The sequence below is a fragment of the Pseudomonas fluorescens genome, from assembly GCF_000968015.1.
Classification (GTDB): Bacteria; Pseudomonadota; Gammaproteobacteria; order Pseudomonadales; family Pseudomonadaceae; genus Aquipseudomonas; species Aquipseudomonas fluorescens_W.
In genome coordinates this window covers 1-56,017 of sequence record NZ_LACH01000058.1, presented here as the reverse complement: position 1 = coordinate 56,017, position 56,017 = coordinate 1, and the positions used below count along the sequence as shown (strand labels likewise).

At 60.2% G+C, this 56,017-nt stretch carries 50 protein-coding genes and 5 pseudogenes; 23 read left to right on the top strand and 32 right to left on the bottom strand.

What is annotated here, in order from left to right; genetic code table 11:
- Positions 1 to 30: 30 nt before the first annotated feature.
- Positions 31 to 594, bottom strand: coding sequence for a DUF4174 domain-containing protein (locus VD17_RS24615; RefSeq protein ID WP_046056092.1), 564 nt, complete (start codon positions 592 to 594; stop codon positions 31 to 33).
- Positions 595 to 773: 179 nt separating this feature from the next.
- Between VD17_RS24615 and VD17_RS24610 the strand changes: the two genes are divergently transcribed.
- The gene (locus tag VD17_RS24610) at positions 774 to 1,142 is read left to right on the top strand and encodes a VOC family protein (RefSeq protein ID WP_046056091.1); all 369 of its coding nucleotides are present in this window, start codon (positions 774 to 776) and stop codon (positions 1,140 to 1,142) included.
- A gap of 20 nt (positions 1,143 to 1,162) precedes the next feature.
- Here VD17_RS24610 and VD17_RS33185 read toward each other — a convergent pair.
- The 5 genes and pseudogenes from VD17_RS33185 to VD17_RS24590 form a co-directional block, all read right to left on the bottom strand.
- A pseudogene (locus tag VD17_RS33185) lies at positions 1,163 to 1,816 on the bottom strand (sensor histidine kinase); the annotation flags it as partial.
- 75 nt (positions 1,817 to 1,891) lie between these two features.
- Positions 1,892 to 3,373 (bottom strand): annotated as a pseudogene (locus VD17_RS24605) (GAF domain-containing protein); the annotation flags it as partial.
- Positions 3,370 to 3,969 carry a biliverdin-producing heme oxygenase gene (locus VD17_RS24600; protein ID WP_046056090.1) on the bottom strand — a complete coding sequence of 200 codons (600 nt, stop codon included), beginning with the start codon at positions 3,967 to 3,969 and terminating at the stop codon, positions 3,370 to 3,372. The pseudogene VD17_RS24605 and the gene VD17_RS24600, both read right to left, overlap by 4 nt.
- Positions 3,970 to 4,151: 182 nt before the next feature.
- Positions 4,152 to 4,937 (bottom strand): sulfite exporter TauE/SafE family protein, encoded by a 786-nt coding sequence (locus VD17_RS24595; protein ID WP_046047606.1) that lies wholly within the window; start codon positions 4,935 to 4,937, stop codon positions 4,152 to 4,154.
- Between the two features lie 225 nt (positions 4,938 to 5,162).
- Entirely contained in the window at positions 5,163 to 5,912 is a 750-nt protein-coding gene (locus tag VD17_RS24590; RefSeq protein WP_046056089.1) for a hypothetical protein, read from the bottom strand.
- Between the two features lie 325 nt (positions 5,913 to 6,237).
- Here VD17_RS24590 and VD17_RS24585 point away from each other — a divergent pair, with 325 nt between their 5' ends.
- The gene (locus VD17_RS24585) at positions 6,238 to 7,059 is read left to right on the top strand and encodes an aldo/keto reductase (RefSeq protein WP_046056088.1); all 822 of its coding nucleotides are present in this window, start codon (positions 6,238 to 6,240) and stop codon (positions 7,057 to 7,059) included.
- A gap of 29 nt (positions 7,060 to 7,088) precedes the next feature.
- The gene (locus VD17_RS24580) at positions 7,089 to 7,559 is read left to right on the top strand and encodes a DUF1810 domain-containing protein (protein ID WP_046056087.1); all 471 of its coding nucleotides are present in this window, start codon (positions 7,089 to 7,091) and stop codon (positions 7,557 to 7,559) included.
- Here VD17_RS24580 and VD17_RS24575 read toward each other — a convergent pair.
- Positions 7,524 to 9,884 (bottom strand): DNA polymerase II, encoded by a 2,361-nt coding sequence (locus tag VD17_RS24575; RefSeq protein WP_185753210.1) that lies wholly within the window; start codon positions 9,882 to 9,884, stop codon positions 7,524 to 7,526. The two genes, VD17_RS24580 and VD17_RS24575, sit on opposite strands and share 36 nt — an antisense overlap.
- Before the next feature lie 352 nt (positions 9,885 to 10,236).
- On the opposite strand from VD17_RS24575, the gene VD17_RS24570 reads away from it, so the two are divergent.
- Positions 10,237 to 10,677: a CBS domain-containing protein gene (locus tag VD17_RS24570; RefSeq protein WP_046056085.1), complete on the top strand. Its 441-nt coding sequence runs from the start codon at positions 10,237 to 10,239 to the stop codon at positions 10,675 to 10,677.
- A 1-nt stretch (position 10,678) separates the two neighbouring features.
- Here VD17_RS24570 and VD17_RS24565 read toward each other — a convergent pair whose 3' ends face one another.
- Positions 10,679 to 11,302, bottom strand: a complete 624-nt coding sequence (locus VD17_RS24565) for a glutathione S-transferase (protein WP_046056084.1) — start codon at positions 11,300 to 11,302, stop codon at positions 10,679 to 10,681.
- Between the two features lie 161 nt (positions 11,303 to 11,463).
- Between VD17_RS24565 and VD17_RS24560 the strand changes: the two genes are divergently transcribed.
- Together VD17_RS24560 and VD17_RS24555 are read left to right on the top strand one after the other, a co-directional pair.
- Positions 11,464 to 12,258, top strand: coding sequence for a DUF4349 domain-containing protein (locus VD17_RS24560; protein WP_046056083.1), 795 nt, complete (start codon positions 11,464 to 11,466; stop codon positions 12,256 to 12,258).
- Between the two features lie 153 nt (positions 12,259 to 12,411).
- The gene (locus tag VD17_RS24555; protein WP_046056082.1) at positions 12,412 to 12,891 is read left to right on the top strand and encodes a hypothetical protein; all 480 of its coding nucleotides are present in this window, start codon (positions 12,412 to 12,414) and stop codon (positions 12,889 to 12,891) included.
- 80 nt (positions 12,892 to 12,971) lie between these two features.
- Here VD17_RS24555 and VD17_RS24550 read toward each other — a convergent pair whose 3' ends face one another.
- Positions 12,972 to 14,066 (bottom strand): DUF1615 domain-containing protein, encoded by a 1,095-nt coding sequence (locus VD17_RS24550; protein ID WP_046056081.1) that lies wholly within the window; start codon positions 14,064 to 14,066, stop codon positions 12,972 to 12,974.
- Positions 14,067 to 14,249: 183 nt separating this feature from the next.
- Between VD17_RS24550 and VD17_RS24545 the strand changes: the two genes are divergently transcribed.
- Positions 14,250 to 15,785, top strand: a complete 1,536-nt coding sequence (locus VD17_RS24545; protein ID WP_046056080.1) for an FAD-dependent oxidoreductase — start codon at positions 14,250 to 14,252, stop codon at positions 15,783 to 15,785.
- A 137-nt stretch (positions 15,786 to 15,922) separates the two neighbouring features.
- Here the strand turns inward: VD17_RS24545 and hemB are convergent, their stop codons facing one another.
- The 3 genes from hemB to VD17_RS24530 all read right to left on the bottom strand — a co-directional run bounded on the left by hemB (position 15,923) and on the right by VD17_RS24530 (position 18,707).
- Positions 15,923 to 16,897, bottom strand: a complete 975-nt coding sequence (gene hemB / locus VD17_RS24540; RefSeq protein ID WP_046056079.1) for a porphobilinogen synthase — start codon at positions 16,895 to 16,897, stop codon at positions 15,923 to 15,925.
- Between the two features lie 235 nt (positions 16,898 to 17,132).
- Positions 17,133 to 17,975, bottom strand: coding sequence for a PhzF family phenazine biosynthesis protein (locus VD17_RS24535; RefSeq protein ID WP_046056078.1), 843 nt, complete (start codon positions 17,973 to 17,975; stop codon positions 17,133 to 17,135).
- Between the two features lie 18 nt (positions 17,976 to 17,993).
- The gene (locus VD17_RS24530) at positions 17,994 to 18,707 is read right to left on the bottom strand and encodes a glutathione binding-like protein (RefSeq protein WP_046056077.1); all 714 of its coding nucleotides are present in this window, start codon (positions 18,705 to 18,707) and stop codon (positions 17,994 to 17,996) included.
- A gap of 358 nt (positions 18,708 to 19,065) precedes the next feature.
- On the opposite strand from VD17_RS24530, the gene VD17_RS24525 reads away from it, so the two are divergent.
- Complete coding sequence (locus tag VD17_RS24525; protein WP_046056076.1) at positions 19,066 to 19,740, top strand: GTP-binding protein; 675 nt, start codon at positions 19,066 to 19,068, stop codon at positions 19,738 to 19,740.
- Positions 19,741 to 19,887: 147 nt separating this feature from the next.
- On the opposite strand, the gene mnmH is transcribed toward VD17_RS24525, so the two are convergent.
- From mnmH to VD17_RS24505, 5 genes are all read right to left on the bottom strand, one after another.
- Positions 19,888 to 20,991, bottom strand: a complete 1,104-nt coding sequence (gene mnmH, locus VD17_RS24520) for a tRNA 2-selenouridine(34) synthase MnmH (protein WP_046056075.1) — start codon at positions 20,989 to 20,991, stop codon at positions 19,888 to 19,890.
- Entirely contained in the window at positions 20,991 to 22,025 is a 1,035-nt protein-coding gene (gene selD, locus VD17_RS24515; RefSeq protein WP_033057379.1) for a selenide, water dikinase SelD, read from the bottom strand. The genes mnmH and selD overlap by 1 nt, the downstream gene beginning before the upstream one ends.
- A gap of 265 nt (positions 22,026 to 22,290) precedes the next feature.
- Positions 22,291 to 23,247: a quinone oxidoreductase family protein gene (locus VD17_RS24510; RefSeq protein ID WP_046056074.1), complete on the bottom strand. Its 957-nt coding sequence runs from the start codon at positions 23,245 to 23,247 to the stop codon at positions 22,291 to 22,293.
- Positions 23,248 to 23,275: 28 nt separating this feature from the next.
- Positions 23,276 to 23,449, bottom strand: coding sequence for a DUF1427 family protein (locus VD17_RS31835; protein WP_080932063.1), 174 nt, complete (start codon positions 23,447 to 23,449; stop codon positions 23,276 to 23,278).
- A gap of 140 nt (positions 23,450 to 23,589) precedes the next feature.
- Positions 23,590 to 24,387, bottom strand: coding sequence for an AraC family transcriptional regulator (locus tag VD17_RS24505; protein ID WP_046056073.1), 798 nt, complete (start codon positions 24,385 to 24,387; stop codon positions 23,590 to 23,592).
- 146 nt (positions 24,388 to 24,533) lie between these two features.
- On the opposite strand from VD17_RS24505, the gene VD17_RS24500 reads away from it, so the two are divergent.
- Positions 24,534 to 24,761 carry a DUF6555 family protein gene (locus tag VD17_RS24500; RefSeq protein ID WP_008152143.1) on the top strand — a complete coding sequence of 76 codons (228 nt, stop codon included), beginning with the start codon at positions 24,534 to 24,536 and terminating at the stop codon, positions 24,759 to 24,761.
- A gap of 47 nt (positions 24,762 to 24,808) precedes the next feature.
- Here the strand turns inward: VD17_RS24500 and VD17_RS24495 are convergent, their stop codons facing one another.
- The 3 genes from VD17_RS24495 to VD17_RS24485 form a co-directional block, all read right to left on the bottom strand.
- Entirely contained in the window at positions 24,809 to 24,973 is a 165-nt protein-coding gene (locus VD17_RS24495; protein ID WP_046056072.1) for a metallothionein, read from the bottom strand.
- Between the two features lie 162 nt (positions 24,974 to 25,135).
- The gene (locus VD17_RS24490; RefSeq protein ID WP_046056071.1) at positions 25,136 to 25,591 is read right to left on the bottom strand and encodes a DMT family transporter; all 456 of its coding nucleotides are present in this window, start codon (positions 25,589 to 25,591) and stop codon (positions 25,136 to 25,138) included.
- Complete coding sequence (locus tag VD17_RS24485) at positions 25,591 to 26,085, bottom strand: DMT family transporter (RefSeq protein WP_046056070.1); 495 nt, start codon at positions 26,083 to 26,085, stop codon at positions 25,591 to 25,593. The genes VD17_RS24490 and VD17_RS24485 overlap by 1 nt, the downstream gene beginning before the upstream one ends.
- Before the next feature lie 174 nt (positions 26,086 to 26,259).
- Between VD17_RS24485 and VD17_RS24480 the strand changes: the two genes are divergently transcribed.
- Positions 26,260 to 27,195, top strand: a complete 936-nt coding sequence (locus VD17_RS24480) for a LysR family transcriptional regulator (protein ID WP_046056069.1) — start codon at positions 26,260 to 26,262, stop codon at positions 27,193 to 27,195.
- Positions 27,196 to 27,323: 128 nt separating this feature from the next.
- Here the strand turns inward: VD17_RS24480 and VD17_RS33180 are convergent.
- The 3 genes and pseudogenes from VD17_RS33180 to VD17_RS24470 all read right to left on the bottom strand — a co-directional run.
- Positions 27,324 to 27,911, bottom strand: a pseudogene (locus VD17_RS33180) (methyl-accepting chemotaxis protein); the annotation flags it as partial.
- Positions 27,912 to 28,229: 318 nt separating this feature from the next.
- A pseudogene (locus VD17_RS33175) lies at positions 28,230 to 29,000 on the bottom strand (cache domain-containing protein); the annotation flags it as partial.
- A 173-nt stretch (positions 29,001 to 29,173) separates the two neighbouring features.
- Entirely contained in the window at positions 29,174 to 30,490 is a 1,317-nt protein-coding gene (locus tag VD17_RS24470; protein ID WP_185753211.1) for a Na+/H+ antiporter family protein, read from the bottom strand.
- A 325-nt stretch (positions 30,491 to 30,815) separates the two neighbouring features.
- Between VD17_RS24470 and VD17_RS33170 the strand changes: the two are divergent.
- Both VD17_RS33170 and VD17_RS33165 read left to right on the top strand, forming a co-directional pair.
- Positions 30,816 to 32,105 (top strand): annotated as a pseudogene (locus tag VD17_RS33170) (HAMP domain-containing protein); the annotation flags it as partial.
- A gap of 102 nt (positions 32,106 to 32,207) precedes the next feature.
- A complete protein-coding gene (locus tag VD17_RS33165; protein ID WP_403145802.1) occupies positions 32,208 to 32,963 on the top strand; it encodes a methyl-accepting chemotaxis protein in 756 nt (251 codons plus the stop codon).
- A 201-nt stretch (positions 32,964 to 33,164) separates the two neighbouring features.
- On the opposite strand, the gene VD17_RS24460 is transcribed toward VD17_RS33165, so the two are convergent.
- Genes VD17_RS24460 through VD17_RS24445 form a run of 4 tightly spaced genes read right to left on the bottom strand, consistent with a single transcriptional unit; the run spans position 33,165 to position 35,766 of the window.
- Positions 33,165 to 34,478 (bottom strand): sensor histidine kinase, encoded by a 1,314-nt coding sequence (locus VD17_RS24460; RefSeq protein WP_046056065.1) that lies wholly within the window; start codon positions 34,476 to 34,478, stop codon positions 33,165 to 33,167.
- Positions 34,475 to 35,143, bottom strand: a complete 669-nt coding sequence (locus VD17_RS24455; protein WP_046056064.1) for a response regulator transcription factor — start codon at positions 35,141 to 35,143, stop codon at positions 34,475 to 34,477. Before VD17_RS24455 ends, VD17_RS24460 begins: the two co-directional genes overlap by 4 nt.
- 3 nt (positions 35,144 to 35,146) lie before the next feature.
- Entirely contained in the window at positions 35,147 to 35,458 is a 312-nt protein-coding gene (locus tag VD17_RS24450) for a PepSY domain-containing protein (RefSeq protein WP_046056063.1), read from the bottom strand.
- Positions 35,458 to 35,766, bottom strand: a complete 309-nt coding sequence (locus VD17_RS24445) for a PepSY domain-containing protein (protein WP_046056062.1) — start codon at positions 35,764 to 35,766, stop codon at positions 35,458 to 35,460. The genes VD17_RS24450 and VD17_RS24445 overlap by 1 nt, the downstream gene beginning before the upstream one ends.
- A gap of 298 nt (positions 35,767 to 36,064) precedes the next feature.
- Here VD17_RS24445 and VD17_RS24440 point away from each other — a divergent pair, with 298 nt between their 5' ends.
- From VD17_RS24440 to codA, 5 genes are all read left to right on the top strand, one after another.
- Entirely contained in the window at positions 36,065 to 37,144 is a 1,080-nt protein-coding gene (locus tag VD17_RS24440) for a patatin-like phospholipase family protein (protein ID WP_046056061.1), read from the top strand.
- 94 nt (positions 37,145 to 37,238) lie between these two features.
- Positions 37,239 to 37,595, top strand: coding sequence for a 6-carboxytetrahydropterin synthase QueD (gene queD, locus VD17_RS24435; RefSeq protein ID WP_046056060.1), 357 nt, complete (start codon positions 37,239 to 37,241; stop codon positions 37,593 to 37,595).
- A gap of 131 nt (positions 37,596 to 37,726) precedes the next feature.
- Positions 37,727 to 38,557: an alpha/beta fold hydrolase gene (locus tag VD17_RS24430; protein WP_046056059.1), complete on the top strand. Its 831-nt coding sequence runs from the start codon at positions 37,727 to 37,729 to the stop codon at positions 38,555 to 38,557.
- 189 nt (positions 38,558 to 38,746) lie between these two features.
- Positions 38,747 to 40,018, top strand: a complete 1,272-nt coding sequence (codB, locus tag VD17_RS24425) for a cytosine permease (protein WP_046056058.1) — start codon at positions 38,747 to 38,749, stop codon at positions 40,016 to 40,018.
- 13 nt (positions 40,019 to 40,031) lie between these two features.
- On the top strand, positions 40,032 to 41,279 hold the full coding sequence (gene codA / locus VD17_RS24420; protein WP_046056057.1) for a cytosine deaminase: 1,248 nt from the start codon (positions 40,032 to 40,034) through the stop codon (positions 41,277 to 41,279).
- A 131-nt stretch (positions 41,280 to 41,410) separates the two neighbouring features.
- Here the strand turns inward: codA and VD17_RS24415 are convergent, their stop codons facing one another.
- Positions 41,411 to 42,403 carry a DeoR family transcriptional regulator gene (locus VD17_RS24415; protein ID WP_046056056.1) on the bottom strand — a complete coding sequence of 331 codons (993 nt, stop codon included), beginning with the start codon at positions 42,401 to 42,403 and terminating at the stop codon, positions 41,411 to 41,413.
- Positions 42,404 to 42,676: 273 nt separating this feature from the next.
- On the opposite strand from VD17_RS24415, the gene VD17_RS24410 reads away from it, so the two are divergent.
- Positions 42,677 to 43,828, top strand: a complete 1,152-nt coding sequence (locus VD17_RS24410) for an MFS transporter (protein WP_046056055.1) — start codon at positions 42,677 to 42,679, stop codon at positions 43,826 to 43,828.
- 95 nt (positions 43,829 to 43,923) lie between these two features.
- Here the strand turns inward: VD17_RS24410 and VD17_RS24405 are convergent, their stop codons facing one another.
- The 3 genes from VD17_RS24405 to VD17_RS24395 form a co-directional block, all read right to left on the bottom strand.
- Positions 43,924 to 46,347, bottom strand: coding sequence for a TonB-dependent siderophore receptor (locus VD17_RS24405; protein WP_046056054.1), 2,424 nt, complete (start codon positions 46,345 to 46,347; stop codon positions 43,924 to 43,926).
- A 97-nt stretch (positions 46,348 to 46,444) separates the two neighbouring features.
- Positions 46,445 to 47,428 carry a FecR family protein gene (locus tag VD17_RS24400; RefSeq protein ID WP_046056053.1) on the bottom strand — a complete coding sequence of 328 codons (984 nt, stop codon included), beginning with the start codon at positions 47,426 to 47,428 and terminating at the stop codon, positions 46,445 to 46,447.
- 154 nt (positions 47,429 to 47,582) lie between these two features.
- Positions 47,583 to 48,083, bottom strand: a complete 501-nt coding sequence (locus VD17_RS24395) for a sigma-70 family RNA polymerase sigma factor (RefSeq protein ID WP_046056052.1) — start codon at positions 48,081 to 48,083, stop codon at positions 47,583 to 47,585.
- Positions 48,084 to 48,446: 363 nt separating this feature from the next.
- On the opposite strand from VD17_RS24395, the gene VD17_RS24390 reads away from it, so the two are divergent.
- The 3 genes from VD17_RS24390 to VD17_RS24380 all read left to right on the top strand — a co-directional run bounded on the left by VD17_RS24390 (position 48,447) and on the right by VD17_RS24380 (position 52,520).
- Positions 48,447 to 49,616: an aromatic ring-hydroxylating oxygenase subunit alpha gene (locus VD17_RS24390; RefSeq protein WP_046056051.1), complete on the top strand. Its 1,170-nt coding sequence runs from the start codon at positions 48,447 to 48,449 to the stop codon at positions 49,614 to 49,616.
- A gap of 146 nt (positions 49,617 to 49,762) precedes the next feature.
- Positions 49,763 to 51,424: a choline dehydrogenase gene (locus VD17_RS24385; protein ID WP_046056050.1), complete on the top strand. Its 1,662-nt coding sequence runs from the start codon at positions 49,763 to 49,765 to the stop codon at positions 51,422 to 51,424.
- A 22-nt stretch (positions 51,425 to 51,446) separates the two neighbouring features.
- Positions 51,447 to 52,520, top strand: a complete 1,074-nt coding sequence (locus VD17_RS24380) for a GlxA family transcriptional regulator (protein ID WP_046056049.1) — start codon at positions 51,447 to 51,449, stop codon at positions 52,518 to 52,520.
- Between the two features lie 2 nt (positions 52,521 to 52,522).
- Here VD17_RS24380 and VD17_RS24375 read toward each other — a convergent pair whose 3' ends face one another.
- Positions 52,523 to 53,251, bottom strand: coding sequence for a class II aldolase and adducin N-terminal domain-containing protein (locus tag VD17_RS24375; RefSeq protein WP_046056048.1), 729 nt, complete (start codon positions 53,249 to 53,251; stop codon positions 52,523 to 52,525).
- Positions 53,252 to 53,455: 204 nt separating this feature from the next.
- Between VD17_RS24375 and VD17_RS24370 the strand changes: the two genes are divergently transcribed.
- Both VD17_RS24370 and VD17_RS24365 read left to right on the top strand, forming a co-directional pair.
- Positions 53,456 to 54,928 carry an aldehyde dehydrogenase family protein gene (locus VD17_RS24370; RefSeq protein ID WP_046056047.1) on the top strand — a complete coding sequence of 491 codons (1,473 nt, stop codon included), beginning with the start codon at positions 53,456 to 53,458 and terminating at the stop codon, positions 54,926 to 54,928.
- 18 nt (positions 54,929 to 54,946) lie between these two features.
- Entirely contained in the window at positions 54,947 to 55,882 is a 936-nt protein-coding gene (locus VD17_RS24365; RefSeq protein ID WP_046056046.1) for a choline ABC transporter substrate-binding protein, read from the top strand.
- Positions 55,883 to 56,017: the final 135 nt, after the last annotated feature.

Below are 56,017 nucleotides of genomic sequence, written 5' to 3'. Positions count from 1 at the left end.
GGCTGCGCCAGCTGCTACAAAAGTCTGCGTTTAATCATCTGGCATTTCAGGGGGTTTGGCAGGCTTCGCCGGTTTGCCCGGTTTTGCACCTTTGGCACCCTTGGCGGCAGGTTCCGCTACAACGGGCATCGCGACCGTCGGCGCTGCGGCTTCTTTCTCAGTCGCTGGCAAGGCGTCGATGGCATCGAAGATTTTCTTCAAATTGACCGATTTTGATTCATCCCCCGAACTCTCGAACTTCTTCTCGCCGTCCTTGCCCACCAGGATGACTTTGGGTAACGCCCCCGCGCCGAGTTTCAGCGAGCGGATCAGTGCCATGGTGTCCTGTTGGCCGAGATCCTTGCCGTCGAGTTGACCGAACATGTTCAGCACGGTGTACACCCTGATATTGCGTTGGGCGACACCCTCCTTGTTGGCTGGATCGTCCAGCGACTTTTTCAGGCCCACCCAGACTGGGTCAACCGTGCTGGGAGCAATCACAATCAGTGGCCGGGCCCTGCCCTTGTCAATATCCAGAGGTGAGCCATCATCGGCGGCAAACAAGGGGCCGGCGAAAGCCAGCAGGGTAGTCAGGATCAATGACCTGATGAGCATGCGCATCTCCTTTTGATATCCACGCTCTAATGATTGCGCATCGCGGCGTTCGTTCCGGGTGACGCACGCAATTATGTCTCGCCTTGCCCCAAGCTTAGGTCAGGGCGGTCATTGCGCAACAGGCTGAGCTAATCTCATAGCTCAATAACGACGCCCTGATCCGCCGTGAGGACCTGTGCATGAGCGCTCAGTTGAACCACACCATCGTCTGGTGTCGCGACAAGCAGACATCAGCCAACTATCTGGCAGACATCCTCGGTCTGCCCAGCCCCGAACCCTTCGGCCCGATGCTGATCGTCAAGTTCGACAACGGTGTGTCGCTGGACTTTTACGACAATGACCCGCCGATTGCCTCCCAGCACTACGCGTTTTTGATCGGTGACGACGATTTCGATGCGGCCTTCGCCCGCCTGCAAGCCCGAAAGCAACCCTGGTGGGCCGACCCTGGCAAACAACGACCGAACGAGATCAACGATTACGGCGGTGGCCGGCGAGTTTACTTCGATGACCCGGACGGGCATCTGCTGGAAATTCTGACCCGGGCCTAAGCCTCGCCCGCCATCAACGCCGGAATGGAAAAGGTGAAGACGCTGCCAACCCCCGGTTCGCTCTCGGCCCAAAGCTCTCCGCCATGGGCCTGCACGATGCTGCGGCAGATGTACAAACCCAGGCCACTGCCGTTGGGATTTCCATCACGAACCGACCAGTAGCGCTCGAAGATGTGCGGCAAATGCACGGCGTGGATACCGCCGCCATTGTCGCGTACCGAGATCAGCACTTTGCCGTTTTCCTGGCGGGCGCTGAGGTCGATACGTCCGCCCGAGGGGGTAAATTTAATCGCGTTGCCCAACAGGTTCGACAGCACCTGGAACAACCGCTGGGGATCAGCGTCGATGCTCAACCTTTCAGAACTGCTGCAGTTGAGCTCGATGTTTTTGTGGGACGTGAGGGTCACCAGCAACGAACAGGCTTCCTGAAGCAAATCGACCACATCCAGCGGCCTGCACGCGAGTGGGTACTTGCCTGCATCGAGTTTCGACTTGTCCAGCAAATCGACAATCAGGGTGTTCATCCTTGCGGTGGCTTCTTCCATGGTGCCCAGGGCCGCGCTCATCCGCACGGTATGCTTGCCTTCGTCCTTGGCGACCAGACGCTGCATCATTCCGCATTGCATGATGATGATGGTCATGGGATTTCGCAGGTCATGGGACACCACTGCCACCAACTCATCACGCTCGCGGACCGCTTGATGCTCGCGGAGCACCTGACGGGCGAGGTCGTTTTCGATGGCACTGCGGCGCAGTTCCCTGACCGCATAAGCATCCGCCGTACTCCATTCACGCGCCCTGCCCTCCACTTGCTGTTCCCACAGCGCAAAGGAGGTACGCGGTTGCAGACGGTTGTCGGTCCCGGCACTGAAATGCTCATCAGGATTGCCGCTCCACTTCATGCTGGAGCGCAGTTGCGGGCGGAACCACAAGACGCCGTTGTCCACAGGCTTGGGCAGTACGAAAGCCAGCAGGCCGCTGGCCACGTCGCTGTAGAGCGCACTGGCACCGTGCAAGCCTTGCAGATGGTCGGTCAGCAGCGGCTCGCCGCTTGCCAGGCATTGCTCGCGCACCCACAGGTAAAGGGCGCGTACCTGCTCTACCGTCGGGCACTCACCGAACAGCTGCAAGCGATCTTCGATCAATACGGCGACGCCACTGGCCTCGGTCAGGTCCTGCAATTGCTCCGGGTGGTTGAGCAGCCCCTCCAGCACATCGCTGTCAGCCAGGCGCATCGCGGCGGTCAGTTCAGTGATCAGCCGGGATTTCTGTTCACGCTGACGCTGTTCGTCCCGGGTTTGCAGGGCCGTGATCTGCACGCTGAGCAATTGAGCGATCGCGGCGCACATCGTGCGCACCGAGTGACTGACCAGCAACGGTTCAGGGTGGGCACACGTGATCAGCCCCCAAAGTTGATCGTTCTCCAGCAGCGACAGGCTCATGGAGGCTCGCACACCCATGTTTTCCAGGTACTGGCAGTGCACTGGCGACACGCTGCGCAGGACCGAAAACCCCAGATCCAAAGGCTGCCCGGTGTCAGGGCGCAACACCGGAAGAATCGGCACCGGCACATAACGCGCATCCGGGATCACCCGGATCCAGTTCAGGCGATACAGTTCACGCGCCTGCGCAGGAATGTCCGAGGCGGGGAAACATTGCCCGAGGTAACCGGGCAGAACACCGCCCAGCGCCTCGCTGATGACTTGCCCATGCCCCCCCGGCTGGAAACGATAAATCATCACTCGGTCGAAGCCGGTCAGGCGGCGGATTTCATCGACACTGACGGTGTACAAGTCCTCCAGCGTGCTGGCTGCCTGCATCCGTCGCAGGGCCCGAAGCAGGATGGCGGTGTTGTCCGGTGTGGCGTCGCGCAACGGCTCCAGCTCAAGAATAATCACACCGTCACGCCGGTTGAGCGATCCGTTGAACCGCTGCGCCCCAATCTCCAGCAACAACGGATTGGCATCCTCCAGGTCATTCAACAACAGCGTCTGACGAACCTGCTCTGTCGCCGTAGCACCCGACAGCAGTGCCAAAGGTTGCTGCAATAAAGCCGCCGCCGTCTGACCGAGCAACGCAGCACAATTGCGGCTGATCTGCTGGATGATCAACTCAGGGTCACTCAGGGTCAGCAGAACGCCATGGGGCTGGATCGACCCCGGAATCCGGATCGCTTCGCTGGCGCATTCGGCGAGCGCGGCGTCGAGTTGCTCATCGGTGAGGCGGCTCATACCAATACCTCGCAGCGCTCGAGCCAGTTTTCGAATGATTCGAAGGTTGCCTGGGCCGCAACCACCGACTCCGCTCGTTCAACGGGATCACACACCTCATACAGGCACGCCAGGAAACCGCGCCACATCAGCAAGGTCGACGGGCCGTACACCGAAAAAAACCGGCCACCCGTGTGTTCATCGACGCCGAGGCGCGAGTACAGGCCATTGCGCAGCGATTGCCCGCCCAGCGTCGCGCCTTCCAAGACGTACAACACGCCCAGCACATCGGCAATCGAGCGGGGCTGAAGGGAAAACGGGCAAAGGGGGATGGCATCGATGGCCGCAGCGTCCAGACCCAGGGCATACAGATCGGCTTCAAGCGACGGGGTTTTGCTACGCATCAGCCAGTCCAGACCGGGAATGTTCGTCGCCACCGGGAACAGCAGGTTTTCCAGCGGCCGATAAAAACCGTAGTAGGCCTCGATCAGGCGGGTGTAGAGCAATAAATCGACGGTGAAAAACGGAATGCGCTTTTCCAGCACCCGATGCTGCCGGGTCGTGGCGGTGCGCAGCTCACTGAGGATCAGCGGCAGGCTTTTGGACGGGGCGGTCACGACAGTGTGTCGAAGCAATACCCGGCTTCGTGGCTTTGATACTCGGCGATTGGCGTGGACACGTGCCACCTCCTGTCGATCACGGGAAAATGCCGACAGGTCATTCAAGGTGAATGAAGGCTGGCTTTCCACCGTAGCACCTATGCGGTGCAGGAGGTGGTTTGTTTCTGGAACGGGCGGAATCAGAACGCCAGTTTGTAGCCGATCAGCACCAGCATCGTGGCCAGGCAAGGCCGCAGCACTTCATCGGAGATACGGCCAGTCAGGTGGCTGCCCAGGTAAATCCCCGGCAGCGAACCAATAAGCAGATAACCCAGCACGTGCCAATCCATGTTGCCCATGCTCGCATGGCCAAGGCCGGCAACCAGGGTCAGCGGTACGGCGTGCGCGATTTCCGTGCCCACCAGGCGGCGGGTCGGCAACAGCGGGTAGAGAATGAACAACGCGACGGTGCCTAGGGCGCCAGCGCCGATGGAAGTCAGGGCAACCATGGTGCCGAGTACCAGACCAGTGATCACGGTCAGTGCATTCAAGCGGTTGCCGCTGGGGTTGTAATGACCGCCCGCGCGTTTGTGGGCGAAATCGAGCAGGCGCTTCTTGAAGAAAATCGCCAGCGCCGTGGCAAACAGCACAAAACCCAAGGCCTGTTTGATGACCGCGTTCATCGCCTCGGGCGACGTTTGCAAGGTGCTCAGGAACCACAGCGTCAGCGCCACCGCCGGCACACTGCCGAGAGTCAGCCAACCGGTAATGGCCCAGTCGATGTTCTTGTTCTTTCGATGAACCAGCACGCCACTGGACTTGGTAATCGCCGCGTACAGCAAATCCGTCCCCACTGCGGTGGCCGGATTGACGCCGAACCACAACAGAATGGGGGTCATCAAAGAACCGCCACCCACTCCGGTCATCCCGACAATAAAGCCGACCACCAGACCTGCCACGACTAAACCGAAATTACCGAATTCCATTAACACGCCCACAAAAAACGCATGAAAAATCTGGTCCGCAGCATAGCGATTTTTCTTATAACCAGTTATATCGATGCGAACTATCGTTATGCCTGAAGTATGCAGGATTTCCTGTGCACACGTTTCCTTGTGGGAGCGAGCCTGCTCGCGAAGGCGGTTTGTCAGTCACTGCAAAGGTGCCGGTCATGCCTCTTCGCGAGCAGGCTCGCTCCCACAAGGTTGTGTTCACTGTACTGGCAGGAAGTTGAGGAACAGCAAACTCTGCGCGTAATTCAAACCGATCCGACGGTAGCGTTCGTCCAGCATCTGCGTCAGGAGGTCGAGCCGCGCGACGATCTTGCCGAACTCCACCGCAAAACTCAGGTTGCTGCCCTCCTCCGAAATTTCGTTGGAGAACAGCAGCGGCTCGCCGTTCTTGCTTTGCCGCTGGCTGAGTATCCAGGTGGCTTTCTCGATGTTGCGGGCGGCGTTGCTGACGAACGTCGGGTTGATCGCATCCGTCATGTAGAACTCGAGCCGATTGCCGTGGGCGGTGACGAGCATACTGCCGATGGCATAGATGAAGGCACCGACGCGGTCGCCGAGAAACTCCGGGCTCATGGCATAACTCAGTGCTGCCAGGTCTTTTTTGCCCCCCAGGGTCGGCAGCGGTTGTTGCAGTTCGATGGCCATGCGCACTTGTTTGCCAGCGGTGCGGGCGTCAAGGAAGCCGGATTTTTTCAACTCGTCCGGGTTGCGCAGGTAGAGCTTGCTCATCAGCAGGTAGAGGCTGTCGAGGTTGTCACGCATCGTCAGGGTCGCCATGCGGTCGACGCTGGTCTGGAGGAATTCCTGGGGTTTGCCTTCGCGGAACTGGCTGACGATGTCGCTGCCCTGCTGCTGACTGCACCCGGAGGTTGCGAGCATCGACAAGCAGGCCAACAGCAGGCAATGGCGGCGGATTGACGGGGTGGTGCGGGGTAAAACTCGAGCCATGGGTTCTTGAACTTGGGCATGGGCCGGCGGTGGGGATTCGCCGCAGGCTGGCCAAGGATAGAGCCGTGAATACTTAAAAAGTGCAGTGCCGACGGTCCGTAAGCGTTGGCAAGCACATCAAAGCCGATCACCCACCGGTGAAATTTGCCGAATTTTCCGTCCACGGGCATGGACCCGGGCAGGACCTATGCCCAAAACACTGTGATGAAGCTTTCTGCCAACTAAACATCCGACATCACACGATCATGTAGCAGCTGTCGACGGAACCACCGGGCTATTCTGCTGCCCATTGAAGTATCGATCGAAATTCAGAAAGGAGGTTTGAATGCGGACCCTCGAACTGGCCGGCGTCAACGTACCGGTCATCGGCCAAGGCACTTGGCGCATGGGCGAAGATCGTTCCCGGCACACCCAGGAAGTGGCGGCTTTGCGCCAGGGCATCGAACTCGGCATGACCCTCATCGACACCGCAGAAATGTACGGCGAGGGCGGCGCTGAGGACGTGGTCGGTGAAGCCATCGCCGGCAGGCGTGACGAAGTATTTCTCGTCAGCAAGGTTTACCCGCACAACGCCAGCCGCAAAGGCATCCCCCTGGCGTGCGAACGCAGTCTGCGGCGGCTGGATACCGATTACATCGATCTCTACCTGCTGCACTGGCGCGGCCAGTATCCCCTCGAAGAAACGGTCGAAGCCTTCGAACGCCTGCGCGAAGAAGGCAAGATCGGTCGCTGGGGCGTCTCCAATTTTGATGTCGACGACCTGAAGGAACTGGCCTCACCGGCCTGTGCCACCAATCAGGTGCTCTACAACCTGGAAGAGCGCGGCATCGAGTTTGATCTGTTGCCCTGGAGCCGCCAGCATCAAATGCCGGTCATGGCCTACTGTCCGATCGGTCAGGGTGGGCCTATGCTGAACCATACAACCCTCAAACAAATAGCCGCCCGTCACCGTGTGACGCCGGCCCAGGTAGCACTGGCATGGATGCTGCGTAAGGAAGGCGTGATCGCCATCCCCAAAGCGGTCCGACCCGAGCACGTACAACTCAACGCGCAAGCGGCGCAATTGCAATTGGAGACTGGGGATCTGGAGGCGCTGGACCAGGCGTTTCGCGCACCACAACGCAAACAGCGGTTGGCCATGGTCTGAGCCATCGCTGTCTGTCAGAGGGCTTCGGCATGAGAAGCACTGATCAGGACGATTCCTTTAATCTGCAACGCTTTATCCAGGCGCAGGACCCGGTGTTCAAACGGGTCCAGGCCGAGCTGAACGCCGGTCACAAGCGCAGTCACTGGATGTGGTTCATCTTTCCGCAATTCTCGGGATTGGGCGGCAGCGAGATGTCCCGCCACTTTGCCATTCGTTCCAAAGAGGAAGCCGAGGCGTACCTCAATCATCCGCTGCTGGGTTCACGGTTGCGCACCTGCACGCAATTGGTGCTGAACATCGAAAACAGCTCGATTGCGGCCATCTTCGGTCACCCCGACAATCTCAAGTTTCATTCTTCCATGACGCTGTTCGCCCAGGTTGCCGGCGCCAACAGCGACTTTCATCGAGCACTTGACCAGTATTTCCACGGCATCCTGGATGACTGGACATTGTTGCTGCTGGACTCAAAACAGGCCCAACTGCCCACCCACCAAGGTTGAAAAGTCGTCGTCCACGAAGGGCAGAATGGCGTCCGCCACCGGTTGCAGTTGGCGGGAGACGTAGTGGTCGTAGTCGATGGGCGCGCTACGGATTTCCAGCGGCTCGGGCCCGGCGACGGTGATCACATAACTGATCCAGCCACCGTTCTGGTATTGCCGCGGACGGCCCTGTTGGTCGTTGTACTCATCGGCAATCCGCGCGGCCCGCACATGCGGCGGCACATTGCGCTGATAGTCATCGAGGGTGCGGCGCAGGCGCTTGCGGTAGATCAGGCGATCGTCGAACTCCCCCGCCAACGTCTTGCGCACGTAGTCGCGCACGTAATCCTGATAGGGTTTGCGATTGAAAATGCGCAGGTACAGCTCCTGCTGGAACTGCCGGGCCAGCGGCGACCAGTCGGTGCGCACGGTTTCCAGGCCTTTGTAGACCATTTCGTCGGTGCCATCGGCGCGGGTGACAAGCCCTGCATAGCGCTTCTTGCTGCCCTCCTCGGCACCGCGAATGGTCGGCATCAGAAAGCGCTTGTAGTGGGTTTCGAACTGCAACTCCAACGCACTTTCCAGACCGTATTGCTGCTGCACATGCTCGCGCCACCACTGGTTGACGTGATCCACCAGCGCGCGGCCGATCTGTGCGGCTTCTTGTTGACCATGGGCACGGCGCAGCCAGACGAAGGTCGAGTCAGTGTCGCCGTAAATCACCGTGTGGCCCTGGGCTTCGATCAGCTGTCGCGTACGCAACATGATCTCGTGACCGCGCAGCGTGATGGACGACGCCAGGCGTGTGTCGAAGAAGCGGCAACCGCTGGAACCGAGCACGCCGTAAAAGGCGTTCATGATGATCTTCAGGGCCTGGGACAACGGCGCGTTGTGTTCGCGCTTGGCGGTTTCGCGACCTTCGGCGACCCGCGCGACGATGGCGGGCAGGCAATGCCGGGTTCTGGAAAAACGCGCGCCGCGAAAGCCTGGCACCGACTCGCTGTCATCGGGGTGTTTAAGCCCCTCGATCAAGCCCACCGGGTCGATGAGAAAGGTACGGATGATCGATGGATAGAGGCTTTTGTAGTCGAGCACCAGCACCGACTCGTACAGGCCCGGTTGCGAGTCCATGACAAAACCGCCGGGGCTGGCCTGCGCAGGCTTGTTCCCAAGGTTTGGTGCAACGAAACCCTGGCGGTGCATCAGCGGCATGTAAAGGTGCGTGAACGCCGCCACCGAGCCGCCACTGCGGTCCGCCGGCAATCCGGTGACGCTGGCCCGTTCCAGCAGGAAGGTCAGCAGCTCGGTCTTGGCGAAAATCCGCGTCACCAGCTCGCAGTCCTTGAGGTTGTACTTGGCCAGGGCCGGTTTATCCTCGGCGAACATGCGGTTGATTTCGTCCATGCGCTGGTACGGATTGTCGATCGACTTGCCCTCGCCAAGCAGGGTTTGCGCGACGTTTTCCAGGCTGAACGAGGGGAAACTCCAGGTCGCCGAGCGCAGGGATTCGATGCCGTCGATGATCAGCCGGCCAGCAGCCGAGGCGAAGTAATGGTTGCGGCTACCGTGTTCGCGCCATTGCATTTCCTCGCCGCCACGCCCCAGTTTCAGCGGCACCGCCAGACGCCGGGCGTGTTCGTGGAGCACGCGCAGATCGAATTGCACGACGTTCCAGCCGATGATCGCGTCAGGGTCATGGCGAGCGAACCATTCGTTGAGTCTTTTCAGCAGCAGGGTCCGGGAATCGCAGTATTCGAGCTGAAAATCCACTTCGCTGTCGTCGCCATTGGGCGGGCCGAGCATGTAGACCTGGCGCTCGCCGCAGCCTTCCAGCGCAATGGAATACAACTCGCCCTGAGCGGTGGTTTCGATGTCCAGAGAGACCAGCCTGAGGCTCGGGCGATAGTCGGGATCAGGTTTCATTTGCGCATCGAACAGCAGGCCTTCGGCGTTCGGCGTGCCACTGAACCGGACCGGCGCGGTGATGAAACGCTCCATCATGTAGCGCTCCGGCGGGCGCACATCGGCTTCGAACATGTCGACACCGGCCTTTCGCAGCGCGGTTTCCAGACGTATCAACTGGCCGTGCTGCTGGCAATACAGACCGAGTACCGGGCGGTGCTCGAAATCCAGCAATGCCAATGGCCGCAGCTCGACGTTCTTTTCGCCGCGCAGCAGCGCTTCGGCCTGCTCGCGCTGGGCGGCGGGGATGAACGCCACCGACGGTTGATGAGGCAGGCGGATCCGCTGGGGACCGGTGTCGGTCGCCAGCCAGAACTCGACTTCCGTACCGGCCGGGGTATCGCGCCAATGCCGGGTCAGGACGAAGCCCCGCTGTAAATCCACCACTGCAACCTCACATTTGATTCAGGTCGCAATTCTACGCGCCATTGAAGGCGATAGCCCGTCTGGCTCCAACGTCTCGGACAGACCTGGAACCTGTGGGAGCGAGCTTGCTCGCGATGAGGCCATAGCATTCGACATCTCTATTGCCTGTTACACCGCTATCGCGAGCAAGCTCGCTCCCACAGGGTTTGATGGAGTCCATGGATGAGTGAATAGCTATGGAATACTCCAGGTTTTCGGAAGAAAAACCGCTGAATGGCGTTTTTTGCGTGTTATCTGCCGCTTTCTCCCTTGCCCTCCGCGCCCGCGTCTACGATTCTTCAAGGACAACGACAACACCTGAGAAACTGCCATGAAAACCGTCGCCCAACTGCTGAAGTTAAAGGCTGAACAGAATCATGAGGTCCACACCATTGCACCGCATCAAATGGTGCTGGAAGCGCTGATGGTCATGGCCGCGAAAAACGTCGGTGCCTTGCCGGTCGTAAAGAATGGCGAGGTCGTCGGCATCATCAGCGAGCGTGACTATGCGCGCAAACTCGTGCTCAAGGGCCGTTCCTCCGTCGGTACGCCGGTCGAAGACATCATGGTGTCGCCGGTGATCACCGTGGACACCCATCAAACCGTCGAAACCTGCATGGGCATCATGTCCGACAAACGCCTGCGCCATTTGCCGGTGGTGGAAAACGGCCAGTTAATCGGTTTGCTGTCGATCGGCGACCTGGTCAAGGAAGCCATCGCCGAACAGGCTGAGTTGATTCGCCAGTTGGAGCAGTACATCCGCGGCGAATAGATCAATCCGGCCAATGCCGCGCGAAGACCGGTGCCAATGTCGGGTGCCGATCGATGCGCGTAAGCCACGCGAAAAACCCAGGCCTTGCACTGCGTAAATGTTCCCGACTGCCCGCCCATCTGGAAACCACAGCCGCCAGCACATCCAGCGCCCCCGGCGTCTCGTCGCCCAGGTACAAATCGCCCGAAAACTGATCGGCAAACACTTCCCAATTCCTGTGCAGTCGCGCGCGGGCGCCGATCATGAGGTTTTGCCTGGACGACTCATCCGCCTCGGCCAACCAACGCTCGGGGTAGTCGATGATGCCAATGGTCGAATAACAATTGGTGACGATGTACACAAGGCCTCGAATGGCCTGATCCCGCGCGGCGGTGTTTTTCGGCAACAGGTTTGATTTGGGGAACGTGAGCCCCAGGTGAATCAGAATCGCCGCGCTCTCGGTGAGAACGCTGCCATCGGGCAATTGCAGTGTCGGGATCTGCTTGAGCGGATTGAGTTTTTCCAGCGCGTGGGTCGCCTCGGGAGAGGTTTCAACGTCGATGAAGCGGTAAGGGATTTCGCAAAGCTCCAGTGCCGCTTCTATCGCGGCAGCGCCGGAGTTCTGGTGTCCATATAGCTGGTACATATCGCGCGCTCCTGGCGAAACGAACTGAGTCAGTAGACGAGTGGGCACCAGGCACATTCCCTGCGATTGGGCCGGGCGATACAGGTAAGATACGCCTCCCGGGCCGCACTCATGACTACCCGTCGCGGTTCAAGCCCTACTGCACACTTCAAGGAAAGAACATGCGCCAACAGGATGGCGGTCTCGCCCCGCTTCTTCGTCTCTATGGGTTACTTCTGGCAGGCCTGGCCTTGAGTGGCTGCTCGCCGAGCGAACACTCGTCATCGGCCAGTTTAGCCGGTGAACAAGGGCGCGGTGGCGCCATGCTCGCCTATGAGCACGAACTGCAACTGTTGCTGCCCCAGGCGCAAATCGGGCCGCGCTTGCAGGCCACACGTGAGGCCTGCGAAACCGCACGCTTCGGGGCCTGTAACGTTCTGCGTATCGAGCAAGGCGCCGGCCGCGCCGAGATCACGTTGCGCATTGCCCCCGCTGGTGTCGAACCGCTGGTCACGATGGCGGCCGAGGGTGGGGAACTGGGTCAACGGATCACCAGTGCCGAAGACCTGGCCGATGCCGTGGACGACACGCGTCGGCGTCAAGAACGGCTCAAGGCTCAGCAGCAACGTCTGGATGAGTTGGCGACCCGCGAAGACATCAGCGTCACAGATCTGATTACCCTAAGCAAAGAGCAGGCAGGGATCGAAAACGACCTGCAAGCCCTGGCCCAGATCGCCGCCGGACACCAGCGCCGTCTGGACACCAATCGGGTCACGCTGTCGTTCCTGCCGACCGGCGCCAGCAGTCGCTCGTCGCACCTGAGCCAAGCGTTCAGCAATTTGCTGGACAACCTGGCCGATGGCGCGGCCGATGCGCTGGAAAAAGTCAGCTATGCCCTGCCCTTCCTGATTCTGGCCTTCCCGCTGTTCATGCTGTGGGTCTGGTTGTGGCGCAAGTTTGTTCGCCGGCGCACGTGAGTCGTTGAACTGAAACATCATGCTCGCGTGGGGGGCGTCGTCCTTCCTATCATTGCCGTCGATGTTCACCATCACGGTAATGAAGTTCTCATAAAAAATCCGCGGCGTAAGATCGGCTCCATACCCAACAACTACACCCCGGAGCACACCATCATGAAACGCCAAACTATCCTCAGCATCGTTTTCTCGGTTTTTGCAGTTAACGCTTTCGCCGCTACCTCTGTTCACCCGGTTGTCGCCGAAGGCGGCTCGGATCGCCTGATTGAAAGTCGTGTGGCTGAAGGTGGTTCGGATCGTTTGATCGAAAACCGCGTGGCTGAAGGTGGTTCGGATCGTTTGATCGAAAACCGCGTTGCCGAAGGTGGTTCCGATCGCCTGATCGAAAACCGCGTCGCTGAAGGTGGTTCGGATCGTTTGATCGAAAACCGCGTTGCCGAAGGTGGTTCGGATCGTCTGATCGAAAACCGCGTCGCTGAAGGTGGTTCGGATCGTCTGATCGAAAGCCGCGTTGCCGAAGGTGGTTCCGATCGCCTGATCGAAAACCGCGTTGCCGAAGGTGGTTCGGATCGTCTGATCGAAAGCCGCGTTGCCGAAGGTGGTTCGGATCGTCTGATCGAAAGCCGCGCTGTATAAATGAATGGTTTTACCGCGGTACTCAATGAAAAACCCGGCCTTATCAGCCGGGTTTTTTTACGCCTGTTTTTTGCGGTCGGTCACTTGCCGGCCCGTGCCATGCAACGCTGATAACGCTCATCGACCCGCTTGGCAAACCACGCCGTGGTGAGTTTGCGGGTGATTTTCGGGCTTTGCAGCTCAATCCCCGGCAACACCGCACGCGGTAATGGCCGACCTTCCGCCTTTTCGGCCAAGTCGAAAACCCGTGCATAGAGCTGGGTGTCCTCGAATTCAAAGTTTTTGCCCTCCTCCAATTGGTCCCGAATGGTCGGATTGCGCATGCCCAGCTGCTTGCCGAGAGAACGCACCGCCAATTCCGTGGTGCCTGGCATGATCGAGTCGTAGCGAACCAGGTCACCATCCAGCTCCAGCGGTATGCCCGACGCGCGACTCACCGCGTTCTGAAACGCGGCATTGCGACTGGCGTACCAACCGGCATTGAAATCGGCAAAGCGATACAACGGTTGTTTGTAGCTCACCGGATAACCGAGCAAGTGGGCGATACCAAAGTACAGGCCGCCGCGACGACTGAACACTTCATGACGGATCGAACCGTTCACCGGGTACGGATACGCCTTCGCCTGTTGCTCGGCGAAATCGATGCTGACCTGCATCGGCCCACCGGTGTGCACCGGGTTGAAGCCACCGAACAGCGTCTTGCCCATGGGCACCATACCGATGAAATCATCGAAGATCGCGCTAAGTTCTTTTTCGCTGCGCGCCGCATTGAGGCGGTCGCTGTAGCTTTTGCCGTTGGATGAACTCACCTGCAGCGCACCGCTCACCAACAGGCCTGGAATGTGGGCTTTGTCGGCTCGGCGATCGATCTCCTCGCGGGCGATTTTGCCCAGGCCCGGTACCGGTGGGTCCACCTGAAAGGTCGACTCCTGCTCGGTGACCGCCAGTACCGAGCACAGGTTTTGGGTGGATGGATAAATGTTCTGGGCAGCAAATGCTGCGTAAATATCGGTAGCCCAGCCTTGGCGATCGGCGGTTTTGGCCGGCAGCAGGCGCACTATCTCGGCCTTGACCTCGGCAGGCTTGCGCGCAGGGAGCTCTTGCGTGCGCTGAGTGCCGCAACCGGCCAGCACCAGCAGCGCGGCGACGCTCATCATCAATCGATTGGCTTGCATGTTGCTCCATCAAATCCGTTGAGCCGGGTTAACCATACGATCAATGGCATGGCGCAGGCTATGACTCTCGCCGCCCCCTGCTGTTCCCCATAGCAGTGCGGGGCCTTTTTCCGTTTGGCAGACAACCTGCCCGCCCGTCCCGGCTGAACCATACTTGAGCCACACACCGAGGAGGACAGTCTCATGAACCGTAGCGACGTTCTGATCATCGGCGCCGGCCCGACCGGGCTGGTGTTGGCGCTGTGGCTGAGCAAACTTGGCGTGCAAGTGCGCATCATCGACAAGACGTCGACACCCGGAACCACGTCGCGGGCGCTGGCCGTCCAGGCGCGGACGCTGGAGCTGTATCGCCAGCTCGACCTCAGCAATGCGGTGGTGCAAAACGGTCATCGTGTGGCCGCAGCGAACTTCTGGGTCAAGGGCGAACCCGTGGCGCGCTTGCCGCTGAGCCGCATCGGCGAGGGCCTGACGCCCTATGCGTTCCTCGAAATTTTTCCTCAGGACGAACACGAACGACTGCTGATAGACCGCCTCGAAGCCTTTGGTATCAAGGTGGAGCGCAACACTGAACTTGAGAGCTTCATCGAAAACGGTGACGGCATCACCGCCTATTTGCGCTTGCCTGATGGTCAGGAGGAAACCTGCCAGGCTTGCTATCTGGCAGGTTGTGACGGTGCACGGTCAATCGTGCGCAAGACTCTGGACACCGGATTTCCCGGCGGCACTTACCAGCAAATTTTCTACGTCGCCGACGTGCAGGCCAGCGGGCCGACGTTCAACGGCGAACTGCATGTGGATCTCGATGAAGCGGATTTTCTCGCGGTATTTCCCTTGGCCGGTGAAGGCCGCGCCCGTCTGATCGGCACCGTACGCGACGAGCGCGCCGAGCAAGCCGACACCCTGCAATTTGAAGACGTCAGCAGCCGGGCCATCGAGCATATGAAAGTAAAGATCGAGCAACTGAACTGGTTCTCGACCTACCGCGTGCATCATCGGGTGGCGGATCATTTTCACACCGGGCGCGCGTTTCTATTAGGTGACGCCGCACACGTCCACAGCCCCGCCGGTGGCCAGGGCATGAACACCGGCATTGGCGATGCCATCAACCTCGCCTGGAAACTCGCGGCGGTGTTGAGCGGCGGCGCGGAGGCCAAACTCCTCGACACTTACGAAACCGAGCGCATCGCGTTTGCCCGCAGACTGGTCGCCACCACCGATCGGGTGTTCACTTTTGTCACAGCCGAAGGGCGCATGGCCGATTTGCTGCGCACGCGTCTGGCGCCGTTCGTGATTCCGAAAATGGCATCGTTTGAGGCGTCCCGCGAATTCCTGTTTCGCACGGTGTCGCAGATCACCCTGAATTATCGTGGGATGCCGTTGAGCATGGGCGTTGCCGGTCATGTTCACGGTGGCGACCGCCTGCCTTGGGCTCACGACGGTGAGGGGGACAATTTCGAATCGCTGAAATGTCCGACCTGGCAGGTGCATGTGTACGGCGACACCAGCGACGAAATGATCGCCTGGTGCCACGAACACCATTTGCCGCTGCATGTGTTTGACTGGCGGCCGGCGTTTGAAGCGGCTGGTCTGGGACGCAACGGATTTTACCTGTTGCGGCCGGATACGTATGTGGCGATTGCCGACAATTCTGCCGATCCCAAGGTGATCGAGCGGTACTTCAGGGATCACGGGATCAGGCCGTTTTTCGGCAGATCTTGAAGACACCAAAAATCAAAAGTGGGAGCGAGCTTGCTCGCGATGACGGCGGTACATTCAAAATCGAAGTGACTGAACGGCGCTATCGTCGGAACGCCGCCCGGACCAAGCTCGCTCCCACAGTGGTTTTGTGGTGGGGTTTAGATCCCGGCCAGGGCGAGATCCATCGCGAAGTAAGTGAAAATCAGATCCGCCCCGGCCCGTTTGATCGACCCGAGGGTTTCCCGCACCACGCGATCCTCATCGATCGCCCCGGCCTGGGCGGCGAATTTGATCATCGCGTACTCACCGCTCACCTGATACGCCGACAGCGGCAAACGCGAGGCTTCACGGATGTCGCGGATGATGTCCAGGTACGCGCCGGCCGGTTTGACCATCAGCGCGTCGGCGCCTTCCTGCTCGTCCATCAGTGATTCGCGCACGGCTTCGCGGCGGTTCATCGGGTTCATCTGATAACTTTTGCGGTCGCCCTTGAGCGCGCTGCCGCCGGCTTCACGGAACGGACCATAGAGCGCCGAGGCAAACTTGGTCGAATAGGCCATGATCGCGGTCTGGTTGAAACCCGCTTCATCGAGCGCCCGGCGAATGGCCTGAACCTGCCCGTCCATCGCGGCCGACGGGGCGATCACATCGGCGCCGGCACGGGCCGCGGCCACCGCTTGCTTGCCGAGGTTGATCAGGGTCTGGTCGTTGTCGACTTCATGGTTGTGCAGTACGCCGCAATGGCCGTGGTCGGTGTACTCACAGAAGCAGGTGTCGGACATCACAATCATGTCCGGCACCGCATCCTTGGCGATGCGCGACATGCGCGACACCAGACCGTTGTCGCTCCAGGTATCGCTGCCGTTGCCGTCCAAATGGTGCGACACGCCGAACGTCATCACCGACTTGATCCCGGCCCGGGCATAACGTTCGATCTCACCCGCCAGTTTCGACTCCGGAATACGCATCACGCCGGGCATGCTTTTGATCGGTACGAAGTCGTCGATCTCTTCCTCGACAAAAATCGGCAGCACCAGGTCGTTCAAGCTGAACTCGGTTTCCTGGAACAGGCTGCGCAGGCTCGCATTGCGGCGCAGACGGCGTGGACGTGCTTCGGGGAACTGACTGGACATGAGGGGTTCCTGAAAAACGGAGGACGAGACAAAAGTCGTAGGGGGCCAAAGCTTATTCCCTGTGCGGCGCAGGATACAAACCTCGATCGCTCAAGACTGCATTACCGCAGCAACAACAATCGCACGCATTTAATACAGAACCCTGTGGGAACGAGCTTGCTAGCGATAGCGATATTTCATTCACATTTATGTTGTATGTGCCTGAGTCATCGCGAGCAAGCTCGCTCCCACAGGTTTAGATCTTCAGTGTGCCGGTAATACATGTCACCACAGAACCGCCGATCCAGATCTCGTCGCCCACTTGCTCGACCTGAATGCGTCCGGCGCGGCCCATGGACAGGCCCTGGCTGACCACATAGGACGCCGGCGCCAATCCATCGCTGAGCAACCATTGGGCAATTCCGGCATTCAGGCTGCCGGTGGCGGGGTCTTCCGGCATGCCGTCCTCGGAGATGAACGCCCGCACTTCGAACTGTGCGTCATCGCCATCGCGCTCGGGATGCCATGGTGCGATGACACCGACGGCCAGGCCGAGCATTTGCGAATGATCCGGTTGCAGGTCCAGCACCTGCTGGCGATTCTCGACCATCACGGCCAGCCATCCGGCACCGTTGTCGACCCACTGAGTGCGCACAATCGCCCCCGATTCCAGCCCGAGCCCCCGCCGCACCCGTTCCACCACGTCCGCCTCCACCGGCCCGGTCCTGAGCAATGGCGGTGCGAGAAAGGCCAGCTCTGCCCCTTGTCGACGAACCCGCACAAGCCCCACGCCGCACTCCTGAATGATCTCTTCGCCCTTGGGCACACCACCGGCCTCCAGCCACGCATGGCAGGTGCCCAGAGTCGGGTGACCGGCGAACGGCAATTCGTTCAGGGTGGTGAAGATCCGCACGCGATAATCGGCGCGAGGATCGCGCGGCTCGAGTATGAATGTGGTTTCGCTGAGGTTGGTCCAGCTGGCGAACGCCGCCATGCGCTCATCGCTGAGCTCATCGGCGCCGAACACCACCGCCAACGGATTGCCCTTGAGCGCAACACGGCTAAAGACATCTACTTGCTTGAAATCGAATGAGTGCATGGCCTGCCTTGGTCTTGATCAAATCGAAGCGTTTGGCTTGGGAATTTCCAGCCCTCGCATCACCGCCGGCCGCGCCAGAAAGCGCTCCAGCACCCGCGTCACGTTCTTGAAGTCCTCAATGCCCACCAGCTCGCCAGCCTCATAGAAGCCGATCAGGTTGCGCACCCAGGGGAAGGTCGCGATGTCCGCGATGGTGTAGCGCTCGCCCATGATCCAGTCGCGTCCTTCCAGACGTCCATCAAGAACTTTTAACAAACGTTTACTTTCATCGACGTAGCGGTCGCGGGGACGTTTGTCCTCATAGTCCTTGCCGGCAAATTTGTTGAAAAAACCGAGCTGGCCGAACATCGGCCCGATGCCGCCCATCTGAAACATCAGCCACTGAATGGTCTCGTATCGCGCCGCCGATTCCTGGGCCAGCAGTTGCCCACTCTTGTCGGCCAGGTAGATCAGAATCGCCCCTGACTCGAACAGCGCCAGGGGTTGGTCCCCCGGACCGTGAGGGTCGAGGATTGCCGGGATCTTGTTGTTGGGGTTCAGCGAAAGAAATTCGGGGGACATCTGATCATGGGTGTCGAAGCCCACACGATGCGGTTCGTAGGGCAGTCCGATCTCTTCGAGCATGATCGACACCTTGACGCCGTTGGGGGTCGGCAAGGAGTAGAGTTGGATCCACTCGGGGTATTGAGCCGGCCATTTTTGGGTAATCGGGAACGCGGACAGATCGGTCATGGGAAGGATCCACGAAGAAATTGAGAATGCCGATCTTAATGCAGGGGATCTTTTGTCGGTATCAATCTCACTGATGTTGAAGATCAAGAGATTGCAGCCTTCGTCAGCACTACTACGTGTACTGTGTCCATAAATCCGCAACATCCTGTCGATAACCTCTGCTCCAACCCGTTAAAGGTTACCGGTACATTGGCTGCGCTCTTCGCCGGGATCGAACCAAACGAGCTCCAGGGGACTCTGAGCACTGCCTTCTTTGAAAACGGACCGGCTTAACGACATGGAAAACACCCGACGCAGGAAATTCGCGGTGTAAAGGTTTGTCAACCTTAACGAAATGCGCTGAAGAACCCTTAATTCAATGATGAACCCTCTGAAATTCGCCAACCGCTTCAAACATCGCGCTTATTTACTGCTGCCCGTCTTGCTGGCAGCCAGCGTGTTGTTTCTGGTGCTGGAATCCCGCGAAAGCCGTGCCCAACCGGCGGACGGCACCCAGACGCTGGTGTTCCTGCGCCACGCGGAAAAACCGGAGGGCGGCCTCGGCCAGCTCAACTGCCAGGGCCTGAACCGTGCCATCGACCTGGCCACCTTGCTGCCGGAAAAATTCGGCAAGGCCAATTACGTGTTTGCCGCCAACCCGACGCGCAATGTCGAGGAAGGCGAACAAGACAATTCCTACAGTTACATCCGTCCCTTGATGACCATCAGCCCCAGCGCGATCAAGCTTGGTTTGCCGGTGAACATCAACTTTTCGGCCAACGACACCAGCGACCTGGCCGATGAATTGCTCCACGACAAGTATCACAACTCGGTCATCTACACGGCCTGGTCCCACGGCTATCTGCCGGAACTGATCAACAAGGTCGCTGGAGAAGCCGTCGGCAAGAAACAGAACATCGCCGACGACTGGGAATCCAGCGACTACGACTCGATGTACGTGCTCACCCTGACCTGGCACAACGGCAAGGCCAGTGTGCAGAGCCACGTCTACAAACAAGGTCTGGATAATGGGCGGGAGACCTGTCCGACGTAAGTGTTGGCGGTGCTTTGAGTTTTATAGCGGCTGCAAGGGCCCCATCGCGAGCAAGCTCGCTCCCACATTTGACCGAGTTCTTCCAGATAGAATGCAGTTCAATGTGGGAGCGAGCCTGCTCGCGAAGGGGCCGGCAAAACCAACACATTACTTACGATTGATGCACCGCTCCCGCAGATACTCAAGGACGGCTGTCCGCTCCCCGACGAATTCAATGCGAGCCCCCTTCTTCTCCCGCTGAAACGCATACATCGGGTCGTAATACTCACGAAGCAACCCTTCAATCCAGCCCCGGTGCAAGTCCACTGCCCCGCTGCTCGCCTGCTCCGCCAACGCATCTTCCATCAACATCAGCATCCGCCGATGGCGCTCACCGCCCAGACGTTTCTGCACATTGTTCAGGCTTTCCAGCAATCGCTCGGAAAACAGTGCGAAGCCTTCATCGCCATGCACGCCGATGAATTCGGCACACAAGTCCACCACGTAATCGCGCAGGATCCGTTCGACTCGCCCTTCAAGGCTGTCTTCAAGCCAGACCATCGGAAACTGCTGCATGCCCTGATACAGCGGCAACGGTAGCGCACAACTGCCAATCGCACGGCTCTCGTCTTCCAGCACAAACTGTTCGATGCCGTGGGCGCGCTTCTTCAGCACGTCCACCGCCAGGCGGTTTTCAAAATCAATGTTGGAGGGTTGGCCGGTCGCGCGTTTACCGAAACTGGAGCCGCGATGATGGGCGTGGCCTTCAAGGTCCAGCCCGTTGCGCAACTGCGTGAGCACTTCGGTTTTACCGGTGCCGGTCATGCCGCCCAGCAAGACAAAATCACACTGGGCAACGGCCTGATCGAGCGTGTCCAACAAGAAGGTGCGCATCGCCTTGTAGCCGCCACCCACTCGCGGATAGTCGATGCCCGCCTCGTCCTTGAGCCATTGCTGGACGATCTGCGAGCGCAAACCGCCGCGAAAACAATACAAATACCCATCAGGATGAGCCCGGGCAAAATCGGCCCAGGCCTGGATACGCTCGGCTTTTATCTCGCCCGACACCAACTGGTGCCCCAGCGTAATGGCCGCTTGCTGACCGTGTTGCTTGTAACAAGTGCCGACCCGTTGCCGCTCATGGTCATTCATCAGCGGCAGGTTGATCACACCGGGGAATGAGCCCTTGAGAAATTCGACCGGCGCACGGGCATCCATCATCGGTCGGTCGTTGAGGAAAATGTCGCGGTAATCGGTGAATTCGATGGACATCAAAACACCTCGACCGCGTTGGTCTGTCGCTCGATCAGTTCACCGATCGGCTCGAGGGTCAGGCCCAGCTCGGCAGCTACTTTGAGGAAGTGTTCGTTGCCTTCGGGGGTGACCGCAACCAGCAGGCCACCGCTGGTCTGCGGATCGCAGAGCACGCGTTTGTGCATTTCCTGAAGACGCCCAAGCTTGCTGGCGTAGCTGTCGAAGTTGCGCAACGTCCCGCCCGGTACACAGCCTTGGTCGAGGTAATACTCGACACCCGGCAGACGCGGCACACGGTCGTACTCGATGCGTGCGGTCACGTTGCTGCCGTCGGCCATTTCCACCAAATGCCCCAGCAAACCAAAACCGGTGACGTCGGTCATCGCGGTGACGCACTCGAGTTTGCCGAAACGGCTGCCGGGTTTGTTCAGGGTGCACATCCAGTCGCGGGCCAGGCCGATGTCGGCGTGGCGCAACTTGCCCTTCTTCTCGGCGGTGGTGAGGATGCCGATGCCCAGCGGTTTGGTGAGGTAAAGCAGGCAACCGGCGGTGGCGGTGTCGTTGCGCTTCATGTGGCGCTTTTCCACCAGACCGGTCACGGCGAGGCCGAAAATCGGCTCCGGAGCGTCGATGGAGTGCCCACCGGCCAACGGTATCCCCGCTTCATCGCAGACTGAACGCCCGCCGCGAATCACTTCCCGGGCAATTTCCGGCGCCAGTACGTTGACCGGCCAGCCAAGGATCGCAATCGCCATCAACGGATCGCCGCCCATGGCGTAGATGTCGCTGATGGCATTGGTGGCGGCGATGCGGCCGAAGTCGAACGGGTCGTCGACGATCGGCATAAAGAAGTCGGTGGTCGACACCACGCCGCGTTCTTCATCGATGGCGTACACCGCCGCGTCATCGCGCGAGGCGTTGCCGACCCAGAGTTTCGGGTCAAGGTTCTGCGCCCCGCTGCCGGCCAGAATCACCTCCAGCACCTGGGGAGAAATCTTGCAGCCACACCCTGCGCCGTGGCTGTACTGGGTCAGACGAATCGGTTCGCTCATGGGGGGACACACCTCGTGAAGTCAATGCCGAAGAGTCTACATCAACGTCGTCTCCCCCGAGGCTCCACGAATCGTTGACCGAAAGGACAGTTAAACCATCAATTCCTCAGCCTTTTCCGTACCTTGAGAAAAACTGGCATGCCTTGTGCAAACGTTTGCGAGTCGCTGGGAGCGGGCTTGCTCGCGAAAGCGGACTGACAGTCGACATCGATGTTGAATGTCAGCCCGCTTTCGCGAGCAAGCTCGCTCCCACATTGGATTGGGGTTATGGCAACAAAATCACCTTGTCACCACTGCCTTGACTCACCTCGGCATACCGCGCCAGCCCTTCGGCCAACGGTGATTCAAACAAGCCCTCGGGCAACGGCAACAGCCCCTGGTCGAAGAACGTACCGAATTGCTCAAGCATTGCCGAGCACGCCTGGACGCCGTACAACAACGAGTTGATCCCCACCACCGAACCACCCTTGCGATACAGCGCCAGGGCCGGCAATTGCACCAGACCGTCCACCGGTGCGGCGATGATCGCGATGCGACCGAACGCGGCCAGCGCCGGGACCGAGGCCGGGAGCCAGAAACCGGTGGTGTCGAAAATTACATCAGCGCCGCTGGCATACACGGCATTCACCTGTGCGCCGAGGTCCTCGGGTTTATCCAGTTGCAGCGTCTGATACCCCTGGGCCTGCAACTCCTTGACCTGTTCCGGCCGCCGCGCCGCTGCCAGTACTTGAGCGCCACGCACCTTGGCCAGCGCCAGTGCCGCAGTGCCAACCGCCCCGCCACCGATCACCAGCAACCGGGTTTCGGCCGTCACCCCACTTCGCTCCAACGCATCCCACGCTGTGGTGTACGGCACGCCGAGGCTTGCCGCCTGGGCAAAACTCAGATGGGTCGGCTTTTGCGCCACGCCATTGGCCGGCAGTTTGACGAATTGTGCATGGGAGCCGTCGGCGAAAAAGCCCAGTTCACGGCCGGTGCCCCAGACTTCCTGACCGATCAGCGCCTGCGGGCCTTCAACGACCACACCGGCGAAATCACGACCGGGAATCCGCGGCAGTGTGGTGTAGGGAAAACGCCCCAGAACATTCTTCACATCGCTGGGGTTGAGGCCGGCGGCCTTGATCTGGACCAGCACTTCATCGGCGCCGGGGACGGGGGTTGGAACTTCAACGTAGCGCAGGGCCGAGAGGTCACCGGTCTTGTCGAATTGCAGTGCTTTCATGAGCGTTACCCTCGAATGAATAAACGGTTCAGGAGATCCAGCCAGTGACCAGTTGCCGGCCCATTGGCCACACCTTCTCACCGGCCAACATGCCGAGCAGCCCTACCAGCGCGATGGCCGGTGGTGCGGGGGAACGAAAATCCAGAGCGCCGTAGAGCAGACCGACGCCCAGACCGATGACCAATGAGATGAGGTAACTCATGGCGGACTCCGTGGGCAATTAAGGTAAGCCCAGAGTCTAGGGATCGGTAGCGACGAGCACCGGCCAAGTGCTTCTGAATATCGGCCAAAATGCTAATGCCGAATGCAAGGCGAACGTGTAGCAGCAGGCTCCGCCAGCTGCTACAAGTTTTGTTCTGCCTCGGCCTGACGTTGGCTCGCCGAAAATTGCGAAGGCGCGACACCCAGTTCCCGGCGGAACATGTCGCTGAAGCTGCTCGGTGAGTAACCCAGCTCCCGGGCAATCGCACTGACCGGCACGCCCTGGATCAACTCCGCCACCGCCGTCGCCAATTGCACCTGGCGCCGCCATTCGGCGAAGCCCATGCCCAAACCGTCCTTGAACAACCGCGCCAGGGTGCGCACGCTGGCACCGGCGTTTTCGGCGTGTTGTTCGAAAGCAATGTTCAGTGATGGCGCGGCCATGACCGCCTGGCACAGGTTCATCAGGCGCCGGTCGGAATCATCCGGCAATGGAATCTTCAGCAGCGAGCGCCGGGCTCGCCTAAGCTCCAGCAGCGCCAGGCCGACCAGCGCTTCGTAATACTCGGGCGCGCCATCGTCGCCCTGCTCCACCAGCCCGACGATCAACTCGCGCAGCAGTCCGCCGACTTCGATCACCTGAACCGTGTCGTCCAGCGTCGCCGCCAATGAGGGCCGCAAGTAAATGTTACGCATCTGTAAATCCGAGACCACGCGAATCCCGTGGGGCACACCCGGCGGCAGCCACACGGCTCGTTGCGGCGGCACCACCAGCGCTTCATGGGGCGTCTCGACCCACATCACCCCGCTCATCGCATATAGCAACTGCCCCCAGACATGCTCATGCGGCTCAATGTACAAGCCGCGCGGATAGGTGCGCGCCAGCGGTTGCACGGGCACATCGGTGTCACTAAGGTCTGGAGGGGCGGCAAGGGCCATGGTCAGCAATCATTGGGGGGTTTCAGAGATTGCATGGTAACGAGCCACCCGCCTTGTCGCCACTGGCGAAACCCGTCCGCCAATCCGACTGAATTTTCCGTAACCCCGACGATCCTTGTATTACCACAGGGAGGAATATGGGCTATATGAACAACGCAAAACTTTTCGTCATTGAATACACCCTTCATGGCGCGCCCAAGTCTTTCATCATCCGCCTGGACAAGATGGATAATGCGGAGGCTTGGCATTGGGCGAGTTGCGACGCGGGGGTCGGACGAATCCCTCGCTTTGGCCGAGAGAAGGTGCAAAAAACCAGCAAGCCGATGGCAGAGAAGTTCGGCGTGGAAAACGTCAAGTGGCGGCCGGCAAATTGAAATGAAAGTGGAGCCCGATCAGGCTCCACTTTTTTTTGGATGAGTGGTCAGCGTTGGGCGCACTTGCAGCCCTTGCTCGCACATTCTTCGCCATGTTCGTGGTGCTTGGCGCAGGCTTCACAGCAAAAGTGCTTGCCGTGGCGCGCGATCGGATGTTCGCCCAGCTTGCAGTTGCATTTAGGGCAGTCGCAGATACTTTCACTGTCGATCATGAGTCTGACTCCATTGGTTGTGGTCGTCCGGTGCGACGCGCACCGTAATACCAGTGTAGGAGCTGAAGCAGGCTGCGATCTTTTGATCTTTGGCGATGCCAACGCTTCCAAAGATCAGGATCAAAAGATCGCAGCCTGCGGCAGCTCCAAGGAAGGTCAGCGTTATGCCTGCCGGGTACTGCTGCGATACATGAACACCAACGCCAACCCCAGACACACCATCGCCAGTATCCGGCTGCTGGACAACTGGATCGCCGGGTTGCCCAGCCAGCCGAAGTTATCGATCAACATCCCCATCCCCAGTTGCCCGACGATCACCGCCACCGTCGCCACCGCCGTGCCGACCCGCGGCACCGCGCCCACCATCACCATCATGTACACCACTCCGAACAGCGCACCGCTGAGCTGCCATTTCGGCACGTCCAGCAAACTCATGGCATGGGCCGGTTCGAAAAACAGGATCAGCAGCCCGGTGGTCACGGCACCGACCACGAAGGTCAACAAACTGCTGCGCAACACGCCAACCGTTTCGCCCAACCGCCCATTGATCGCCGCCTGGACACTCAACACCGCACCGGCGGCCACGACCACCGCCAACAAAATAATCAGATTCATCATCAACCCCGAGCAATCAGTACAAGTGCCGCGACAATCAACAGCAAGGCCAGCCAACGTTCACCGTTGACCTTTTTGCGGGTAGCACCGAACCAGCCGAAGTGGTCGATCAACACGCTTTTGCCGACCTGCCCGGAGAGGATCGCGATCATCGTCATGGCAATGCCGATGTGCGGCGTGGCCAAGGTCAACACGATCACGTACATCGGCCCCAGGAACCCGCCGATCAACTGCCAGCGCGGCAGCTCATTCAAGGCCGGTCCCTGCTGCGGACCGCTGAACAGCAATAGCAAAAACAGAATCGCCGAGCCGACACCGAAGATGCTCAAGGTCGCCCACAAGTGCCCGACCTGAACCCCGAGCGGCCCGAGCAAACCGGCCTCCACGGACAGGCCCATGCCGGCCAGAATCACCAGCGGCAGCAGCAACAGCCGCAGCCCCGGCTGGGTGGTCGGCGTGGCGACAACGCCAACGTCGTCGATTGAAGAAGTGTGCATGAGGGGACACCTACCAGTTATCAGATAGAACACAACCCCTTGTGGGAGCGAGCTTGCTCCCACAGGGTTTTGTGTTCTCAGTGGAGTTGGCGCGCATTATCGGCTGGCGATCCTTTGCGATAAATGGGAGCATCCTGACAACACTTTTGCGTAACTCGCACAGCAGGTTTCGTCATGCATGGCCTCAACGATCTGGGATTCAAGGCACTTCGGCTATTTGTAGCGGTGCTGGATCACGGCAGTTTTTCCGAAGTCGCCCGCCGCGAGGGCCTGGCACCCTCTTCGATTTCCCGGCAAATCCAATTGATGGAACAAGCGCTGAGCCAGCAATTGCTGTATCGCCACACCCGCGCCGTCTCGCCCACCGAAGCCGGGCGCATGCTCGGTCATCACGCGCGGCTGGTGCTGGTGCAACTCGAAGAGGCCGAACAGGCCTTGCAGGAACAGCAAAGCGAACCGAGCGGACTGGTGCGGATCAATGCGCCAGTGGTGTTCGGTCAGCGGCACCTGACGCCGTGGCTGGGAAGGCTCTGCGAGCGTTACCCGAAACTGCAACTGGATATCCAGCAGACCGACAGCTACGTCGACCCGCTGCAGGAAGGCGCCGACCTGCTGTTTCGCATCGGCCCGCTGCACGATTCGAGCATGCAGGCGCGGATTCTGGCGCCCCATCGTTTTCAAGTCGCCGCAAGCCCAGCCTATCTGGAACGTCACGGCACGCCGCAACACCCCGGAGAACTGGCCGCGCATCAGTGCCTGGCCTATAAGGGCGCGACCGGTCAGCAACGCTGGTTTTTCCGCAAGGATCAGCAGGACTGGACGCCCTGGTCGGTGAAGGGACCGATCACCGGCAACCACGCCGACACCCTGACGCAAGCCGCCGAACAAGGCTTGGGGCTGGTGATGTTTCCGTCGTGGCTGATTGGTGAAGCGGTGCGCAACGGCACGCTGGTGCCAGTGCTCGGGGCGTATCAGGTATCTAACAGCCTGGAGCCGCAGCAGATTGCGGTGCTGTGGCCTGGGAGCCGGCGGTTGTCGGTGAAGGTGCGGACGGTGATCGATTTCTTCGTGGAATGCTTTGGCACGGTGCCCTACTGGGACAGGCCCTGATAGCTGTCGGTTAACTGCAATCCCTGTGGGAGTGAGCCTGCTCGCGATGGGGTCGTCACATCCAACATTGATGTTGGCTGATAGACCGCTATCGCGAGCAGGCTCACTCCCACAGGTTCTTCGGGGTGTCAGATACGGAACTGACCCACCAGTTTGCCCAGGCGCTGGCCGAGGTCGGCGAGGCTGCGGGAGGTCTGGGCGCCGAGTTGGGTTTCGTCGGCCACGCTGTCCACGGCTACGGCGATCTGATGCACGCTGCGGTTGATCTCTTCGGCCACGGCGGTCTGCTCTTCGGCGGCGCTGGCGATCTGCGCGTTCATCGAGTTGATGGTGCCGATCAACTGGGCCATGGTGTCCAGCGATGCCCCCGCCTCGTTGGCCTGAGCCGACGTGCCATCGCCGGCCTCGCTGGAACGGCGCATTGCTTCCACCGCCGACTGAGTGCCGGCCTGCAACCGATCAATCATGCCCTGGATTTCCTGGGTGCTGATTTGCGTACGACTGGCCAGCGCTCGAACCTCATCGGCCACCACCGCAAAGCCACGCCCGGCCTCACCGGCACGGGCAGCTTCGATGGCGGCGTTGAGGGCCAGCAGGTTGGTCTGCTCGGCAATCGAACGGATCACGCCGAGCACGCTGACAATCGACGACACGTCTTTTTGCAGACTGTCCAGAGACACGCCACTGCTGCGAATGTCGTCCACCAACGCATGAATCTTCACGATGCTGCCGGCCACCACACGCTTGGCAGCCTGGCCTTCTTCGTCGGTCTGCTGGGCAGCCACCGCGGCGTTTTGTGCGCTTTTCGCCACTTCCTGAGCAGCGGCGGACATTTGGTTGATCGCCGTGGCGACCTGATCGGTCTCGTGACGCTGACGCTCCATGGCCTGATCCGAGCGCTGCGCCTGATCGGAGACCTGATTCACCAGCCCGGTCAGTTGCGAGGTCATTTCGGTGATCTGGCGCACCAGGCCATGGATCTTGTCGACGAAGCGGTTGAACGAGCCGGCCAGTTCGCCGAGTTCATCCTGGCTGGTGATGGTCAGGCGACGCGTCAGGTCGCCCTCACCTGCCGCGATGTCATCGAGGTTGGCTTTCATCAGGTTCAGCGGACGCAGGATCGTGTTGGCCAACAGCATCCCGGCGGCGGCAATCACCAACAGCACCACGGCGGCAATCCCGACGATGCTCAGCACCACGCCTTGCATGCGCTCCTGGACCTTGATTTCGACCAGTGCCACTTGGGCTTCGATGCCGTCAAGGTTGACCGACGTACCGACCGCCATGTCCCACTTCGGCAGGTATTCGGTGTAGCCCAGTTTCGGCACCAGCACTTGGGTGTTGCCGGGCAGCGGTGAGCTGTATTGCAGGTAGTGGGTGCCGTCCTTGGCGACTTTCACCAGGTCGCGGTTGACGTAGACACCGTTCGGATCGCGGTTGTCCTTGAAGCTCTGGCCCACGCCTTCAGGGCTGTTGGCCTTGAACAGGCGCACGGTGTTGGAGTCGTAGCCGAAGAAGTAGCCGTCCTTGCCATAGGTGATGCTCGACAGCAACTTGACCACTTGGGCCCGCGCCGCGTCATCACCGGGGGCGGCCGCGTCGTAGAGCGGTTTGATCGTGGTCATGGCCACGGCGACGTAGCTTTGCAGCGTCGCCTTGGCATCGCTGAGCAGGCGTTGGCGGGTTTCCTCGACTTCCTTGCGGGCCTGCTCCTGCAGAATGAACAACGTGGTCAGGCTGATGACCAGCGCAAAGAGCAACACCGGGAGGACGGCAAGGGACAGGACTTTAGCCTTCAGGCTCATGCGCATGACGGTTCACTCTTTTGATTTTATTGGCGTGGTTAAAGGCTTTAACGGCACGCGAAACCAAAAGTTGAACACCCAAAAAAAGATCGCAGCCTTCGGCAGCTCCTACATTTGAATGGCGTACACCCTGTAGGAGCTGCCGAAGGCTGCGATCTTTTGATCTTCTACTTTTAAAGGACCATCGCCGCCACCCAGCCGAACGCCAGCAACGGAAGGTTGTAGTGCAGGAAGGTCGGGACCACGGTGTCCCAGATATGGTGATGCTGGCCGTCGATGTTCAGACCGGAGGTCGGGCCGAGGGTCGAGTCCGAGGCTGGCGAACCGGCATCACCCAAGGCGCCGGCAGTGCCGACGATGCACACGATCGCGATCGGGCTGAAACCCAACTGTACGCACAACGGCACAAAAATCGCGGCGAGTATCGGCACCGTGGAAAACGACGAACCGATACCCATGGTCACCAACAGGCCAACCAGCAACATCAACAACGCGCCAATCCCTTTGCTGTGGTCGATCCACGAGGCCGAGGCTTCGACCAGTGTCTGCACCTGACCGGTGGCTTTCATCACTTCGGCAAAACCGGACGCTGCGATCATGATGAAACCGATCATCGCCATCATCTTCATGCCTTCGGTGAACAGGTCGTCGGTTTCACGCCACTTCACGATCCCCGACACCGAAAAAATCAGAAAGCCTGTCAGCGCACCGATGATCATCGAATCCAGCAACAGCTGAACGATGAACGCCACCGCGATGGCCAGACCGGCGATCATCAGGCTCAACGGGTTGTACTGCACCGCGACCTGTTCGACCTGCTCGATCTTCTCCAGATCGTAGACGCGCTTCTTGCGGTAGCTGACAAACGCTGCCGCGAGCCCGACGACCATGCCCAATGCCGGAATCCCCATGGCATGGGTGACGTTGATGCCGCTGATGTCCACACCGCTACGGGCGACGTTGGCCAGCAGGATTTCATTAAGGAAGATGTTGCCGAAACCCACGGGCAAGAACATGTACGGCGTAATCAGGCCGAAGGTCATGACGCAAGCAATCAACCGACGATCCAGTTGCAGCTTGGTCAGTACATATAAAAGCGGCGGTACCAGCAGCGGAATGAAGGCGATATGTATCGGCAGAATGTTCTGCGAAGCGATGGCCACCCCCCACAGCAAACCGATCAACAGCCATTTGACCTGACGGCCACCGCTGGCGTGCTGGCGGTCGACCATCAGCAAGGCTTTGTCGGCCAGGGCGTGCGCCAGGCCAGACTTGGCAATGGCCACGGCGAAAGCGCCGAGCAATGCGTAGGACAACGCGACCGTCGCGCCACCACCGAGGCCGCTGTTGAAGGCTTTTAATGTTGCCTCGATGCCCAGGCCACCGGTCAATCCACCCACCAGGGCGCCCACGATCAGCGCGATCACTACGTGCACGCGGGACAGGCTGAGAATCAGCATGACGCCGACCGCGGCAATTACAGCATTAATCATCGTTACCTCAAGGCAAACGGAAAGAGTCCGGCCGACAGTCTGCAAAGAGCCGCCAGCGGATTGAATGAGAGGGTTTTATTAGAGGGCGCGCACTGTGCCGGACCGCTGTCACCTTGTCAAAGCCGACACCCCCCTCTGTAGGAGCTGTCGAGTGAAACGAGGCTGCGATCTTTTGACTTTGATTTTTTAAAAACAAGATCAAAAGATCGCAGCCTCGTTTCACTCGACAGCTCCTACAGAGGTTCCACGTTGCTTAAAGAAAGCCGAATCGCGGCCGTTACAGTGCCGAGTCTCAGATATTTATCGAATAAAGGACGTCTCCATGTCACTCAGACAACTTTCCATTCAATGGAAAATCACCCTGCTGGCCGGGCTGTGCCTGGCCGGCATCGTGACCCTGCTGGTGGGTCTTTCGCTGTATCGCATGGAGCACAGCTCCGAGATGGTGAAAGCATCCAGCATGGAGATGCTCACCGAAGCGGCCCAGGCCCGGATCGAATCCCAGGGTGAAAACCAGGCGCTGGTGATTCGCCAGCAGTTCATGGACGCCTATCAATATGGCCACGGCTTTTCGCGCCAGGTGCTGTTCCTGCGCGACCAGGCCGAGAAGCGCTTCCTCGATGCCTTTGACCTGCGAGAAGACCTGACGCGTCAGGTCAAGTCGGCCCTGCAAGCCAACCCGGAATTGCTCGGCCTCTCGCTGGTGTTCGAAGCCAACGCGCTGGACGGCAAGGACGATCTGTTCGCCGGCCAGGCCGAGTTGGGCAGCAACGACAAGGGCCGTTTCGCGCTCTATTGGTCGCAGCCGACACCGGGCAAGGTGACGTCGATGGCGCTACCGGAAAGCGACATGGCCGACACCAGCACCGGCCCTAGCGGTGAACCGGCCAACGCCTGGTTCACTTGCCCGCGCACGACCCTCAAGCCCTGCGTGATCGAACCCTACTTCTACGTGATCGACGGCCAGAACGTGCTGATGACCAGCATCGTTTTCCCGCTGATGGTCAACGGCAAGGTCATCGCTTCGCTGTCGGTGGACATCAACCTCAACAGCCTGCAAGCCGTCAGCCAGGGGGCGAGCAAGAAGCTCTATGATGGCCAGACCAACGTCAGCATCATCAGCCCGGTCGGTTTGCTGGCCGGTTACAGCCCGGACGCCAGCAAGCTCAGTCAGCGCCTGGACACCGTGGACAAGACCAACGGTGCCGAGCTGATCCGCATGCTCGCAACCAGCAGCAAGACCGAAAGCCTGCACAATAATCAACAGCTCAAAGTGTTGTCGCCGTTCCAGCCGATTCCCGGTGGCAAGTCCTGGGGCGTGTTGCTCGAGGTGCCGGAGAAAGTCCTGGTCGGCCCCGCTGAAGCGCTGAAAAAACAACTCGATGAAAGCAACACCGCCGGCACCCTGGTCGAACTCGGCCTGGGTGTACTGGCCGCGTTGATTGGCCTGTTGCTGGTGTGGCTGATGGCCCGCAGCGTGACCCGGCCGATCCTGGGTGTGGCGCACATGCTCGAAGACATTGCCAGCGGCGAAGGCGATCTGACCCGCCGCCTGGCCTATGACAAAAAGGACGAACTCGGCCAATTGGCCGGCTGGTTCAACCGCTTCCTCGACAAGCTGCAACCGATCATCGCCGAGGTCAAACGCTCGGTGCAGGACGCGCGCAGCACGGCGGATCAGTCGTCCGCCATCGCCACCCAGACCAGCGCCGGCATGGAACAGCAATACCGTCAGGTGGATCAGGTCGCTACCGCCTCCCACGAAATGAGCGCCACCGCTCAAGACGTCGCTCGCAGTGCAGCGCAAGCGGCACAGGCAGCGCGGGATGCGGATCAGGCCACCCGTCGCGGTTTGACCGTGATCGACCGCACCACCGCCAGCATCGACAACCTCGCCGCCGACATGAGCGCGGCAATGGTTCAAGTCGAAGGCTTGGCGGCCAACAGCGAGAAGATCGGTTCGGTGCTGGAAGTGATTCGGGCCATCGCTGAACAGACCAACCTGTTGGCGCTGAACGCCGCCATCGAGGCCGCTCGTGCCGGTGAAGCCGGACGCGGTTTTGCCGTGGTGGCCGATGAAGTGCGCAACCTGGCACGCCGGACCCAGGAGTCTGTCGAAGAAACCCGTCTGGTGATCGAGCAATTGCAGAGCGGCACTCAGGACGTGGTCGGCTCGATGAACAACAGCCATCGTCAGGCTCAGGGCAGTGTCGAACAGGTGGGTCAGGCGGTGACGGCACTACGCCAGATTGGTGAAGCGGTGACGGTGATCAGCGACATGAACTTGCAGATCGCCAGTGCCGCTGAAGAGCAAAGCGCCGTGGCCGAGGAGATCAACAACAACGTGGCGACGATTCGGGACGTGACGGAGTCGTTGTCGGGGCAGGCCAATGAATCGGCGCGGGTGAGTCAGTCACTCAATAGCCTGGCGAATCAGCAGCAGAGTTTGATGGATCAGTTTCGGGTCTGACCTTTGTGGGGTGTCATATGAAACCACCCCTCACCCCAGCCCTCTCCCCAGTGGGGAGAGGGGGAAAGGGAGCCGATCTCCATTGGCTTCTAAACCTGAGTTCGACTTTATTTCCTCGGTCGCAGAATATCTAAAAAACAACTCGGTCAGTCCCCTCTACCCCTTGGGGAGAGGGTTAGGGTGAGGGGTGGATTTCAAGTTCTAGCGCTTGGGCAACTCAATCACCACCTTCAACCCACCCCACTCACTCTCCTCCAACCGCAACACCCCGCCCCACGTATCGACGATGTCCCGCACAATCCCCAATCCCAACCCATGCCCATCCGTTTGTTCATCAAGCCGCGTACCCCGGCTGAACACCTGATCGCGCTGGTGTTCGGGAATCCCCGGCCCATCGTCTTCCACGCTTAACTCAAACCCTTCGGCCGTCTCGACCACGCTCAACCGAACCTCGGCATCCGCCCACTTGCAGGCGTTGTCCAGCAGGTTACCGAGCAGTTCGAGCAAGTCCTCGCGATCCCAAGGCAGTTGCAACCCGGCCGGTGCACGGTAGCTGAGGTTCAGATGCTCACCATGAATCATGTTCAACGTCGCCAGTAACCCAGGCAATTCCGCATCGCAATCAAACAACGCCCCCGGCAACGCATCGCCGGATAACCGTGCGCGATTGAGTTCGCGATTGAGTCGCTGCTGGACCTGTTCCAGTTGCGCCTTGATGACCTTGCGCAGTTCCGGCTGCGCATCGAGCTTCTCGCTTGAGGCCAGGCTCAACAACACCGCCAGCGGGGTTTTCAAGGCGTGGCCGAGGTTGCCCAGCGCATTGCGCGAGCGCTTGAGGCTGTCTTCGGTGTGCGCCAGCAAATGGTTGATCTGCGCCACCAGCGGTTCGAGCTCTACCGGCACCTGATCATCGAGTTGCGAGCGCTGGCCCTGCTGCAACTGGGCGATCTGCTCACGCGCCTTTTCCAGCGGGCGCAAGGCCCGGCGCACGGTAATGCGTTGCAGCAGCAGAATCAGCAACAGTCCCGCCAGCCCAAGGCCCAATCCGACTTGACGCATGCGCTGGAAACTGTCGCGCACGGGCGTGTAATCCTGGGCCACGCTGATGGAAATCGATTGGCCGAGCCGGCGATAGTCCGAACGCAGCACCAGTAATTGCTGCCCTTCCGGCCCCAATTGCAGGTTGCTGTGCAGGCCGGCATGGTCGAGGCGCGGCAGTTCCTGGTCCCATAGCGAGCGGGAGCGCCAATGGCTGTCGGCAAAATCGATGCGGAAGTAATGCCCGGAAAACGGTCGCTGATAGGCCGGCGACAGGTGTCGCTCATCCAGCTGCAAACCCTGCGGCCCACGCACCAGCGCCACCAGCAGGTTTTCACTGTCGTCGCGCAGTCCGGCTTCGAGGTAGCGTTGCAAACCCATTTCGAACAGCCACAGGCTGGTCTGCGCCAGCACCAGGCCGACGATCACCATCACGCTGATCAGCCCCAGGCTCAAGCGGCGCTGGATCGACCTCACTGGGCTTGCCCGCCGAACAGGTAACCCTGGCCGCGACGGGTTTCGATGACGCTGCGCCCGAGTTTGCGTCGCAGGTGGTTGACGTGGACTTCCAGCACGTTGGAATCGCGCTCGGTTTCACCGTCGTAGAGGTGTTCGGCGAGGTGGCTTTTGGAAAGAATCTGCTCGGGGTGCAGCATGAAATAACGCAGCAGGCGGAATTCCGCTGCGGTGAGCTGGATGTCGGCGCCGTCGCGGGTCACGCATTGGCGGCCTTCGTCCAGGTGCAGTCCGGCAGACTTGAGCGTCGGCTGGTTGGCATGGCCATGGGAACGGCGCAACAGCGCCTGGACGCGCAAGTGCAGTTCTTCGGGGTGGAAGGGTTTGGTCAGGTAATCGTCGGCGCCGGCCTTGAGGCCTTCGATCCGTTCGGCCCAGGAATCACGGGCGGTGAGGATCAGCACGGGCGTGGACAGACCACCGGCCCGCCATTGAGTGAGCACCTCGAGCCCCGGCAAACCCGGCAGGCCGAGGTCGAGGATGATCAGGTCATAAGGCTCGCTGCTGCCCTGATACACCGCGTCGCGGCCGTCGGCCAGCCAGTCCACGGCGTACCCCTGCCGGTTCAGGCCGGCCATCAACTCGTCGGCCAGCGGCACATGGTCTTCCACCAGAAGCAAACGCATCGATCAATCTTCCCTGTCTTTCAGTAACTGGCCGGTGGTGGCGTCGAGGTCCAGTTCGCGGACCACACCTTCGGCGGTCAGCAACTCGACTTCATAAACGTAGACGTTGTGTTTTTCTTCAAGCTCGGCTTCCAGCAGTTTGGCCCCGGGGTAGCGGTCCAGCGCTTGTTGCAACAGCTGCTCCAGCGGCAGGATCACGCCCTGCTGACGCAGGCGCAGGGCTTCGTCCTGATCCAGGTCGCGGGCCATGACCACCGAGCAAAAAGCCAGAAGCGCCAGAGCCATTCGACTGCTGGTGCATAGATTTACCTTCATTACGTATCCTGATGATCCTTGAGAATCTGCCCGCTGACAGCGTCCAATTCCAGATCCCACTCAATGCCCTGAGGGTCGCGAAATTCCACCTGATAGATGTACTTGCCGTACTCTTCTTCCAGCTCGGTTTGGGTGATGGTGGCACCCGGGTGTTTGATCAGAGCGGTGGCGTTGAGCTTCTCGAAAGACACAATGGTACCAGCGTCGCGCAGTCTCAGGGCTTCGTCTGGACCGAGGTCGCGAGCGTGGACGATGCTGGCGGTCATGCCGATGATGGACGCGGTGAACAGGGCAGTCAGGGTTCTCATGGGGGTGTCTCCGTATTTTTTATATGTTGCCTACGGGGGCCACCTTAGTGATCCGAACTTAACTGAAACTGAATTGCCATCATTACAGATGGCAACACGACATCACCTGTGGGAGAGGGCTTATGTGGCGAGGGGGGCTTGCCCCCGTTCGGCTGCGCAGCAGTCGTAAAATCTGTGCTGTTGCCTAAATTTTGGGGCCGCTTCGCGACCCAACGGGGGCAAGCCCCCTCACCACAGGTCGCTCCCACAGGGGATTCATGCACTTATAATCCCCCGCTTGCCTGCATTCGAGACCGGTATGACCGCTATCCACATCAAGTTCCCCTCGCTGACGCTCAAGGCCGGACCTCGCGCCTTGGCGCGCATCCGTGAAAACGGTTTGAGCGCCGCCGATGTCGGCACACTGCCGGGTGCCGCCGGAGGTCCCAAGGCGTTGGGAATTCAAGGCCTGGACCTGGCGTTGTTCGGTGAATGGCTGCCGGCGGCACCGCGGGAGCGTTCGCTGATCGGTGCGTCGGTGGGTTCCTGGCGCTTCGCCAGCGCGTGTCTGCCGGATGCCGCCGAAGGTATCCGCCGCCTCGGTCACCTCTACACCGAGCAGAACTTTGCCAAGGGCGTGACCATGGCGCAGATCAGCCAGAGCTCCCGGCGCATGCTCGATGAGCTGCTTGATGGCCGCGATGCCTCGATTCTGGACAACGCTCATTACCGACTGAACATCATGGTGGTCAAAAGCCACGGCCTGCTGGCGGACGATCATCGCGGCCGACTGGGGTTGGGCCTGTCATCGGTGATCGCCGACAACCTGCGCGGCCGGGCGCGGCTGTCGCGGCATTTCGAGCGGCTGATCATTCACGATCCGCGCCTGGCACCGCCGGTCAATGCACTCAACGATTTCCCTTCGCGCTTCGTTGCGCTGAATGCAGGCAACCTGCGCCAGGCCTTGCTCGCGTCAGGCTCGATCCCGATGGTGATGGAAGGCGTGCGTGACTTGCCGGGTGCCGGTACTGGCACTTTTCGCGATGGCGGTCTGCTGGACTATCACCTCGACCTGCCCTACAGCGGCAACGACATCGTGCTCTACCCGCATTTCACCGACCGGGTCATTCCCGGCTGGTTCGACAAGACTCTGCCGTGGCGCCGCGCGTGTCCTGCGCGTTTGCAGGATGTCCTGTTGCTGGCGCCGTCGAAGGATTACCTGGCGCGCCTGCCCTACGGCAAACTTCCGGACCGCAATGACTTCAAACGCTTCATGGGCGATGCCCCGAGCCGGCAGAAATACTGGCGCACGACGATGGATGAAAGTCGTCGCATGGGCGATGAGTTCCTCGAACTGGCTGCCAGCGGTCGCCTCGGGGAGCGCTTGCTGACCCTTTAGTCAGTGTTTTCCCGCAACGCCAAACACAAACTGTTAAACTCGCCGCCTGCCCACATCGCCGCGGCGATCGCCACCTGACAGAGCTGAAACCACTGTGGAAATCTTCAAAGAATTTACCTTCGAATCCGCCCACCGCCTGCCTCACGTACCGGAAGGCCACAAGTGCGGCCGACTGCATGGTCACTCGTTCAAAGTGGCGATCCACCTGAGCGGCGACCTCGATCCGCACACAGGCTGGATCCGCGATTTCTCGGAAATCAAAGCGATCTTCAAGCCGCTCTACGAGCGTCTGGACCATAACTACCTGAACGACATTCCCGGTCTGGAAAACCCGACCAGTGAAGTCCTGGCCAAATTCATCTGGAAAGAATTGAAGCCTCTGCTGCCGGAACTCAGCGCGATCCGCATCCACGAGACGTGCACCAGCGGCTGCATCTATCGCGGTGAGTAAGCCGATCTAAAAGACAATGCAAAATCCCACAGGGGGTAATGCGTTTCGTCAGCGAATATAAAAACAGCCTTCAATGGCTGTTTTTTTATGCCTATGCTTTTTGGCTCCCCCACGCCAAGAGGACACCCCCAATGACTGACTGGCCGCTGCCTCAGACCTATCGCTTCAACGGGCGCTCCGTTCGCTACGCCGTACGGGGTGACGGCCCACCGTTGGTGTTTGTGCATGGCACGCCCTTCTCTTCTTACGTGTGGCACCGGATTGCGCCGCACTTCATCACCACCCATCGGGTGCATTACTTTGATCTGCTGGGTTATGGGCTATCGGAGAAATTCGACGGCGATGTGTCGCTGGGCGTGCAGAACGACCTGTTGGCTCACTTGCTGGATCACTGGGGTCTGGAGCGACCAGACCTCGTCGCTCACGACTTCGGCGGCGCCACCGCTCTGCGTGCTCACCTGCTGAACGGCAAGGACTACCGCACCCTGACGCTGATTGACCCCGTGGCGCTGACGCCCTGGGGTTCGCCGTTTGTGCAGCATGTGCGTCAGCACGAGGCGGCATTCAGTGGCCTGCCCGATTACATTCAGCGGGCGATTGTGCCGACCTATATTCGCGGGGCGATCAAGCGCGAAATCCCGGACGACGAACTCGCGCCTTACGTGCAGCCATGGCTCGGCGATCCGGGGCAAGCGGCGTTCTATCGGCAGATCGCGCAGATGGATGAGCGTTATACCCGTGAGGCCGAAGGGCTGTACCCGACGATTCGTTGTCCGGTGCAGATTCTGTGGGGAGAAGACGATCAGTGGATTCCCATTGAGCGTGGGCAGGCGTTGCATCGGATGATTCCGGGGTCGCGGTTTCAGGCGATTCCGAATGCCGGGCATCTGGTTCAGGAAGATGCGCCGGAAGCGATCGTAACGGCGTTGCTGCGATTTTTACCGCAACACAAATCCCCCTGAAAAAACCAACACCCCCTGTGGGAGCGAGCCTGCTCGCTCCCACAGGGTTCTGTGTTCCTTCAAGTGCACTGCTTTCGCCCCCTTTTGCGCGCCAAGTCTCTGCGCTCGGCTATACATAACTAACCACTCCACATTTGGCACGACCACTGCAACACGCCCCCGCGTCACTCATTCAGCAAGGAACGCCTCATGACGCAGAACGATCCCGGCAACGATTACCCCCTCAGCGAAGTCCCGATGCATGCCCGCAAAGGCCTGGCCTCAACGGCCATGGTGCTGCTGGGTTTCACCTTTTTTACTGCGACCATGTTTGCCGGCGGCAAGCTGGGTGTGGCGTTCAGTTTCGGCGAGATGATGGCGGTGATAATCGTCGGCAATCTGCTGCTGGGGATCTACGCCGCAGGCCTTGGCTACATCGCCTTCAAGAGCGGCCTGAACTCGGTGCTGATGGGGCGCTTTTGTTTCGGTGAAGTGGGCAGCAAGCTCAGCGACCTGATCCTCGGCTTTACCCAGATTGGCTGGTACGCCTGGGGCACGGCCACTGCCGCCGTGGTGCTGGGCAAGTATTTCGAATTGAGCGAGGGCACCGTTCTCGGGCTGATGGTGCTGTTTGGCCTGATGTTTTGCGCGACCGCGTATGTGGGTTACCGCGGCCTGGAGATTCTGTCGTACATCGCCGTACCGGCGATGATGTTGCTGCTGATGCTGTCGATGTGGGTCGCCACGGTGAAGGTCGGCGGGCTCGACGGTTTGCTCGCAGTAGTCCCGACGGGAACACTGGATTGGTCGACTGCCATTACTTTGGTGTTCGGCACCTTTGTCAGCGGCGCAACCCAGGCGACCAACTGGACGCGTTTCTCCCGTTCAGCACGCGTCGCGGTGCTGGCGAGCCTGATCGGTTTCTTCATCGGCAACGGTCTGATGGTGTTGATCGGTGCATACGGTGCCATCGTCTACCAGCAACCGGACGTGGTTGAAGTGTTGCTGTTGCAAGGCTTCGCCATGGCGGCGATGGCGATGTTGCTGCTCAATATCTGGAGCACCCAGGACAACACCATCTACAACTTCGCCGTCGCCGGTTGCAACCTGCTGCGCACCGGCCGTCGCAAGACCGTGACCCTGGCGGGCGCGGTGATCGGCACATTGCTGGCACTGTTGGGCATGTACGACATGCTGGTGCCCTACCTGATTTTGCTGGGCACTGTGATTCCACCGATTGGCGGCGTGATCATGGCGGACTTCTTCTACCGCTATCGTGGTCAATATCCACGTCTGGCCGATGCCCGGTTGCCGGCGTTCAACTGGTCCGGTTTGGCCGCTTACGCAGTCGGCACTGTGGCTGCATTCAGTTCACCGTGGGTCGCGCCACTGGTAGGGATTGCCGCTGCCGCGCTAACGTATGTGTTACTGACCGGCGTGCTGGGTGCCCGTACTGCCAACGCACCATTACAAGATCTATAAAAGGATTCGCCTGATGCACATCATCAACGCCCGCCTGCGCAACCAAGATGGCCTGCATGAGTTGCACCTGGAAAACGGCCTGATCAGCAGCATCGCCCGACAGACCGAAGCCCCAACCCTGGGGCCCGATGATCTGGACGCCGGCGGCAACCTGGTGGTGCCGCCCTTCGTCGAGCCACACATTCACCTCGACGCCACACTCACCGCCGGCGAGCCGCGCTGGAACATGAGCGGCACGCTGTTCGAAGGCATCGAGTGCTGGGGCGAGCGCAAGGTGACCATCACCGAAGAGGACACCAAAACCCGCGCCAAGAAAACCATCCAGACCCTCGCCGCCCACGGCATCCAGCACGTGCGCACCCATGTCGACGTCACCGACCCGCAGCTCACCGCGCTCAAGGCGATGCTCGAAGTGCGCGAGGAAAGTCGTCACCTGATCGACATGCAGATCGTTGCGTTCCCGCAGGAAGGCATCGAGTCGTACCGCAACGGTCGCGAGCTGATGGAAGAAGCGATCCGCATGGGCGCCGATGTGGTCGGCGGCATTCCGCATTTCGAGTACACCCGCGATCAAGGCGTGAGCTCAGTGAAATTCCTGATGGACCTGGCCGAGCGCACCGGTTGCCTGGTGGACGTGCATTGCGATGAAACCGACGACCCGCACTCACGTTTTCTGGAGGTGCTGGCTGAAGAAGCCCGCAGCCGCGACATGGGTTCGCGAGTGACCGCCAGCCACACCACGGCGATGGGCTCTTACGATAATGCTTACTGCGCCAAATTGTTCCGCCTGCTCGGGCATTCGGGGATCAGTTTTGTCTCCTGCCCCACCGAAAGCATTCACCTGCAAGGGCGCTTCGACAACTTCCCGAAACGCCGTGGCGTGACCCGTGTCAACGAACTGCTCGAAGCGGGGATGAACGTGTGTTTCGGCCAGGATTCGATCGTCGACCCGTGGTATCCGCTGGGTAACGGCAATATCTTGCGGGTGCTTGAAGCCGGCCTGCACATCTGCCACATGCTCGGTTACCGCAACCTGCAAAGCGCGCTGGACCTGGTCACCGACAACAGCGCCAAGGCCATGAATTTGGGGGATCGATATGGACTGGAACGCGGGCGGCCAGCGAATTTGCTGATTCTGTCGGCGGACAGCGATTACGAGGTGATCCGCAGCCAGGGCCTGCCGCTGTATTCGGTGCGCGATGGCAAGTTGTTGATGAAGCGACAGATGCCGGTGGTGGAGTTCTTCGGCGATCAGCGCTGAATTTTGCATTGACTGGGCTTGCCTCATCGCGAGCAAGCTCGCTCCCACATTTGACCTGTGTCTTACACAGTAATTGTGTCCACAGAAGATCTAATGTGGGAGCGAGCTTGCTCGCGATGGCGATCTAACAATCAACTCATCAACCGCGCCGTACCGAATAGCCTGACCTGACTCAATTCCCCCTCTAATTCCTCCAACAAAATCGGTGCAGTACCGCCGGGCATGACCACTTTCACCTCCCCAGCACTGACCCAACCCACCCGCCATGCGGCGCAGGCCACCGCACTGGCGCTGGTGCCCGACGACGCCGTAGGCCCTTCTCCGCGCTCGAATACCCGCGCGACGACTTGCCCTTCAGACTCAAGCATCGCCCATTGCAGATTCACACCCGCAGCACACGGCTCCCCCGCCCCGGTCGGCATGGCGTAAGCGATACGCGTCAGCCCTTCGGACAACCGCGGCTCGCGAATCTGCTTATTACTCGGCAATGCATCGGCGCTCTCTAAAAGTGTCACGCAATGAGGATTGCCGATGCGCACGAATTGGCTTCGAGACCAGGCGGGATCGAGCGCCGACAACGGCTGCACATGGCTGACGTCGCGACCGTTCAACAACACGTTTTCAACCCTTTTAGCCCCCACCGCGGCCGGCCCGAACGAGGGTTTGCCCAAATCCAGCCAGAAGCCTTTCACGCCCTCGACCTCGGCCGGTTTCACCGACGTGCTCACCGGTGAAACCGCATCAGCCTTGTCGTGATGAACCCTGAGCAAACAAACCTCGTCCCCCGGCAACAGCCCTTGCTCACTCAGGGCCTGAGAGAAAATCGTCAACCCGTTGCCACTGCGCTCGGCCAGGGTGCCGTCGGTGTTGACGATCAGCAGGTCAAACGGTGGCGAGTCTTGAAACGGCCCGATCAGCAAGCCATCGCAACGATGCGACTTGGCATTGGCCGGCCGCGAATGCGACGGCCATTCGCAGAATGCATCCACCGCTTGCCGGCTCCAGGCCGCCCGGGACGACGCGGCCTGCCCGGCCGTTGTCGGCAAGTCGACACCGGCGCGACGCACCGCTGCGGGAGATACCACGCCATAAATATTGCCGCGTGCATCGTAGAACTGCGCCATGTACCGGTCCTTTTTTATCTTTTGGGGCGGTGCCCACTCTAATGCTTCAACAGGCCTGCAATCACGCTTCACGCCTGAAAAAGCATTCTTTTCAGGGAGAAAGTGTTGGGCCAGGGTTCGCGCCGACACACCACTGACACCCGCGCTCGCGATGGAGGGTCAGGCTGTGCAAGGATGTCACCCTGCCTGACCGCGAACCTGGGCGGACGCTGATCGAACCCTCACTGGTGAGTCGCTGTCCCTTGTACGCGACGTTTTTTGCCAAGGATTGATATGACCAACCTCAACACCCAAACCGCATTTGTTCCCGGACGCCTGGAGCAGATGTCCACGCGCATCGCCTTTTTCATTGCCGGCTTCGGTATCGCTGCGTGGGCGCCGCTGGTGCCCTACGCCAAGGCTCGGGCCGGGCTGGATGAAGGGACGCTCGGTTTGCTGCTGTTGTGCCTGGGGGTGGGGTCGATTCTGGCGATGCCGATGGCGGGGCTTCTGGCCAGGCGTTTCGGTTGTCGCCGGGTGGTGAGCGCCGGGGTGTTGCTGATCTGTGCGGCCCTGCCGCTGCTCGCGACGGTGTCGTCGATTCCGGCGTTGATTGCCGCGTTGTTCATGTTCGGTGCGGGCCTTGGCACGGTGGATTCGACGGTGAACCTGCAAGCGGTGATCGTTGAACGGGCCAGCGGCAAGACCATGATGTCGGGTTTCCATGGGTTGTTCAGCCTCGGCGGGATTGTAGGTGCGGCGGGCGTCAGCGCCCTGCTCGGCTTCGGGGTTTCACCGCTGGGGGCGACGCTGGTGGTGATCGTTATGTTGCTGATCGCCCTGGCCAAGGCCGCGCCGCACCTCTTGCCTTACGGCAGCGAAAGTTCGGGGCCGGCGTTTGCCGTTCCCCATGGCATCGTGCTGTTCATCGGCGGGATGTGTTTCATCGTGTTCCTCGCCGAAGGCGCGGCGCTCGACTGGAGCGCGGTGTTCCTGGCGCAGGAGCGCGGGATCGACACCGCTTATGCGGGGCTGGGTTACGCGGCGTTTGCGTTGACCATGACTGTGGGACGTTTGACCGGTGATTCGATCGTGCGTCGTCTCGGCGCTACCCGGGTGATTGTGTTCGGTGGATTGACGGCCGCAGCGGGCCTGTTTGTGGCGACCTTCGCCCCGAGTTGGGAAGCGGCGCTGGTGGGTTATGCATTCTTGGGAGCGGGTTGTTCGAACATTGTGCCGGTGCTGTACACGGCGGTGGGCAAACAGACGGTGATGCCCGAAAGCGTCGCCGTGCCGGCCATTACCACGTTGGGCTACGCGGGTATTCTTGCGGGGCCTGCGTTGATCGGGTTTATCGCCCACGGCAGCAGTTTGAGTTTTGCCTTCGGGTTGATGGCGGTGTTGCTGGTGGCGGTGGCGATTGGCGGGAAGGTGCTGAAGGTCTGAAAGCGAAAAGATCGCAGCCTCCGGCAGCTCCTACAAGATGTACGCCATCCAAATGTAGGAGCTGCCGGAGGCTGCGATCTTTTGATCTTCAGCCGTTAAAACCCGACGCTGGCCTGCACAAAGAACGTGCGCGGTGCGCCAACGTACATCCCCGAGTTGTTGTCGCTGGAGCGGGTGAAGTACTGCTTGTCGAAAATGTTTTTCACCCCGGCGCCGACTTTCAGGTTCGAAAGCGTCGCGCCGAAGTCATAGCCGCCGCGTACGTTCCAGGTGACGTAGCCCGGGATGTCGCCGTACTGGCCGTCGGCGGTGCCTTCGGTGATGTACTTGTTGGTGAAGCTGCCGTCGGCATTCACGGCAACGCCCGGCGAACGCTGCTTGGACTGGGCAAACGCATCGAGGTTGTAGGTCCAGCGGTTGATGTCGTAACGCAAACCGGCAGTCGCCACCTGACGCGAATAGAACGGCAGGTCACGGCCCTTGAAGCCCGGGATCTCGCCTTCATAAACGGCACGCGTGTAGGTGAAACCAGCGTTGGCGGTCAAGCCGTCGAGCCGTGGGTCCAGTGCCGCCATGTCGTAGTGCACCGAGGCTTCGAGGCCTTGGTGCGTGGTCGCGCCGAGGTTGGTCCAGCCCGCATCGTTGCTGATGTATTGCAGCTCTTTATCGAAGTCGATGTAGAACAGCGTCACTTCCCCGCCCCACACATCATTGTTGTAGCGCGTGCCGACCTCGTAGGTCTTGGCCTTTTCCGGTTCCAGGCCATTGGCCGGTTCGTCACCCGCGCCACCCTGGCCGAGCTGGAAATACTGCAGGCTGCCAAACGAGGTTTCGTAGTTGGCGAACAGCTTCCACTCTTCCGACACGTGATACATCACGCTCAGGGCCGGCAGCGGCTCGTTGCTTTCGATGCTGCGGTTCTTTTCCAGCACCGGTTTGCCGGCGGTGTCGAGCACCGGGCGGTCGTGCCAATCGGTGCTGATGTGTTCAAAGCGGATGCCGGGGGTGATGGTCCAGTTACCGACGTCGATTTTGTTATCGACGTACACCGAGTTGGCTTCAGTGCCGCCGGTGCGGTCCTGATACACATGGCCGTCCGAGCTCTTGGTCACGACCGGCTCGTTGTTCACCAGCGCCAGGCGGCTAGCCTCTTCGTGCATGCCTTCCTTGAGGTAGCGATAACCGACACTGACTTCCTGGGTGGTCGGGCCGACGTCGAACACATGGGACACCCGCGGTTCAATCCCGAAGGTGTAGTAAGTACGCGGAAACGAGCCGAGGGTTTTCTGATCGCGAGCGGCGATGTTGCTGCCACGGAAGCTGTCGGAATAGTAGGTCAGCACTTCGGCCTGGGTGCGGTCGTCGATCTGCCGTGCCCACTTGAACGAGACGTCCTTGCGGCGTCCGCTGAAGTTGTCGTTGTTGCGGTCGGACTGGAACGGATCGGCGTCGTACTGCGCCTGGGTCAGGCCGCCCGGCATGTCGGCGCTGGCGTCGTAGTAGTGAAAGTTGAGGCTGAAATCGTCCACATCGGTGGGTGCCCAGTGGGTCTTGAGGATCACGTCGTCGATGTCGTTGCCGTTGTTGCGTTCGCGGTAACCGTTGCCATTCACGCCCGAGTACAGCAGAGCCATGCCGATGCCGTTGTCCGCGGTGCCGCCGAGAAACGCCGTGTCGATGTGCTTCCAGCCACCGTGCTGGGAGGTTTCCAGGGTGCTGCCGATTTCACCGGTGGCTTTCTCCGGGATCGCGCGAGTGACGAAGTTGATCACACCACCGACGTTCTGTGGCCCGTAACGCACGGAGCCGGCGCCGCGAACCACGTCGATGCTGTCGAGGTTGCCGGAAGAAATCGGCGCCATGGACAACTGCGGCTGGCCGTACGGGGCGAACGCTGCCGGTACGCCGTCAATCAGCACGGTGGAGCGTGGCGACAGGCGTGAAGTCAGGCCACGCACACCGACGTTCAGGGAAATGTCGCTGCCGCCGGTACCGTTGGCATCCTGCACTTGCACACCGGGCACGCGCTTCAGCACGTCGCCGACGTTCATTGCGCCCTGCTCGATCATTGCCTCGCGGCGAATCACAGTACGCGCGCCGGGGTGGTTCTGCACCACGGCGGCATCGGCGTCACCGAGCCAGTTGCCGACCACCTTGATGTCGGTCACGCCCAGCTCCAGCGGGCCATTGGCCGCAGACGTCGGTGCCGGCATCAACGTGACCGAACCCTGGTCGATCTGGTATTGCAGACCGCTGCCTTGCAGCAACTGGCGCAGCGCGTCTTCTGGAGAAAGGTTGCCGTCCACCGCCGGGGCCTGTTTGCCGGCGACCAGCTCAGGGCTGAAGAACACCTGCAGCGAGGTCTGCTGACCCAGTTCACTCAAGGCCTGACCCAAGGGTTGCGCCGGGATGTGAATCGCGTCGGCGGCAAACGCCTGGGGCAGCGCCGTGCTGACAGCCAGGGCGAGAGCGAGGCGCAACCAAGGTGATTTGTTGTTTTTAGCGGTGGATTTTTTCACGTCGAACGTAGTCCTGTGGATCGCAAGAGTGTGCGTCTGTTAATGCAAACCAGTTGCAGTTGGACAGGAAGACGATCAACTCGAAAAAAACCTGAATTTATTTTGAAATTATTTCCTGACTGCCGTCATCGAGGGTGCGCACGGCCACCGGCAGAATGCTCGGCAAGGCCTTAAGCAGTGCGTCGGTGTTGTCGGATTTGAACACGCTGGTCAGGCGCAGATTGCCCACTTTGTCGTTGCCGACGGTGAGCGGTTTCTCCCGATAGCGCGACACTTCCTCGGCGACGTCGCTGAGTCTGGCGTTGGTGAACACCAGTTTGCCGCTGCGCCAGGCGGTCAGCTCGGCAGGGTTGACCGCGTAGGCAGCGGCCACTTCGCCTTGGGCATCGATGTGCGTGCCGAGGCCGGCCGTGAGGCTGATGAAATCGCTGCCCGCCGTTGCATGCCCCTGAACCTTGACGGTGCCCTGCTCCACCACGACCCGGGTTTGGGTGGTATCGCGGCGCACATCAAAACGGGTGCCGGTGACTGTGACCTTGCCGCTGCCCGCCTCGACCACGAAGGGCCGGCGGGTGTCGTGCTCGACACTGAACATCGCTTCACCCTGCGTCAGCTCGATGCTACGGCGGTCGTTTTCATAGCGCACCTGAACGCGACTGCGGCTGTTCAGGTCGATCACCGAACCGTCCGGCAACGCCACATGACGTCGCTCGCCCAGGGCAGTGGAAAATTCGGCGGTGTAGATCGCCGGGTGATTCAAACCGCTGAACAACCCCAAACCGAGCGCGACGGCCAACACACTGGCGGCCACCGCATAACGCACCAGCGAGCGACGTTTGCTGCGGGCCGGTGGGGTTTCACACAAGGCTTGCAGACGCGCCGCCGGCAGCAAATCCGCCGCCGCCCACAAGCCCTGGAGCAACTTGAATTCGTCGCGATGCTGAGGGTGTTCGTTCAGCCAGGCTTCGAAATGTCGATGCGCTTCGACATTGATCGCAGGTTCCTGCAAACGCACAAACCACCGCGCCGCCTCGTCGCGAACCGTTGTTTGCCCGCACGCACAATCACGAGTATCCATCATGGAAGTTCCTGTTTGGCTGGGGATGAGAAGGCACCGAAGATCTGGCTTACGTAGGAGCTGCCGCAGGCTGCGATCTTTTGATCTTGATCTCCAACGATTTCAATGCCGCCAAAACATCGCAGGCTTCGCCAGCTCCTACAAAAGACACCGCACATCATGATTGCAATCCGTCAAGGCGGTCGCGCAGATGCCGCAGCGTGCGGATCATATACTTTTCCACCATGTTCTTGGACAGACCAAGGCGTTCGGCGATTTCAGCCTGGGTCAGGCCTTCGATCTTCTGCCAGACAAACACCTTGCGGCAGTTGACCGGCAACTCGGTGAGCGCCCGTTCGATGGAGTCAGCCAACTGGATCGCATGCATGAAATGCTCCGGGTCGCCGGACGACGACACACTGTGATCAACCGCCTCCGACTCCATGGCACCCCGCCGATCCTCCCGCCGATAACCATCCACCGCAATGTTGCGTGCGGTCTGGTGCAAATACGCCCGAGGTTGTGCAACCGTCGCCGAATCGGACTCAAGCACCCTCACGAAGGTGTCGTGGGCCAGGTCCTCGGCCTGCTGACGATTTCTCAGGCGACGGGTCCAGGTCCCGACCAACTCTTCGTAATGCTCGAAAAAGCCGTGTCTGCGGGGCAGCTTGGGGGTCATTGCGGCGTGCTGTGAAGACGAGGCGTGAATAGTAATGCTTCCTATTAACCGGAAGCAACGGATTCCAGACCGGCGCTGCACAGGTTTTTGCGCCCCTGCCAATCCGCTGGTGACCCTGTTTGTAAAGGGGCGCCGAAAAGCGTAATGCTGATCAGTTAAGCCGCAATGCAATCTGTAGCAGCTGAAATTGCTTAACTCCTGAGGATTTTCCAACGAGTCACCACCGATGACCCGTTTCAAACGCTTGATGATTTCTCCCATCAACTGGTCGCAATCCATCAATCCCACCACCTCCCCGCGCCCTAGATTAACTCCCAGAACAAGCAGCCGTGCCGTGCGGCCAGTCACTGTGGAGATCACCCCATGCAAAGTTTCCAAACCCGCAAACAGCAAAGCCCCGTTGACGGCTGGGACCATCAGGACCCGGAAGAGGCCTTCACCCTGCCCTCGCGTTACTTCTTCGACGAGACCCTGTTCAAGGCCGAACGCGACAACATTTTCATGCACGCCTGGCACGTGGCCGGGCATGTCAGCGAGTTCGCCGAACCGGGTCAGTACGTGGTCACGGATCTGTTCGACCAGAGCGTGGTGGTGGCAAAAAATCGTCAGGGCCAGATCCATGCGTTCCACAACGTTTGCCAGCACCGCGGCAATCGCTTGCTCGAAGAACGTCGCGGCACGACCGGCGGCGTGGTGCGTTGCGCTTATCACTCATGGTGCTACGAGATGGACGGCAGCCTGCGCAGCGCGCCGCGTTGCGAGAAGATGAAAAACTTTGAGTTGCAGCAGTTCAACATTCCGCAAATTCGCACCGAGGAACTGGGCGGGTTCATCTACTTCAATCTTGATCCGGCCGCGCCCTCGTTGCGGGACCTGTTTCCCGGTGCCGATGAGGAAATGCGGCGGGTGTTTCCAGACCTTGCGAACATGCGCCTGATCGAGGAGCAGGATGTGATCGTGCCGGCCAACTGGAAGGTGATCATGGACAACTCCATCGAGGGCTATCACTTCAAGTTGTCCGGGCCGTGCCATATCGACCTCGCCAAACTCATCGACTTCAAGGGCTATCAGTTGACCAAACGCGACAACTGGTGGACCTACGTCGCCCCGGCCAACCTCTCGGTGACCGAAGCTTATGGCGTACCGCTGAAAAGTCAGGTGAACCCCAACGAATGCTTTTTCAACATCGGCATGTGGCCGAACAACACTTTCTATACCTTCCCGTTCTCGGAGTTTCTCGGCTCGTTCATCATGATTCCGCTGGATGCCGAACGCTCGCTGCTGCGCTTTGGTTACTACTCCACCAACACCGAGACCGCCGCTGTCACTGAGTCCTGCATGAAATGGATGAATGAGGATCTGGGACCGGAAGACATCGCGTTGAACATCTCGGTGCAGAAGGGTTTGCATTCCCTCGGTTACGACCAGGGCCGCTACATGATCGACGCCCAGCGCAGCAATGAAAGCGAGCATCTGGTGCATCACTTCCATCGCCTGGTGTTCAACGGTATTCACGGGCCGTCCGCAATCTGAGCCAACACAGTACCTGTGGGAGCGAGCCTGCTCGCGATAGCGGCGTGTCAGTCAGCATCAATGTTGAATGATCAATTGCCTTCGCAAGCAGGCTCGCTCCCACAGGTTTTGTGTCGCGATTTTTAATTAAAGGAGCACAGCGAACCATGGCCGATCATGAGTTTGATTACCTGATTGTGGGCGCCGGGTCTGCGGGCTGCGTGTTGGCCAACCGGTTGGGTGAAGACCCGTCGGTGCAGATTTTAGTGCTGGAAGCCGGCCCGACCGACAAGAGCTGGACCATCGACATGCCGTCCGCCGTAGGGATTGTGGTCGGCGGTACACGCTTCAACTGGAGCTACAGCTCCGAGCCGGAACCGTATCTGGATGGACGCCGGATCGGCACACCACGAGGCCGGACGCTGGGCGGCTCGTCGTCGATCAACGGCATGGTTTACATCCGTGGCCATGCCCGGGATTACGACGGCTGGGCCGATCAAGGCTGTGACGGTTGGAGTTACCAGGAGGTGTTGCCGTACTTCAAGCGTGCGCAAACCCACGCCGACGGCGCGGATGATTACCGAGGGGCTGCGGGGCATTTGCACGTCACACCGGGCGATACGGCGACACCTTTGTGCGCAGCATTTTTGGCCGCCGGCGCCGAGGCAGGGTATGGCTTGAGCCGCGATTTGAACGGCTATCGACAGGAAGCGTTCGGGCCAGTGGATCGCACCACTCGCGCCGGGCGGCGCTGGAGCACTTCGCGGGGGTATCTGAGCGAGGCGCTGGCTCGGGGCAATGTTCGGGTGGCCGCCGACGCGTTGGCGTTGCGCATCCTGTTCGACGGCAATCGCGCTGTCGGGATCGAATACGAGCAGAACGGTGAGACTCATAACGCTCATGCCCGACGCGAAGTATTACTGACCGCCGGAGCGATCAATTCTGCGCAGTTGTTGTTGCTCTCTGGCGTGGGTCCGGCGGCCGAATTGCGCGATCTGGAGATCACGGTGAAACATGACCTGCCCGGTGTTGGCCGGCGGCTCAACGACCATCCGGACACTGTTGTGCAGTACCTGTGCAAAAAACCGGTGTCGCTGTATCCGTGGACCACCGCGCCGGGCAAATGGTGGATCGGCGCACGCTGGTTCGCCACCCACGACGGATTGGCGGCGAGCAATCATTTCGAGGCCGGCGCGTTTATCCGTTCCCGTGCGGGCGTAGAACACCCGGATTTGCAACTGACCTTCATGCCGCTGGCCGTCCAACCGGGCAGCGTCGACCTGGTGCCAAGTCATGCATTCCAGATCCACATCGACCTGATGCGCCCCACCAGTCTGGGCAGCGTCACGCTGAACAGCGCCGACCCTCGACAGCCGCCGCGCATCCTGTTCAATTACCTGAAAACCGAGCAGGATCGAGCTGACATGCGCGCCGGTGCGCGGCTGGTGCGCGAGATTATCGAGCAACCGGCCATGGCCGCGTTCAAAGGTGAAGAGTTGGTCCCGGGCCCCGGCGCGCAGAGCGATGAAGCGCTGGATGCCTGGGCCAGGCAGGTCACGGAAACCGGCTACCATGCCAGCGGCACCTGCAAGATGGGGCCGGCCTTTGATCCGGAAGCGGTGGTCGATCCGCAGCTGCGAGTGCATGGACTCGACGGTTTGCGGGTGGTGGACGCCTCGATCATGCCGGTGATCGTCAGCGGCAACACCAATGCGCCGACGGTGATGATCGCGGAAAAGGCCAGCGACATGATTCGCGGATTGACGCCCCTGCCGACCTCTGATGCGCCGGTGTGGATTCATCCGCAGTGGCAGACACAGCAACGATGATGTTTGAACGCAGAGATGACGCATGAGCAATCCACCGCCCGACAACGCAGCGCTCCCCGAAACCCGTTTCACCTGGCGGCGCGGCGATGTCGCGCCGTTGCGGGTGGCGGTGCTGCTGTTGCCGTCGTTTTCCAACTTCGGGTTAGCCGCGGTGCTGGAGCCACTGGCGATCGCCAATTGGCTGACCCAGCGCCAACTGTTTGAGTGGACGCTGTTATCGCTGGACGGTGAACCGGTGCAGGCCAGCAATGGCCTGACGACCGTGGCCAACGAGGGTCTGCGCGCAGATCAGGGTTTCGATGTGTGCCTGGTGATCGCCAGTTTTGACGTGCACAAACACAGCCGCAACCTGGCGCTCAAGAGCTGGCTGCGCAAACAGGCGTTGTTCGGCGCGGTGTTGATGGGCGTGGAAACCGGCACAGAATTACTCGCGGCCGCCGGCGTGCTCGACGGCTATGAAGCCGCGGTGCACTGGGACAATCTACAGGGCTTTCAGGAGAGCTATCCCCGCGTTCACGCCAAGCCGCAGCTCTATACGCTTGAGCGTCAGCGCATGACCTGCGCCGGCGCAACCACGACGCTGGACATGCTGCTCGGCTGGATCGGCCAAAGTATCGACAGCGATCTGGCGCGGGAGATCGGCATGCACCTGCTGATGGGCCAGGTCCGTGCGCCGGCGGACAATCAACTCGATGGCGGCCTGACCAACACCGGCCTGTACGGCAGCAAGATTCGTCGTGCGGTGCAGTTGATGGAAAAGGCGCTGGAAGAACCGCTCGATTGCGAGGCGATTGCCAGCCAGGTCGGCCTCTCGCGGCGGCAACTGGAGCGGCAGTTCAAGCACCAGACCGGCCTGTCGCCGCTCAAGTACTACATCACGTTGCGGCTGGCCAAGGCCCACAGCCTGCTGCAGCAAACTCGCTTGAGCGTGGCGCAAGTGGCGGCGTGTTCAGGGTTTGGTTCGCTGGAGCACTTTTCCCGCACCTACCGCGCTCGCTTCGGTTGCCCGCCCAGCGAGGACCGCAGCCAGGTCTGGACCGCCCCGGTGATGCGTCAGCCGCTGCGCAAGGAGCACCGGCCGGCCGGGGCGGATTGAATTCATAGCCGATAACCCGCTTCTTCCTCGTCCAGAATGCCCATCAGCGCGCTGAAATGTTTGTCGGCGAAACCTGGGTAATCGAGCCATTGTCGACAGGTCTTGCGGGCGATTTCATCACTGGCGATGCGCAACTCGCGCCCCGTTGAAAGTGCGGTGATGTAGGTCTCGCAGGCCCGTTCGAAGTAGTACAGATCATCGAACGCCTGGGCGATGGTCGGCGCCGCGACCAGCAGGCCATGGTTGCCCATCAACAGAATCGGTTTGTCTTCCAGCAGATGACTGACGCGCTCGGCTTCGTCTCCCAGGCCCATGCCATCGAATCCATCGTCGATGGCCACCCGCTCAAAAAATCGCATGGCGTTCTGTTCGATCGGCGGCAGTCGCGAATCCGCCAGGCAGGCCAGCGCCGTTGCATATCTGGAATGCGTGTGGAGGATGCAACGGGCGTGCGGTTGGTTGCGATGCAAGGCGCTGTGCAAGGCCCATGCGGTGATGTCCGGCGCGTCCGGGCGATCCAGGCTCGCGGGGTCATCGGCATTCACCAGCAGCAGGTCGCTGGCCTTGATCCGTGAGAAATGCTTGCCGTATGGATTGATCAAAAATTCCCGCCCGTCATCTGACACCGCCACGCTGAAGTGATTGGCAATGGACTCATGCAGGTTCAGCCGCGCCGCCCAGCGAAAGGCGCAGGCCAGGCTGATTCTCAGTTGCTCGACAGGTTGATTCATCGCGTCCCCCACAGTTCGTTTGACCGGATGCTTGGCAGTGTAGAGAGACGCCTGGCGGGCACTTGACGGGAAACGACATTGACTGCCGTTATCTCGCGGCAGGGAAGCCGTGGAAAAACGGCGTGGTTATGCCGCGTTTGATCAATAGCCGCGTTGCCGACGCCGCCATAGTGAGCACCACGACCCACTTGGCTGGAGACGCAAATGACGCAGATTCCCTTGTTCATCGCAGGCCGTTGGCAGGCACCACAGGCGGCGCGCTACCGCGACATCATCAACCCCGCAACCGAAGAAGTGCTGGCGCAAGTAGCCGTGGCCGGGGCTGTCGATGCGCAGTTGGCAATCAGTGCCGCACGCCAGGCATTCGATCAGGGGCCTTGGCCGACGATGGCGGTGACCGCGCGTGCGCAGCTCATGCAGCGGATCGCCGGTTTGATCGAACGGGACGCCGAACACCTCGCCCGTCTGGAAACCCTCAACGCCGGAAAAACCCTGGGTGAAAGCCTCGGCGACGTCGCTAACGTGGTCGCTACGTTCCGCTATTACGCGGCGCTGCTGGAAACCGAAAGTGCCAGTGTCAACAGCCATGCCCCGGCCCACGTCATCAGTTTCAACCAACGTGAACCGGTGGGCGTGTGTGCCTTGATCGCGCCATGGAACTATCCGCTGCTGCAAGCCGTGTGGAAGATCGCCCCGGCCCTGACCGCTGGTAACACCGTGGTGTTCAAACCCAGCAGCCTCACGCCGATGACGGCCCATCGCTTGACCGAGTTACTCGCCGAAGCAGACCTTCCGGCCGGCGTGTTCAACCTGCTCTGCGGTCCGGGTGACGTCGGTGAATTGCTCGCGGCCAGCGATGAAGTGGACCTGGTGTCGCTGACCGGTGGCGCGGGTGCCGGCGGCAAGGTGATGCGTGCGGCCACCGGTAATTTCAAACGCGTGGCGCTGGAACTGGGCGGCAAGAATCCGAACATCGTGTTCGCCGATGCCGACTTTGAAGTGGCGCTGGATCAGGCGCTGAACGCAGTGTTTTTCAATGCCGGGCAAATCTGTTCCGCCGGTTCCCGGCTGTTGGTGGAGGACGGGATTCACGATCGATTTGTCGAAGCCTTGCAGCAACGGATTCTGAACATCCGTCTGGGCGATGGCCTCGACCCGCTCACACAAATGGGTCCGTTGATCTCTGCAGGTCAGCGCGATCAGATCCTCACGATGATTGCCGGTGCCGTCGAACAAGGCGCGACCTTGCTGGCCGGCGGGACGATTCCCGAGCAGTTCGACCGCGGCTTCTGGCTGCGGCCAACTTTGCTGGGCAACGTTACAGCCGAGATGCGAATCGCCCAGGAAGAAATTTTCGGTCCGGTGATCACCGTCGAGCGTTTCAGCGGCGAAGCCCAGGCGCTGCAACTGGCCAATGACACACCCTACGGTCTGGCTGCCGGGGTCTGGACCCGAGACATCGGCAAGGCTTACCGCATGGCTAAACGCCTGCGGGTCGGCACCTTGTGGATCAATGACTACAACGCGGCGTTTCCACAAGCGCCGTGGGGTGGCTACAAGTCCAGCGGCATCGGCCGCGAACTGTCGCGGGCCGGGCTGGATGAGTTCACCGAGCTCAAGCACATCTACTTCAATACCGAACCGGCGCCGCTGAACTGGTTTGGTGTTAATGCATAACGTTGAGGAGTTGATCCCATGAAAGCCCTTGTGTTGCTTGCCGCCCTCAGCCTGCCGTTGCTGGCTCAGGCAGCGGAACCGGAATCCTGCGCCACGGTGCGTTTTTCCGATGTCGGCTGGACCGACATCACCGTCACCACGGCCATCGCCAGCGAAGTACTGGAGTCCCTCGGCTACAAAACCAAAACCACCCTGCTGTCGATTCCTGTGACCTACCGCGCACTGTCATCCGGCAAAGAGCTCGACGTATTCCTCGGCAACTGGATGCCCACCACCGAAAACGACATCAAGCCTTACCGCGATGCCGGCACCGTGGAAACCGTACGCGCCAACCTGCACGGCGCCAAGTACACCCTGGCGGTACCCGATTACGTGTACGACGCCGGGTTGCACGACTTTGCCGACATCGCCAGATTCAAGGACAAACTCAACGGCCAGCTCTACGGCATCGAACCGGGTAACGACGGCAATCGCCTGATCCAGGGCATGATCGACAAGGATGCTTTTGGCCTGAAGGACTTCAAAATCGTCGAATCCAGCGAAGCGGCGATGCTCTCGCAACTCAAGCGTGCCACCCGCAAAAACGAATGGATGGTGTTCCTCGGCTGGGAACCGCACCCGATGAACACCCGCAACAAGATGAAGTACCTCAGCGGCGGCGATGAGTACTTCGGGCCGAATTTTGGCCAGGCAACGGTTTACACCAATGTGCGCAAGGACTATCTCAAAGAGTGCAGCAACGTCGGTAAATTGCTGCAGAACATGGAGTTCACGCTGGCCATGGAGAACCAGTTGATGGATGCGGTATTGAACCAGAACCAGAAACCGCGGGCGGCAGCAAAAGCCTGGCTCAAGGCGAACCGGGCAGTGTTGGAAGCGTGGTTGTCGGGTGTCAGTAGCCGCGATGGTCAGGATGGAGTGAAGGTGGCGGCGGCCAGGTTGGCAAGCCAATAACAAAACTGCGATAGCGGTGTACCCGGCAATATCTTTATCAACCGGACGGCCGTCATCGCGAGCAAGCTCGCTCCCACAGGGGATCTGCGGTGGGCACACAATCTTCGTGCGTCAGCGATCAATGTGGGAGGGAGT

Excerpts from the sequence above, each read along its gene's own strand:
- VD17_RS24615 (WP_046056092.1), bottom strand. The coding sequence starts at position 594 with ATGCTCATCAGGTCATTGATCCTGACTACCCTGCTGGCTTTCGCCGGC.
- VD17_RS24610 (WP_046056091.1), top strand. The coding sequence starts at position 774 with ATGAGCGCTCAGTTGAACCACACCATCGTCTGGTGTCGCGACAAGCAG.
- VD17_RS24595 (WP_046047606.1), bottom strand. The coding sequence starts at position 4,937 with ATGGAATTCGGTAATTTCGGTTTAGTCGTGGCAGGTCTGGTGGTCGGC.
- VD17_RS24590 (WP_046056089.1), bottom strand. The coding sequence starts at position 5,912 with ATGGCTCGAGTTTTACCCCGCACCACCCCGTCAATCCGCCGCCATTGC.
- VD17_RS24585 (WP_046056088.1), top strand. The coding sequence starts at position 6,238 with ATGCGGACCCTCGAACTGGCCGGCGTCAACGTACCGGTCATCGGCCAA.
- VD17_RS24580 (WP_046056087.1), top strand. The coding sequence starts at position 7,089 with ATGAGAAGCACTGATCAGGACGATTCCTTTAATCTGCAACGCTTTATC.
- VD17_RS24570 (WP_046056085.1), top strand. The coding sequence starts at position 10,237 with ATGAAAACCGTCGCCCAACTGCTGAAGTTAAAGGCTGAACAGAATCAT.
- VD17_RS24565 (WP_046056084.1), bottom strand. The coding sequence starts at position 11,302 with ATGTACCAGCTATATGGACACCAGAACTCCGGCGCTGCCGCGATAGAA.
- VD17_RS24560 (WP_046056083.1), top strand. The coding sequence starts at position 11,464 with ATGCGCCAACAGGATGGCGGTCTCGCCCCGCTTCTTCGTCTCTATGGG.
- VD17_RS24555 (WP_046056082.1), top strand. The coding sequence starts at position 12,412 with ATGAAACGCCAAACTATCCTCAGCATCGTTTTCTCGGTTTTTGCAGTT.
- VD17_RS24550 (WP_046056081.1), bottom strand. The coding sequence starts at position 14,066 with ATGCAAGCCAATCGATTGATGATGAGCGTCGCCGCGCTGCTGGTGCTG.
- VD17_RS24545 (WP_046056080.1), top strand. The coding sequence starts at position 14,250 with ATGAACCGTAGCGACGTTCTGATCATCGGCGCCGGCCCGACCGGGCTG.
- hemB (WP_046056079.1), bottom strand. The coding sequence starts at position 16,897 with ATGTCCAGTCAGTTCCCCGAAGCACGTCCACGCCGTCTGCGCCGCAAT.
- VD17_RS24535 (WP_046056078.1), bottom strand. The coding sequence starts at position 17,975 with ATGCACTCATTCGATTTCAAGCAAGTAGATGTCTTTAGCCGTGTTGCG.
- VD17_RS24530 (WP_046056077.1), bottom strand. The coding sequence starts at position 18,707 with ATGACCGATCTGTCCGCGTTCCCGATTACCCAAAAATGGCCGGCTCAA.
- VD17_RS24525 (WP_046056076.1), top strand. The coding sequence starts at position 19,066 with ATGATGAACCCTCTGAAATTCGCCAACCGCTTCAAACATCGCGCTTAT.
- mnmH (WP_046056075.1), bottom strand. The coding sequence starts at position 20,991 with ATGTCCATCGAATTCACCGATTACCGCGACATTTTCCTCAACGACCGA.
- selD (WP_033057379.1), bottom strand. The coding sequence starts at position 22,025 with ATGAGCGAACCGATTCGTCTGACCCAGTACAGCCACGGCGCAGGGTGT.
- VD17_RS24510 (WP_046056074.1), bottom strand. The coding sequence starts at position 23,247 with ATGAAAGCACTGCAATTCGACAAGACCGGTGACCTCTCGGCCCTGCGC.
- VD17_RS31835 (WP_080932063.1), bottom strand. The coding sequence starts at position 23,449 with ATGAGTTACCTCATCTCATTGGTCATCGGTCTGGGCGTCGGTCTGCTC.
- VD17_RS24505 (WP_046056073.1), bottom strand. The coding sequence starts at position 24,387 with ATGGCCCTTGCCGCCCCTCCAGACCTTAGTGACACCGATGTGCCCGTG.
- VD17_RS24500 (WP_008152143.1), top strand. The coding sequence starts at position 24,534 with ATGAACAACGCAAAACTTTTCGTCATTGAATACACCCTTCATGGCGCG.
- VD17_RS24495 (WP_046056072.1), bottom strand. The coding sequence starts at position 24,973 with ATGATCGACAGTGAAAGTATCTGCGACTGCCCTAAATGCAACTGCAAG.
- VD17_RS24490 (WP_046056071.1), bottom strand. The coding sequence starts at position 25,591 with ATGATGAATCTGATTATTTTGTTGGCGGTGGTCGTGGCCGCCGGTGCG.
- VD17_RS24485 (WP_046056070.1), bottom strand. The coding sequence starts at position 26,085 with ATGCACACTTCTTCAATCGACGACGTTGGCGTTGTCGCCACGCCGACC.
- VD17_RS24480 (WP_046056069.1), top strand. The coding sequence starts at position 26,260 with ATGCATGGCCTCAACGATCTGGGATTCAAGGCACTTCGGCTATTTGTA.
- VD17_RS33165 (WP_403145802.1), top strand. The coding sequence starts at position 32,208 with ATGGAACAGCAATACCGTCAGGTGGATCAGGTCGCTACCGCCTCCCAC.
- VD17_RS24455 (WP_046056064.1), bottom strand. The coding sequence starts at position 35,143 with ATGCGTTTGCTTCTGGTGGAAGACCATGTGCCGCTGGCCGACGAGTTG.
- VD17_RS24450 (WP_046056063.1), bottom strand. The coding sequence starts at position 35,458 with ATGAAGGTAAATCTATGCACCAGCAGTCGAATGGCTCTGGCGCTTCTG.
- VD17_RS24445 (WP_046056062.1), bottom strand. The coding sequence starts at position 35,766 with ATGAGAACCCTGACTGCCCTGTTCACCGCGTCCATCATCGGCATGACC.
- VD17_RS24440 (WP_046056061.1), top strand. The coding sequence starts at position 36,065 with ATGACCGCTATCCACATCAAGTTCCCCTCGCTGACGCTCAAGGCCGGA.
- VD17_RS24430 (WP_046056059.1), top strand. The coding sequence starts at position 37,727 with ATGACTGACTGGCCGCTGCCTCAGACCTATCGCTTCAACGGGCGCTCC.
- codB (WP_046056058.1), top strand. The coding sequence starts at position 38,747 with ATGACGCAGAACGATCCCGGCAACGATTACCCCCTCAGCGAAGTCCCG.
- codA (WP_046056057.1), top strand. The coding sequence starts at position 40,032 with ATGCACATCATCAACGCCCGCCTGCGCAACCAAGATGGCCTGCATGAG.
- VD17_RS24415 (WP_046056056.1), bottom strand. The coding sequence starts at position 42,403 with ATGGCGCAGTTCTACGATGCACGCGGCAATATTTATGGCGTGGTATCT.
- VD17_RS24410 (WP_046056055.1), top strand. The coding sequence starts at position 42,677 with ATGACCAACCTCAACACCCAAACCGCATTTGTTCCCGGACGCCTGGAG.
- VD17_RS24400 (WP_046056053.1), bottom strand. The coding sequence starts at position 47,428 with ATGATGGATACTCGTGATTGTGCGTGCGGGCAAACAACGGTTCGCGAC.
- VD17_RS24395 (WP_046056052.1), bottom strand. The coding sequence starts at position 48,083 with ATGACCCCCAAGCTGCCCCGCAGACACGGCTTTTTCGAGCATTACGAA.
- VD17_RS24390 (WP_046056051.1), top strand. The coding sequence starts at position 48,447 with ATGCAAAGTTTCCAAACCCGCAAACAGCAAAGCCCCGTTGACGGCTGG.
- VD17_RS24385 (WP_046056050.1), top strand. The coding sequence starts at position 49,763 with ATGGCCGATCATGAGTTTGATTACCTGATTGTGGGCGCCGGGTCTGCG.
- VD17_RS24380 (WP_046056049.1), top strand. The coding sequence starts at position 51,447 with ATGAGCAATCCACCGCCCGACAACGCAGCGCTCCCCGAAACCCGTTTC.
- VD17_RS24375 (WP_046056048.1), bottom strand. The coding sequence starts at position 53,251 with ATGAATCAACCTGTCGAGCAACTGAGAATCAGCCTGGCCTGCGCCTTT.
- VD17_RS24370 (WP_046056047.1), top strand. The coding sequence starts at position 53,456 with ATGACGCAGATTCCCTTGTTCATCGCAGGCCGTTGGCAGGCACCACAG.
- VD17_RS24365 (WP_046056046.1), top strand. The coding sequence starts at position 54,947 with ATGAAAGCCCTTGTGTTGCTTGCCGCCCTCAGCCTGCCGTTGCTGGCT.